The organism is Nocardioides maradonensis, from assembly GCF_054777115.1.
Genome location: NZ_BAAHAZ010000002.1, coordinates 1 through 57671, shown reverse-complemented (window position 1 = coordinate 57671; position 57671 = coordinate 1). Strand labels below are relative to the sequence as shown.

Genomic DNA, 57671 nt, shown 5'->3' with positions numbered 1-57671 from the left:
CTGGTAGGTGGTGGACCCCAGAAGCCCCATTCCATGCCGGTTTCCGGGCGCGGGACTGTGGATGGCCGGCTCCGTCCACAGCCGGACCGGGCGCGTCGACCCGGGCGTCGGATGCGCGGCGCAGGGTGGTCCTCCCACGACCGCACCGGGCGGTCGCAGCAACGCCTGAGGAGACCAGATGAGCCAGAGGAAGAAGCAGGACCAGCGGGGCATCACGACCGCGGAGTACGCCGTGGGCACGGCCGCGGGGGCAGGCCTCGCCGGTCTGCTGTTCAAGCTGCTGACCGGCGGCTTCGGCGACCAGCTGCTGAAGACGCTCTTCGCCCACGTGCTGTCGCTGCTCGGCATCGGCTGAGTCGTGCGACGCACCGAGCGGGGCGCGGCGACGGCCGAGCTGGCGATGGGGCTCCCGCTGCTGTTCGCGGTGACCCTGGGCCTGGTCTGGTTGCTCTCGGTCGGCGCGGCGCAGGTGCGGACGGTCGATGCCGCGCGGGAGGCGGCCCGTGCGGCGGCGCGGGGTGACGACCCCGCGGCTGCACTCGCTGCCGGTCAGCGCGTGGCTCCCGACGGGGTGACCGTCGCCGTGACGACCGCCGGTGGGCAGGTGATCGCGACGGCGGGTGGCACGGTCGCCGGCCCCGGTGGGCTGTTCGGCTTCCTCCCGGGTGCCGACGTGCACGCCCGGGCGGTCGCCCTCGCTGAGGGCGACGCGCCGTGAGGGCCGGCCGGGGCGGCAGGGGAGGACGGGCCGAGCGGGGCGGCGCGACCGTCATGGTTGTGGCGGTGCTGGGTGTGCTGGTCCTGATCGGCGCGGCGCTGGGGGTCGCCGCCGCGATGGTCGCCGCCCACCGTCGGGCCCAGGCCGCCGCCGACCTCGCCGCCCTGGCCGCGGCCGGGGTGCTGCAGTCCGGTGGTGACGCTTGCGCCGAGGCGGGACGGCTCGCCGCCGCCAACGCCACGGTCCTGTCCGCGTGCGCCGTCCAGGGCACCGATGTCCGGGTGCGCGTGACCGCCGCGGGGCCGCACTGGCTCGGTCAGACCGCCGACCTGGTGGCCGAGTCCCGGGCCGGCCCCGCGCCGTGACGCCTCAGGAGTCGAGCAGTGCGTCGAGGAGCAGCACCGCTCCCCGCTTGTCCAGCGGGTCGTTGCCGTTGCCGCACTTCGGCGACTGGATGCACGACGGGCACCCCGCCTCGCACTCGCAGGCGGCGATCGTCTCGCGGGTGGCGGTGAGCCAGGCGCGGGCGGTGCGGTAGCCCCGCGCCGCGAAGCCGGCACCACCCGGGTGACCGTCGTGCACGAAGACGGTCAGCTGCCCGGTGTCGGGATGCAGGGCGGTCGACACCCCGCCGATGTCCCACCGGTCGCAGGTCGCGAACAGGGGGAGCAGCCCGATCGAGCAGTGCTCGGCCGCGTGGGCCGCACCGGGGAGGTCCGCAGGATCGATCCCGGTCGCCTCCACGACCTCCGGCGGCACGGTCCACCAGACAGCCGTGGTGCGCAACGTGCGCTCGGGCAGGTCGAGCGGCGTCTCGTCGATGACCTCCCCGGTCACGGCCCGCCGCCGCAGGAAGGAGGTCACCCGGCTCGACACGTCGACGGTGCCCGTGGCGAGCCGGCACGCACCCCACGGCTCGGCCTCGGTCTCCGTCACGATCGTGATGTCGGTGACCTCGCGGGCCGTGGTGCTGTAGGCGACCGAGCTGCGTTCCATCACCGCGACGTGCTCCTCGAGGTCGAGCGACTCGACCAACCAGGTCTCGCCCCGGTGCAGGTACACCGCACCCTCGTGTGCGACCGAGTGTGCGCGGCCTCCGTCCACGGTGCCGACCACCCGGCCGCTCCCGCCCTCGATGAGCTGGATGGCCGCGCCACCCGTCGACCGGATGTCGGCGAGGTCGGCGGCGCGCCGGCTGTCGGTCCAGTACCAGCCCGTCGCGCGCCGGCGCAGCAGGCCGACCTCCACGAGCCCGCCCAGCACCTCGCGGGTCCGCGGTCCGAAGAGCGCGAGCTCGTCGGCCCGCAGCGGCAGCTCCTGGGCGGCCGCGCACAGGTGCGGTCCGAGGACGTACGGGTTGTCGGTGTCGAACACGGTGCCCTCCACGGGTGCGCCCAGCAGCGCCTCCGGGTGGTGCACGAGGTAGGTGTCGAGCGGGTCCTCGCGGGCCACCAGCATCCCCAGGGCCGCGCCCCCGCTGCGCCCGGCCCGGCCGACCTGCTGCCAGAAGGCGCCGCGCGTGCCGGGGTAGCCCGCCACGATGACGGCGTCGAGGCCGTGCACGTCGATGCCGAGCTCGAGGGCGTTGGTCGCCGCCATCCCGATCAGGCGACCGGCGCGCAGGTCGTCCTCGAGGGCACGGCGCTCCTCGGGCAGATAGCCACCGCGGTACGCCGCCACGCGGTCGCGCAGCGCCGGATCCACCTCCGCGAGCCACTCCGAGGCGCGCAGCGCGACCGTCTCCACACCGCGCCGCGACCGCACGAACGCCAGGGTGCGGATGTCGTCGATCACCAGGTCGGTGAGCAGGTCGGCCGTCTCGGAGGTCGCCGGGCGACGGACCGGAGCGCCCTGCTCGCCGGTGTGCTCGGTGAGTGGCGGCTCCCACAGCGCGATCGCCGTCTCGCCCCGCGGGGAGCAGTCCTCGGTCACGGCCGCCACGGGCAGGCCCGTCAGCCGCCGGGCCGCCACCTCGGGCTCGGCGACGGTCGCGGAGGCCAGCACGAAGACCGGCTCGGCGCCGTACGACGCACACACCCGGCGCAGCCGGCGCACGACCTGGGCGACGTGCGCCCCGAAGACGCCGCGGTAGTGGTGGCACTCGTCGATGACCACGAGCTGCAGCGAGCCGAGGAAGCGGGCCCAGCGCGCGTGCCCCGGGAGCAGCGAGCGGTGCAGCATGTCGGGGTTGGACAGCACGTACTCCGCGTGGTCGCGCGTCCACTCGCGCTGCTCCGGGGTCGAGTCGCCGTCGTGGGTCGCGACGCGGACGTCGAGCCCGAGCCCCTCGATCGCCGACCGCTGGTCCTGGGCCAGTGCCTTGGTCGGGGCGAGGTAGAGCACGCTGGCGCCGCGCTGTCCCCGCGGCCCCCGCGCCTCCCGGATCGCGGTCAGGGCCGGCAGCAGGTAGGCCAGGGACTTGCCCGAGGCGGTGCCGGTCGCGAGCACGACGTGCTCGCCCCGTCGCGCTGCGTCGGCCGCCGCGACCTGGTGCCGCCAGGGCCGGTCGACGCCCCGCCGGCGGTAGCCGGCCACCACCTCGGTATCGGCCCAGGACGGCCACGCCGCGGTCACGGCGGCGCGCGCCGGTAACAGCTCCAGGTGGGTGAGCCGGTCGGCCCGGCCGGGCGCCGCCGTCAGCCGCTCCAGGACGGCGGCGACGTCGATCCCTCCCGCGGGCTCGGGGACCGGAACTGCGCTCACCGCACGATCGTGACACGCCCCGCCGACGTACGGCACGTCCCGCCGCCGTGTGACGGCCGTGTGACAGTCTCCTCGTTGTCGTGCGCAAGTTTCCCGGCCGTGGTTTGATAGCAGCGCTGAGAAGTCGGGAAATCTCTGGAGTAGTCGTGGACTTGACGCTGTCGACGCGTGTGGTGGGGAGCCGCACGATCGTCGCCGTGGGCGGCGAGATCGATGTGTACACCGCGCCCAAGCTGCGCGACACCATCACCGATCTCGTGGCGGCGGGCACCTATGAGCTGGTCGTGGACATGACCGCGGTCGAGTTCCTCGACTCCACCGGTCTCGGTGTCCTGGTCGGCGGGCTGAAGAAGGTGCGCGCCAACGGGGGCAGCCTCGAGCTGATCTGCAACAACGACCGCCTGCTCAAGATCTTCAAGATCACGGGTCTGGCGAAGGTCTTCGTGATCCACGAGTCGCCCGAGGCGGCGCTCGCCTGAGCGAGGAGCCCGTCGAGGCGGACGAGACCCTTCGGGTCTCGACCCTCGAGCTGTTCTTCGACCTCGTCTTCGTCTTCGTCGTCACCCAGCTGTCCAACGTCCTCGAGGAGGGCCGCTGGCACGGCCCGCTGCACGCCGCCCTCGAGCTGCTCGCCGTCTACTGGATGTACGGCGGGTTCTCGTGGCTGACCAACGCCCTGGGCGGCTCCGTCTGGCGCCAGCGGGTGGCGCTCGCCGCCGGGATGTTCGCCTTCTTCGTCGTGTCGCTCGCCGTCCCCGGCGCGTTCGGGAGCGACGCCGTGGCGTTCGGCGTCTCCTACCTCGGGCTGACCGTGGTGCACACGATCGCCTTCCTCACCCTCGGTCACTCGGGGACCTTCGGCGCCATGGTCCGGATCGGCAGCACCAACCTCGCCGCGGCCGGGCTGATCCTGGCAGCGGCGTACGTCCACGGGCCGTTCCGCTGGCTGCTCTGGGTCGCCGCCGTGCTGCTCCAGTGGGTGCCGCCGCTGCTCGGCTTCGTCGCGGGCTTCCCCGTCGCCGTCGCGCACTTCGCCGAACGGCACGGGCTGATGGTGATCATCGTGCTCGGCGAGTCGCTGCTGAGCGTCGCCAGCGCGGCCCTCGGTGAGGTCGTCACGATCCACCTGGTCCTCGGCACCGTCGGCGGCCTGCTCGCCGCGTTCGCGCTGTGGTGGTGCTACTTCGACGGCGAGGACGACGCCGGTGAGGCCGCGCTGCGGGACTTCGCCCCGGAGCGCCGCGGCATCCGGGCCCTGGTCGGCTACGACCTCACCCACGTCCTGATGCTCGGTGGCGTGGTCGCCATCGCGGGCGGCACCCGGGTCGGCCTGCCCGACCTGGCTGCTCCGGCCGAGACGGAGGCCGCCGTGCTGGTGGCGGCGGGCGCCTCGGCGTACCTCCTCGGCCTGGTGGGCTTCCGTCTTGTTCTCCGCCACGCATCGGCGACGCCGCGCGCGCTCGCCGCGGTCCTGGTGCTCGCCGCGATCCCGGTCGGCACGGCCGCCGGCACGTCCGAGGAGCTCACCGTCATCGCCGCCATCATCGCGGTCATGCTCCTCGCCGAACGTGCCGTGCACCGTCGCACCGACGCCCTCTAACCTCGACCCGTGACCCTGGGACCTGAGCTCGCCGCCCGCCTGCGCCCCGCCCTCGAGGCCGCCGACTTCACCTACGACGCGGTCAGCGAGCTCCTCGGGGAGGCCGCGCACGCCGCGCTGTCACGCAACGAGACGACGCCCGCGCTGCGACGTACCGCCCGCGACTCCGGCCCCCTGGCCACGCTCATCAAGCTGTTCCTGCTGCAGCGCGAGGTCGACCGCGCCGACGCCGAGCGCGCGCTCCCCGGGCTCGTCGACGAGATGGCCGCGGCCGGCTTCCTCGCGCAGAGCGTCAGCGAGGTCGCTGCACGCATGGACTGTCGTCCGTACGCCGTCGAGAGCGCCGACCTCTGGGTGGTCAGCGACCTGACGCCCGGCCTGGACGGCACCCCCACCGTCGTCAGCGGCGACTACGTGCTCGGCATCAGCCAGGCGTCGTCGTCGCTGGCGCAGCTCACCCTGCGCCACGACGTCACGAGCGCGCTCGACCTCGGCACCGGCTGCGGCGTGCAGGCGCTGCACCTGGCCGAGCACGCCGACCGCGTGGTCGCCACCGACGTCAACCAGCGCGCGCTCGCGATGGCGCGGTTCAACGCCTTCCTCAACGAGGTCGACGACAAGGTCGACGTCCGCGCCAGCAGCTTCTTCGAGGGCCTGCAGGACGAGCGCTTCGACCTCATCGCGACCAACCCGCCGTTCGTGATCTCGCCGGCCACCGGCGAGCGGCTCGTCTACCGCGACTCCGGCCTCCCGGGTGACCGCGTGGTCGAGCACATCGTGCGGACGGCGCCGGACCACCTCACCGAGGGCGGCTGGTGCCAGGTCCTGGCGAACTGGGTGATCGACGAGGGCCGCCCGTGGGAGGAGCGGATCGGCAGCTGGCTACCGGCGGACTGCGACGCCTTCGTCGTGCAGCGCGAGGTGCTCGACCCGGCGTCGTACGTCGAGCTCTGGCTCAAGGACTCCGGCCACCACCCCGCCACCGGCGGCGACCGGAGGCAGTACGCCGAGCGCTACGACACCTGGCTGTCCTGGCTCGAGCACCAGGGCGTCGGCGGCATCGGCTTCGGCTGGATCAACCTGCACCGCAGCGGCAGCCCGCTGCCCGCCGTCGAGCTGCTCGAGTGGCCCTACGACGTGGAGCAGCCCATCGCCCCGGCCATCGGTGCCTGGGCCGACCAGGTCGCCGCTGCCGCCACCGTCGGCGCGGACTCCCGCCTCACGCTGCGCGAGGACGTCGTCCAGGAGACCCAGGGCCCGGCCGGCGCCGAGGACCCTTCGACGATCGTCCTGCGCCAGCAGCGCGGATTCCGCCGGGCCCGCCAGGCCGACACCGTGGTCGCGGCCGTCGTGGGCGCCTGCGACGGCGAGCTCGCCATCGGCCAGATCCTGGACGCCGTCGCTCAGCTGCTCGACCGCGACCCGGCCAGCCTGCGCGAGGTCTACCTGCCCGAGATCGCCGACCTGGTGCGCGAGGGCTTCCTCTCCTGACCCGGCCGTCAGGTCGAGCGGACCGGTTTCCGGTCCGCTCACCCTGACGACCCCGCTGGCACACTGGCGGGGTGACGAGCGCAGGTTGGTACCCGGACCCCGCGGGCGCCCCGAACACGTACCGCTACTGGGACGGACACGCCTGGAGCCAGACGACCAGCACCGACCCGTTCGGCCAGGCACAGCCCCAGCAGCAACAGCAGCCGATCGTCCCGCCGGCCCCGCCGATCACTCCCACACCACCACCCCCGCCGGCGCCCCCGGCACCCCAGCCCCCGGCGACGTACGGCGCCCTCCCGGATCCGCCGCAGTGGAGCCCGATGCCGGGCGCGCCCACGCCGGCCTCGCCGGGCGGCTCTGCCACCGGCCGCACGATCGCGATCGCCAGCGGTGCGGTGGCGTTCCTGGTGCTGCTCGCGATCATCGCGTTCGTGGCGGTCCGCACCCTCGGCAACGACGCCAACGGCTCCCCGAGCGCGCAGCCACCCGCCGCGACCGACACCCCGACCCCCACCCCGACCGAGCCCGGGGTCCCCGGCACCTCCCCGTCCGTCCCGCTGGTCCCGGCCTCCCCGCTCGGCACGGTCACCCCGACCGCCGTGCAGTGCTACGGCGGGCTCGCCGGAGGCACCGGCTCGATCCCGAAGGGCGCCACGCTGACCGGTGGCGGGCTGACCGTCGCGAACCCGCACGGCTACCGGGTCCTCGGCAACGCCCCCGTCCAGTTCCCGTTCGCCAGCGGCGCGCAGGCGTCCGCGAAGACCGTGGCGACCAACTGGGCGTCCACCCTCGTGATCGGTGGCCTGCCGCGCTCGAGCGGCTTCACCGGCCTGGAGCAGGCCGCGCGGGCGGTGCTCGCGTGCGCCGCCAACAACCCGGTCCTCTACACCGGGGTCACGAGCATCAAGGACCTGTCGGCCAAGAGCGTCACCGTCGACGGCCACCGCGCGTTCTCGCTGGTGCAGGACATCCGGGTCAACACCCCGACCACGACGGCGAAGGGCGACACCGCCCAGGTGGTCGTCGTGGACACCGGGAACAAGCAGTCGTACGGCGTCTTCCTCATGGTCGTGCCGATCGGGAACCAGCACTACCTGGGGCTCCAGAAGTCGACCGTGGCGGGCCTGCGGGTGAGGTGAGGCCGCCCACAGAGCGGCCCGCGGGAAGCGGAGGACTGGACAACACGCGCTACCGTGATGCGCCGTGAGACGGCTCGACTCGGGATCGAGCACTCCCCACGCACAGATCCAGCACAGCAGATAGGCGCTTCCCAGTGGCACACAAGTTGGTGATCGTCGAGTCACCGGCCAAGGCCAAGACCATCGGCGGGTACCTCGGCGACGGCTTCGTCGTGGAGTCCTCGATCGGTCACATCCGCGACCTCCCGACCAACGCGGCCGACACCCCGGCGAAGATCAAGAACGAGCCGTGGGGACGCCTCGCGATCGACGTCGACCACGACTTCACGCCGTACTACGTGGTGCCGCGCGACAAGAAGACGCACATCTCCAAGCTGAAGAGCCTGCTCAAGGACGCCGACGAGCTCTTCCTCGCCACCGATGGTGACCGCGAGGGCGAGGCGATCGCCTGGCACCTGCTGGACGAGCTGAAGCCGAAGAACATCCCCGTCCACCGGATGGTCTTCCACGAGATCACCAAGCCGGCGATCCAGGAGGCCGCGGCCCACCCGCGCGAGCTCGACATGGACCTCGTGGAGGCGCAGGAGACCCGCCGCCTGCTCGACCGGCTCTACGGCTACGAGGTCAGCCCGGTCCTGTGGCGCAAGGTCATGTCGGGCCTCTCCGCCGGCCGCGTGCAGTCGGTCGCGACCCGGCTCGTGGTCGACCGCGAGAAGGAGCGGATGGCCTTCAAGATGGCCTCCTACTGGGACCTGGAGGGCACCTTCGACGCGGGCGCCGACCGGGACCCGCGGATGTTCCCCGCGAAGCTCTACTCCGTCGACGGCGCCCGCGTCGCGACCGGCGCCAGCTTCGGCGACGACGGCCTGCTCAAGGCGTCGGCGAAGAACGTGGTCCACCTGGACCGCTCGAAGGCCGAGGCGCTGGCGGCGGCGCTCCAGGACACGACGTACGACGTCCGCTCGGTCGAGTCCAAGCCGTACCGCCGCTCGCCGTACCCGCCGTTCCGCACCACCACGCTGCAGCAGGAGGCCAGCCGCAAGCTGGGCATGAGCTCCTCGACGACGATGAGCGTCGCGCAGCGGCTGTACGAGAACGGCTTCATCACCTACATGCGTACCGACTCGACCACGCTCTCCGGCGCGGCCATCGGTGCGGCGCGGGCCCAGGTCCAGGAGCTGTACGGCGCCGAGTACGTCCCCGACGCCCCGCGGACCTACGCCAACAAGGTCAAGAACGCCCAGGAGGCGCACGAGGCCATCCGCCCCGCCGGCGACAGCTTCCGCACGCCCGCGCAGACCGGCCTCACCGGCGACCAGTTCCGGCTCTACGAGCTGATCTGGATGCGCACCGTGGCCTCGCAGATGAAGGACGCGACCGGCCAGTCGGTCTCGATCCGCATCGGCGGCACCGCCGGCACCGGCGAGGACGTGGTGTTCTCCGCGTCCGGCCGCGTGATCACCTTCCACGGCTTCCTCAAGGCGTACGTCGAGGGCACCGACGACTCCTCCGCGAGCAAGGACGACCAGGAGACCCGGCTCCCGAACCTGCTCGAGGGCGACCGGGTCACCTCGGCCAGCGTCAGCGCGAGCGGCCACGAGACCAAGCCGCCGTCGCGCTACACCGAGGCGACGCTGATCAAGGAGCTGGAGGAGCGCGAGATCGGCCGCCCGTCGACGTACGCCTCCATCATCTCGACGATCATCAACCGCGGCTACGTCTACAAGAAGGGCACCGCGCTGGTGCCCCACTGGATCGCGTTCTCGGTGGTGCGGCTGCTCAGCGAGCACTTCACCCGGCTCATCGACTACGAGTTCACCGCCGGTCTGGAGGAGGTCCTCGACGAGATCGCCCGTGGCGAGAAGGACCGCGTCACCGAGCTCTCCGAGTTCTACTTCGGCTCCGACAAGCTCGCCGGCGTGAAGGTGCTCGTCGACAACCTCGGCGAGATCGACGCCAAGGAGCTCGCGACCTTCCCGGTCCTGGACAACGGCGAGCCGACGGGCATCGACCTGCGGGTCGGCAAGTACGGCCCGTACCTCGAGGGCCCCGGCCCCGACGGGGGCGACGCCGCTCCGGTCCGTGCCAACGTGCCGGACGACCTGCCGCCCGACGAGCTCACCGCGGCCAAGGCGCGCGAGCTGCTCGCGAACCCGGCGGGCGAGGAGATCGAGCTCGGCACGCACCCGGAGACCGGGCTGCGGGTCGTCGCGAAGAACGGCCGCTTCGGCCCGTACGTCACCGAGGTGCTGCCCGAGGACGCACCCAAGGGCGCCAAGCCGCGCACCGGCTCGCTGTTCAAGTCGATGAGCCTGGACACGGTCACCCTCGAGGACGCGATGAAGCTGATGTCGCTGCCGCGCGTGGTCGGCACGGACGCCGAGGGTGTCGAGATCACCGCCCAGAACGGCCGCTACGGGCCGTACCTGAAGAAGGGCACCGACTCGCGCTCGCTCACCAGCGAGGACCAGATCTTCACCATCACGCTCGACGAGGCGCTGAAGATCTACAGCCAGCCCAAGCAGCGGGGTCGTGCCGCCGCGGCGCCGCCGCTCAAGGAGCTCGGCAACGACCCGGTGTCGGGCCAGCCGATCGTGGTGAAGGCCGGCCGGTTCGGGGAGTACGTCACCGACGGCGAGTACAACGCGACCCTGCGCAAGGACGACACCGTCGAGTCGATCACCAACGAGCGCGCCGCCGAGCTGCTGGCCGAGCGTCGGGCGAAGGGCCCGGCGAAGAAGGCCACCAAGAAGGCGGCCAAGAAGGCGCCGGCGAAGAAGGCGGCCGCCAAGAAGACCACGGCCAAGAAGGCGGCCACCGCGAAGCGGGCGGGGAGCGAAGCGACCGACGCCTGAAGAGCTGAGGGTGGTACGGCGTACGTTGGGGCCATGTCCCGCGTGCGCGTCCACAACTTCGGCATCTCCCTGGACGGCTTCGGCACCGGAGAGGGTCAGTCGCTCGAGTCGCCGTTCGGCCATGCCGGCACCCGGCTGATGGACTGGTTCTTCCCGACCGCGACCTTCCGCGCGATGAACGGGCAGGGGCCGGGCCTGCCCGGCAGCGAGCCGGACGACGCCTTCGCGTCGCAGTGGGGCGACGGCATCGGCGTGGAGATCATGGGGGCGAACAAGTTCGGGCCTCCCGGCTGGCAGGACGACCACTCGTGGCAGGGCTGGTGGGGCGAGGAGCCGCCGTTCCACACGCCCGTCATCGTGCTGACGCACCGTCCGCCGGCCGCCCCGCTGGAGATGGCGGGCGGCACGACCTTCCACTTCCGCGACTTGTCCGCGGCCGACGCCCTCGCCGAGGCGCGTGAGCTGGCGGACGGCAAGGACGTCCGGATCGGCGGCGGCGCCACGGTCGTGCGCGACTACCTGGCGGCCGGCCTCGTCGACCACCTGCACGTCGTCGTCACCCCGATCGTCCTGGGCCGCGGAGTCCGGCTCTGGGACGGCCTGGAGGGCCTCGAGGCGTCGTACGACGTCACCACCGAGCGCACCCCGAGCGGTGTCACCCACGTGACCTTCGAACGCTAGGTTGTGGCGGTGACCGCTCCCGGGATGTACGCCGACACCGGGCTCTTCGTCTGCTTCGAGGGTGGCGAGGGTGGCGGCAAGTCCACCCAGTCGCGCCTGCTGCGCGACCACCTCGAGGCGCAGGGCCACACCGTGCTGCTCACCTTCGAGCCCGGCGACACCCCGGTCGGCAAGGAGGTGCGCCGCATCGTCCTCTCGCCCGAGACCGGCGCACTGGCCAACCGCACCGAGGTCCTGCTGTACGCCGCCGACAAGGCCGAGCACGTCGACACCGTCGTGCTCCCGGCGCTCGGGCGCGGCGAGGTCGTCATCACCGATCGGTACGTCGACTCCTCGCTGGCCTACCAGGGCGCCGGCCGGGCCGAGGACCTCGCCGGCGTGGAGGCGGTCCAGCGCTGGGCGACCCGCGACCTGCGCCCGCACCTGACCGTGGTGCTCGACCTCGAGCCGTCCGCCGGGCTGGACCGGTTCGAGGGTCGCGACCGGATCGAGGGGGAGTCGCTGGAGTTCCACCAGCGGGTGCGCGCGATGTTCCTCGAGCTCGCCGCGACCGACCCCGAGCACTACCTGGTCCTGGACGCCCGGCAGGGCATCGAGGAGATCCACGCGCAGGTCCGCGCCCGCGTCGAGGAGCTCCTCCGATGACCGTCTGGGACACCCTGGTCGGCCAGAGGCCTGCGATCACCGCGCTCTCGGCGGCCGCACGCGGCGACGGCATGACCCACGCGTGGCTGTTCACCGGGCCGCCGGGCTCGGGTCGCTCCAACGCCGCGGTCGCCTTCGCGGCGGCCCTGCAGTGCCCGCGCGGCGGGTGCGGGGAGTGCCACGAGTGCCACACGGTGCTCGCCGGCAGCCATGCCGACGTGGCGGTGGTGCGCACCGAGAAGCTGTCCATCGGCGTCGCCGAGGTGCGCGACCTCGTCCGTCGTGCCGCGTTGACCCCGATGGGCGACCGCTGGCAGATCCTCGTGGTCGAAGACGCCGACCGGCTCACCGAGCAGGCCTGCAACGCGCTGCTCAAGGCCATCGAGGAGCCCAACGGCCGCACCGTCTGGATGCTCTGCGCGCCGACGGTGGAGGACGTGCTGCCCACGATCCGCTCGCGCTGCCGGCTGGTCACGCTGTCCACCCCGACGACCGCCGAGGTCGCCGCCTTCCTCGGTGGCAAGGGTGTGCCGGAGCCGCTGGCGACGTACGCCGCTCGCGCGAGCCAGGGCCACATCGGCCGGGCCCGCGCCCTCGCCTTCGACGAGGACGTGCGCAAGCGGCGCAACGACGTGGTGGCGATCCCGGTCGGGCTGACCTCGCTCGGCCGGTGCATGGCGGCCGCGTCGCTGCTCGCCGACACCGCGAAGGCCGAGGCCGACGCGATCACCACCGCGCTGGACGCGCAGGAGAAGGCGGACCTCGACGCGGCGTACGGCGTGGTCGACCGCGGCCGTCGGCCGCGGGAGTACGCACCCGCGCTCCGCGATCTCGAGAAGGACCAGAAGACGCGGGCCAAGCGCCGCCACCTCGACGTGATCGACCGCGGCCTCACCGACCTGATGTCGGTCTACCGGGACGCGATCGCCGTGGCGGCAGGGGCACCCGGCGACCTGGTGAACGAGGAGATCCGGCCCGACGTCGTCCGCCTCGCGGAGGCGTCGACGCCGGAGCTGAACCTGCGCCGGATCGGCGCGATCTTCGGTGCCCGCGAGCAGATGCTGGAGTTCAACGTGCCGCCGGCGCTCGCGCTGGAGTCGATGATGGTGGCGCTCGTGGCGCCGACACGATGAGGGGGACGGGCGTGCGGAGGACGATCGTGGCGGGGCTGGCCTCGTGCCTGCTGCTCGCCGGTTGCATGGACTCCGGCCGTACGAGTGGCCAGGCCAGCAGGCTCCCGGCGCCGTCGCACGGCTCCACCTCGACCGACGGAGGCCTGGGCGGCCTGAGGACGTACTACCGGCAGCGGCTGGACTGGTCGAGCTGCGGCGACGACCAGTGCGCCTCGCTGCGGGTGCCGGTCGACTACGCGCACCCGGGTCGCGCGAGCGTGCAGCTGCGCGTCGAGAAGGCCGCGGCCACGAGCGGCAAGCCGATCGGGTCGCTCGTCGTCAACCCCGGCGGCCCCGGTGCCCCGGGCGGCTACCTGGCCGCGGACGCCTCCAGCTACTTCGCCAAGCCGCTGCGGGCGGCGTACGACATCGTCGCCTTCGACCCGCGCGGCACCGGCAAGTCCGACCCGGTCGACTGCCTCACCGACGCCCAGGTCGACCAGTACGTCGCGGAGAACCCGGAGCCGTCGACACCCGCCGAGATCAGGGCGTACGCCGCCGAGGGCCGCACCTTCTGGAAGGGCTGCCGGCAGCACTCCGACGCGCTGGTCAGCCACGTCAGCACCGTCGACGCGGCGCGCGACATCGACATCCTGCGCGCCGCGCTGGGGCAGAAGAAGCTGGACTACCTGGGCTTCTCCTACGGCACCAAGCTGGGGGCGACGTACGCCGAGCTGTTCCCGAAGCAGGTCGGCCGGATGGTCCTCGACGGCGCCGAGGACCCCGCGCTGTCGACGCGGGAGAGCGCGCTGCACCAGGCCGCCGGCTTCGAGACCGCGCTGCGCTCGTACGTCGGCGCCTGCGTCGCCAAGGGCGGCTGCTTCCTCGGCCCCACCGTGTCCGCGGGCCTGGCGAGGATCTCCGGGCTGCTCGACTCGATCGCGAAGAAGCCGCTGCCCACGAAGTCGGGTCGCGAGCTCACCGTCGGCAACGCGTTCTACGGCGTGATCGCGCCGCTCTACCAGCGCTCGGAGTGGTACGCCCTGGACGCCGGCCTGCAGCAGGCGTTGCAGGGCAACGGCACCATCCTGATGGTGCTGTCCGACGCCTACTCCTCGCGCAACACCGACGGCACCTACGCCGACAACGGTATCGAGGCGATCGGGGTGATCAGCTGCCTGGACGACCCGTGGGCCATCGCGCCCGACAAGGTGCCCAGCCAGTACCCCGCCTTCGAGAAGGCCTCGCCCACGTTCGGGAAGGTCTTCGCCTGGGGCCTGACCTCCTGCTACGGCGACCCGTTCCGCAACACCGACCGGCCCGGGCTGAGGATCGACGGCGCCGGCGCCCCGCCGATCGTGGTCATCGGCACCACCCGCGACCCGGCCACGCCGTACGAGGAGGCCGTCGCGCTCGCCCACGAGCTGCGGTCCGGGGTCCTCGTCACCCGGGACGGGGACGGCCACACCGGCTACGACAAGGGCAACTCCTGCGTCGACGACGCGGTGCACCGCTACCTGATCGACGGCGTCATCCCGCAGGACGGTCTGCGCTGCTGATCATCGGCGCGAGCCGCGCGGTCCCGATTCGGACCGTTCCGACCCGGCTCGGTATGCTTCCCCGGTCCGTCGACTCGTCGGCGTACGCCGCCTTAGCTCAGTCGGTAGAGCGAATCACTCGTAATGATTAGGTCGTCGGTTCGATTCCGACAGGCGGCTCGGACAGCCGGGCCCCGCAGCTCCTCGGAGCGGCGGGGCCTGTTCGTTGCTCCGGGCGCTCAACCGTCGAGGCGGTCCAGCAGGGCCTCGGCGCGGGCCCGGAGGTCGTCCATCTCGACGAGGATGTCGCGCAGCGCGGCGATGTCGTCGCGGACCTCGCGACGGCGCTCGCCGCCCTCGGCGATCCGGACCATCTCGCCCGGCTCCCAGCCGAGGGCGGTCTCGATGGCGCGCTGGCTCGTCTCGCCGACGAGGTTGGCGCCGCGCTCGACCTCGGCGACGGTGCGCAGCGACAGCCCGGCGGCCATCGCCAGGTCGGCCGAGGTCCTCATGCCGAGCGCGCGGCGACGGGTCCGCACCGAGTCGGCGAGACGAACGAGATCCATCCCCGTATCGTCCCAGACCGCCTCACTCCTGGGGAGGACACAGGCAGAACGGGTGCCCGTCGGGGTCGAGCATGACCCGCCACGACCCGCCCATCGCCTCGGCCGGCTGGGTGTCGGCGACGGTCGCGCCCAGCCCGATCGCGTGCTGGGTGGCGGCCTCGAGATCGGGAACCCGGAAGTCGAGGTGGAACTGCTGGGGGTGCTCCTGCCCGGGCCACTGCGGCCGGGAGTAGTCGGCGGCGGTCTGGAAGTTGAAGGTCGCGCCCAGCACGGACGCGGAGGCGTAGCCGTACTCCGGGTAGTCGCCGGTCACCTCACCGCCGGCGAGGTCGGCGTAGAAGCGTGCGAGCGCGGCGGCGTCGGCGGAGTCGATGGTGAAGGCGATCAGCTCGGTGATGGGGGAGGTGGTCATGGCTCCACCCTGCACCCGAGCACCGACATCACGGAGCCGTGGACCGCGAACGTGTGAGCGGACCGCGCAGCGAACGAGGTCGCGTGACCGCTCGGGCGAGCCTGCGAGCCCGGGACCGGTCGTATCGAGACCTACCCGTGCAGCCGGTCCGCGACCCCGACCGGCGAGCCTGCCGGGAGCCAGCGCTCCAGCAGGGCCCGGGAGAACAGCTGGTCGCTGACCATGTACGCCGCGCCCGTCGTACCGGAGCGCTTGCCGAGGACGGCCTTGCCCAGTCGCAGGTCGCGGGTGGCGAGGGGGAGTGCACGGCGGTAGATGGCCTCGCGGATGCTGGCGAGGAACAGGTCGCCGGAGTCGGCCACGCCGCCGCCGATGAGGATCAGCGAGGGGTTGAAGAAGTTCACGACCGTCGCCAGGGTCTCCCCGATCAGGTTGCCGGCGCGCACCAGGAGCGCGTTGCTCACCGGGTCGCCGGAGTGGGCGCCGTCGGCGACGTCGACGGCGGTGACCTCACCGTTCGCGGCGAGCCGACCCGCGAGGAAGGTGCTCCGCCCGTCGCGGGCCGCCTCGCCGCCGAGACGCGCCAGCGCGGCGCCCCCGGCGAACGCCTCGAGGCACCCCCGGTTGCCGCAGCGGCACAGCACCGCTTCGTCGTGCACGGCCGCGATGTGGCCGACGTCGCCCGCGCAGCCCTGCTCGCCGCGGTGCAGCACGCCGTTGGAGATCAGGCCGGCGCCGATGCCGGTGCCGACCTTGACGAAGAGCGCCTGGTGCTGGCCGACAGCGAGACCCGCGCGCAGCTCGCCGAGCGCCATCAGGTTGACCTCGTTGTCGACCCAGACGGGAGCGTCGTACCGCTCCTGGAAGCGCTCGCGGATCGGGTAGCCGTCCCAGCCGGGCATGATCGGCGGGGAGATCGGCAGGCCGGTGGCGAACTCCACCGGACCGGGTACGCCGATCCCGATCCCCCAGACCGGCCCGTGCCCCGGGCCGTCCGCGGCGAGCACCTCGTCGAAGAGCGCCTCCGCGCGGGCGAGGCACACCTCGGGGCCCGCGTCGATGTCGAGCGCCTCCTCCCGCTCGTGGCGCAGCGTGCCGCAGGAGAGGTCGGTGATCGCCACGCTGAGGCTCGTGGCGCCGAACTCGGCGACCAGGATGCGTCCCACCTCGGCGCGGAAGCGCACCTCGCGGGCGGCGCGGCCGCCGGTGGAGCTGGCCATCTCACCGTCCTCGACCAGGCCGAGGTCGATCAGGTGGTTGACCCGTTGGGTGACCGCGGCGCGTCCCAGACCGGCCCGGTGGGCCAGGGCCGAGCGGGTGATCGCGCCGTCCGCGCGGACGTGCCCGAGCAGGGCCGTGAGCGAGTCGAGGTAGTCGGCAGTGAGCTCGGTGACCGCGACGCCCATCGGACCTCCCATCGGACCTGCCATCGATTCTCCCGATCGAGGACCCCGGTTTATCAGATCCCGATCTTTTGTGGGCAACTCATTGACTTAAGTTTGTGATCAACCTAACTTCAACGTCAAGCAACGAAAGTGATCGTAGCGCTCAGAGAGGACGCAGGGTGGCTGACCGCATCCGTGCCGGGATCATCGGCACCGGCTTCATGGGCCGGGTCCATGCCCACGCCGTCCGGGCCGCAGGAGCCGACCTCGTCGCCGTCGCCGGGTCCTCGCCCGAGCGCGCCGGGGCTGCCGCGTCCGAGCTCGGCGCCGTGCGTCCGGCCGCCGACGCGGCCGAGCTGATCGCCGCGGCCGACGTCGACGTGGTCCACGTCTGCACCCCCAACGACACCCACCACGACCTGGCCCTGGCCGCGCTCGCGGCCGGCAAGCACGTCGTGTGCGAGAAGCCGCTCGCGACCACGCTGTCCGCCGCCCAGCAGCTCGCCGAGGAGGCGGTACGCCGGAGCGTCGTCGCCGCGGTGCCGTTCGTCTACCGCTGGTACCCGATGGTGCGCGAGGCCCGGGCCCGTGTGGTCGCCGGGGAGACCGGGCCGCTGCGGTTGCTGCACGGCTCGTACCTGCAGGACTGGCTGGCCGAGCCCTCCGACGACAACTGGCGCGTGGACCCCGCGCGGGGCGGTGCCTCCCGGGCGTTCGCCGACATCGGCGTGCACTGGTGCGACCTGGTCGAGTTCGTCACCGGCCACCGGATCACCCGGCTCGTCGCCGACGCGCGCACGATGATCCCCGAGCGCGGCGGCAACCCGGTCAGCACCGAGGACGCCGCGTCGGTGCTCTTCACCACCGACCAGGGCGCCACCGGCTCGGTCGTGATCAGCCAGGTGAGCCCGGGCAAGAAGAACCAGCTCGCGTTCCGGCTCGACGGCGCGCTGGCCGCGCTGAGCTTCGACCAGGAGGTGCCCGACGCCCTGGTCGTCGGCACGCGCCGGCACACCACCGTCGTGCCTCGTGACGCGAGCGCGCTCTCGGCCGCGGCGGCGCCGTACTCCGTCCTGCCCCCGGGGCACCCGCAGGGCTACCAGGACGTGTTCAACGCGTTCGTCTCCGACGTCTACCGCGCGATCGGCGGGCAGGTGCCCGACGGTCTCGCCACCTTCGACGACGGCCGCAGGGCCGCCGTCATCACCGATGCGGTCATGAGGTCCGCAGCGTCCGGCAGCTGGGTGGAGGTCCCTCGATGAAGCTTGGATTCCTGACCGCATGTCTCCCTGACTCCTCGCTCGGCGACATCGCCGCGTGGGCAGGGGACCACGGGTTCGCGGCGCTGGAGGTCGCGGCCTGGCCGGCGCTGGGCAACCGACCGTTCACGGCCACCCACCTCGACGTGCGGGGCCTCACCCAGGCCGGCGCCGACGACGCGCGCGCCGTCACCGACGGCCACGGCCTGGAGATCTCCTCCCTCGCCTTCTACGACAACAACCTGCACCCGGACCCGCAGGAGCGGGCCGCCATCAACGCCCACGTCCTGGAGTGCATCGACGCCGCGGCGCTGCTGGGCTGCCCGACCGTGGGCACCTTCGTCGGACGCGACCCGTCGAGGTCGGTGCGCGAGAACCTCGCCGAGGCCGAGCAGGTCTTCAAGCCGCTCGTCGAGCGGGCGGGGGAGCGCGGGGTGAAGCTCGTCATCGAGAACTGCGTGATGGAGGGCTGGCACCCCGACGGGTACCCGGGCAACCTCGCCTACTCCCCGGAGCTGTGGGAGTGGATGTTCGACCAAGGGCTCTACCTCAACTACGACCCCTCGCACCTGGTGTGGATGGGGATCGACCCGATCGAGGCGGTCCGCCCCTATGTCGCGCACATCGCGCACGCCCAGGCCAAGGACATCGAGCTGTTCCCGGAGCGGCGCAACCGCTACGGCTGGCCGGGCAGGGCCGTCGTACGGGAGGACCCGTGGGACACCGGCTGGTGGCGCTACCGGGTGCCAGGCCGCGGGCAGGTCGAGTGGGGCCGGCTGGTCGACACCCTCTACGAGCAGGGGTACGACGGCGTCCTGTCCGTCGAGCACGAGGACCCGGTCTGGGGCGGGACCCCGGACAAGGTCCGCATCGGCCTCACCGTCGCGCAGCAGACGCTCGCGCCGCTGCTGGTCGCGTAGGGAGCCCGCGATGCGCTTCCTCCTGCGACGGATCGGGTTCTACGCCCTGGCGGCGTGGCTCGCGATCACGCTGAACTTCCTGATCCCGCGGCTGATGCCGGGCGACCCGGTCCAGCAGATGTTCGCGCGGACCAAGCAGCAGGCGACGCCGGAGAGCCTGGCCGCGATGCGCGCCGCCTTCGGCGTGGACACCAGCGCGTCGTGGATCTCGCAGTACGGCACGTACCTGAAGAACGTGCTGCACGGCGACTTCGGCACCTCCATCACCTACTACCCGAGCAGCGTGTGGACCGTCATCCACACCGCCCTGCCGTGGACGCTGGCCCTGGTCGGCGCGGCGACGGTGATCAGCTTCGTGCTCGGCACCCTGCTCGGTGTCGCGGCCGCCTGGCGCCGCGGCAGCTGGCTGGACCACCTGCTCCCCGCGACGGCGTTCTTCTCCGCGATGCCGTACTTCTGGTTGGGCGCCGTGGCGATCGCGATCTTCGCCGAGAAGCTCGGCTGGTTCCCGCTCAGCGGTGCCTACGACCCGAGCCTGACGCCCAGCTTCAGCGGAGCCTTCCTCGGCTCCGCGCTCTGGTACGGCGTCCTCCCCGCGGCCACCATCGTGGTCAGCTCGATCTCGGGCTGGCTGCTCGGCATGCGCAACGTGATGATGCTGACGATCCCCGAGGACTACGTCCTCCTGGCGCAGGCCAAGGGGCTCAAGGCCCGCCGGGTCGTGTTCGCGTACGCCGCCCGCAACGCCATCCTCCCGAACCTCTCGAGCTTCGCGCTGTCCCTGGGCTTCGTGGTGGGTGGCTCGATCCTCACCGAGATCGTCTTCTCCTACCCCGGCGTCGGCTACGTGCTGCTCCAGGCCGTCAGCAACCAGGACTTCCCGTTGATGCAGGGCCTGTTCCTGATCATCACGGTGATGGTGCTGCTGGCGAACCTGGCCGCGGACCTGGCCTACGTCGTCCTCGACCCGCGCACCCGGGAGGCGAGCCGATGACCAACAGCACCTGGCAGATGCGGATCGGCGTGACCGTCATCGCGGTCTTCGCCGTGGCCGCCCTGGTCGGCCCGCTGCTCGTGGGCGATCCCAACGCCACCGACGGCCCGATCAGCGCCGGACCCTCCGCCCAGCACCTGCTCGGCACGACGAACCTCGGCCAGGACGTCCTGTCCCAGCTCGTCGTCGGAGCGCGGGGGTCGCTGCTGGTCAGCATCCTCGCCGCCCTCATCGCGATCGTGGTCGCGGTCGCGGCGGGCACCAGCGGCGCGGTGTTCGGCGGCGTGTGGGACGAGGTCCTCTCCCTGCTCACCAACGTCATGCTCGTCATCCCGACCCTCCCGCTGGTGGTCGTCATCGCCGGCTACGTCCACGACGCCGGCGGTGTGGTCGTCGCCCTGGTGATCGCGGTGACCGGCTGGTCCTGGTCGGCTCGGATCATCCGCGCCCAGGCGCTCTCCCTGCGCCAGCGCGACTTCGTGCTCGCGGCCCGCGCCAGCGGCGAGAGCGCCTTCCGGGTCGTCACCTTCGAGGTGCTGCCGCACCTGCTGCCGCTGATCGCCGCGCAGTTCCTGGGGATCGTGCTCTACGCGATCATGACCCAGGCCGGCCTGGCGTTCCTCGGCATCGGGTCGGTCACCGACTGGACCTGGGGCACGATGCTCTACTGGGCCAACAACGCGCAGGCCTTCCAGCTCGGCCAGTGGTGGTGGTACGTCCCGCCCGGCCTGGCGATCGCGGTCCTCGGCACGGCCCTGGTGCTGCTCAACACCTTCGTCGACGACTACGCCGACCGACGCAGCGGCGGTGCCTCCCTGCAGCGGCGCCGGCTGTTCCGGGCCCGGGTGGTGGCCGCGCCGGTGGCCGAGCCGATCGTCGAACCCGGCGCCGAGCCGCTCACCGAGGAGGCGGCCGTATGAGCCCCATGACCGACCAGGTGCTGCTCGAGGTCAAGGGCCTCGTGGTGGACTACGCGACCGGCACCTCCCCGGTGCACGCGGTCGACAAGGTCGACCTCACGATCCGCTGCGGCGAGGCCCTCGGCCTGGCCGGCGAGAGCGGGTCGGGCAAGTCGACGCTCGCGATGGCCGTGGCTCGGCTGCTCCGCGACCCGGCGCAGGTCGTGGCCGGCGAGGTCTGGTACCACGAGCCGATCCCGGGGGGCGGCGCGAAGCCGCCGGTGAACGTGCTGACCCTGGACAGGCGGAGCCTGCAGCGGTTCCGCTGGCGCCAGGTGGCGGTCGTCCTGCAGAGCGCGATGAACGCGCTCAACCCGGTGCTCAGCATCCGCACCCAGCTGACCGACGTCCTGCGCACGCACGAGCCGCAGCTCAGCCGCGCGGACCGCAACCGGCGCGCCGCCGAGCTGCTCGAGATCGTCGGCATGAACCCGGACCGGCTCTCGGCGTACCCCCACCAGCTCTCCGGGGGCATGCGGCAGCGCACGATGATCGCGATGGCGCTCGCGCTGCGTCCGCAGCTGATGATCATGGACGAGCCCACCACCGCGCTGGACGTCGTGACCCAGCGCCAGATCATCACCGAGCTGACCCAGCTGCGCGAGCAGTTCGGCTTCGCGATGGCCTTCATCACCCACGACCTCTCGCTGCTGCTGGAGACCGCGGACACGATCGCGGTCATGTACGGCGGCCGGCTGGTGGAGTACGCCAGCGCCGCGGACGTCTACGCGCAGCCGGCCCACCCCTACACCGAGGGCCTGCTCAACTCGTTCCCGCCGCTGTCCGGCCCGCGTCGCGAGCTGGTCGGCATCCCGGGTAGCCCGCCGAGCCTGCGCGCCCTGCCGCCCGGGTGCTCGTTCCAGCCCCGCTGCCCGCGGGCGAGCGACACCTGCGGCGTCGTACGACCCGAGCTGCTGAGCGTCGGTGGGCCACGCCTGGTGGCCTGTCACCACGACCTGGTCCGCGGCGCGACGACCGAGGAGGTCCACGCATGACCACCGTCCCCGTGCTGCAGGCCTCCGGGCTGTCGAAGTCCTTCGCGGTCGCCCGCGAGCGTGGTCGTGGACGTGGTCGCGGGCGCCGCTTCGTGAGCGCGGTCCGCGATGCCGACCTGAGCCTGGCACCCGGCGAGATCGTCGCCGTGGTGGGCGAGTCCGGCTCCGGCAAGACCACGCTCGGCCGGATGATGACCCGCCTCGAGCGACCCACCGAGGGCGAGATCCTGCTCAACGGCAAGGCCGTCCCCCGCCGCGGCACGGCGGCGCTGCGTCCGTTCCGCAAGCAGGTCCAGGTCGTCTTCCAGGACCCGTACGGCTCGCTCAACACGATGCGGACCGTCGGCTACCACCTGGTCCGTCCGCTGCTCATCCACGGCATCGTCGCGACCAAGGCGGAAGCACGTGCCCGGGCGATCGAGCTGCTCGAGCGGGTCCACCTCACGCCGGGTGAGGACTACGTCGACCGGCACCCCGGCCAGCTCTCCGGCGGGCAGCGGCAGCGCGTCGCGATCGCCCGTGCCCTCGCCTGCAACCCGCAGGTCGTCGTCGCCGACGAGCCGGTCGCCAGCCTCGACGTCTCCAGCCGGCTGAGCATCCTCAACCTCTTCGCCGAGATCGCCCGCGACGGGGCCGCGCTCCTCTACATCACCCACGACATCGCCTCGGCCCGCTACTTCGCCGACCGCGTCGTGGTCATGTACGCCGGCACGATCGTCGAGGAGGGGCCGGCCGAGGAGGTCGTCGCCGACCCGAAGCACCCCTACACGCGGCTGCTCATCGACAGCGCCCCCGACCCCGACCGGCGCGACGACGACCGCCGGCTCCCCGCGCGCGGCGAGGAGGTGGCGAGCCTGATCGCGCCGCCGTCCGGCTGCCGCTTCCACCCCCGCTGCCCGTCGGCCATGGCGATCTGCTCGGAGACCGCGCCGTCCACGACCAGCCCCGCGGAGCACCGCTCCACGGCCTGCTGGCTCTACCCGCCCGAGCCCCTCTCGCCGGCCGACGCCACGCCGGCGCGGTCCAACGGTTCCAACGAAAGGCACGCCCAATGAAGCGAACGACCCGTCGCGTCCGCCACGCCGCACTCCTCGCGGGTGCCGTGAGCCTGGCGCTCGTCACCTCCGCCTGCGGGGGAGGCTCCGGGGGCTCCTCCGCGGCCGGCACCGTGACGATCGTGAGCGGCCCCGCCGGCCCGTTCGTCCCCGGCCTGAGCCCGTTCTCCACCACGGACGGCCCCGGCATCATGAACGTCACCTCGCTCGTCTACGAGCCGCTGGTGATGTTCAACGCGATCAAGCCGACCGACGCGCCCAAGCCGTGGCTGGCCTCGGCGTACAAGTGGTCCGACGGCGGGAAGACCCTCACCTTCACGATCCCGTCCGGCCGGCAGTGGAGCGACGGCACGCCGCTGACCGCGAAGGACGTCGCCTTCACCTTCGACCTGATCAAGAAGCACCCGTCGCTCAACATCAACGGCCTGCAGTTCGCGTCGGCGTCGGCGCCCAACGACACCACCGCCGTGGTGAAGTTCGCCGGTCCGGCGTACGCGCAGCTGTACACGCTCGGCAAGGTGCTGATGGTCCCCGAGCACATCTGGTCGACGATCCCCGACCCGACGAAGTTCACCAACGACAAGCCCGTCGGGTCCGGTCCCTACCTGCTCAGCGGCATCACCGCGCAGGCCATCAACTTCGCCAAGAACCCGCACTACTGGCAGGCGGGCCTGCCGAAGGTGAACGCGGTGCGCGTCACCAGCTACACCTCGCAGAACGCGGCGATCAGTGCGATCGGGGCGGGACAGATCGACTGGAACAACGTCTTCCTCAGCAACCCCGAGCAGCAGTTCACCGCCAAGGACCCGAGCCACCGCAGCCTGTGGCTGGAGCCGGCGGGCGACATGTTCCTGTGCCCGAACACCCAGTCCGGCGCACTCGGCAACAGCACGGTGCGCGAGGCTCTGGCCTACGCGATCGACCGCGACAAGGCCGTCACCCAGGTCGAGGGGCAGTACTACGCACCCAGCGACTCGGTCACGGGTCTGCGCGAGGGCCAGACCGAGTTCATCCCGTCCGACCTGGCCTCGGCGAAGCTGACCTACGACCCGGCGAAGGTGAAGTCGCTGCTCGCGCAGGCGGGCTACAACGCCGGCAACCCGCTCAAGCTCACCCTGCTGCTGCCCAGCGAGTACACCGACTGGATGAGCCTGGGCACGCTGCTCGTCAACGAGATGAAGGCCGCCGGCATCGACGCCTCGCTGCAGGGCACGTCGGTGAACTCGTGGACCTCGGCGTACACGAACGGCAACTACCAGCTGACGATCTGCGGCCTGTTCCAGAGCAGCGGTCCGTACAACAACTTCAACTCGCTGCTCGACAGCTCGCTCACCGCGCCGGTCGGCCAGGCCGCGGTCTCCAACATCGTGCGCTGGAACGACCCGAAGACCGACCAGCTGCTCCAGCAGTACCGCTCGAGCAACGACCCCGCGGTGCAGAAGGCGGCCATCGGCGGGCTCGGCCGGATCATCAGCCAGCAGTACCCGATCATCCCGCTGATGTCGGTGTCGTCCTTCGGCTCGTACACGACCGCGCACGTCACCGGGTTCCCGACCAAGGACGACCCCTACCAGACCGACTCCATCGCGACGCCGTTCACCGAGGACGTCGTCCTCCACCTGGAGCCGGCTCAGTGAGCGACCGCGTCTACGGCACGGACCTCGTCACCTTCACCCACCCGTCGTTCTGGGGTGCACAGAGCCACGACGACGCGCACCGGGTGATGGTGGCCGACCCCCGCCGGTTCTGGGACCGCGTCCTCGACGCCTCCCAGCAGGCCGGCCTGGGCACGCTCGAGCTGACCTTCCCGCCCGCCGACGCCGCCTCCGCGGTGCGGGCGTTCGGGTCGGTCGACGGGTTCCGCGACGCGCTGGCGGCCCACGCGCTCGGCATCCACTCCAGCTACTTCGGAGCGCTCGAGGAGGACCGCGACCTCACCGACGCCGGGGTCCGCGACGACGTCCTGGCGCGGGCACGCACGGAGGTCGCGCTGCTCGCCGACCTCGGCACCCGCTACCTGGTGATGGGGCCGCCGTACCCGGACGACGCGGGAGCACGGCGTACGCCGGAGTTCGTGGCGGCCGTCGGCTCCCTGGCCGACGCGGTCGGCGAGATCGCCGCCGAGAAGGGCCTCACGGCGGCGCTCCACCCGGAGTCGTACTCGCTGTTCTGGCGGCCCGACGACGTCGCCGCCCTGCTCGACGCGACCGACCCCGCGCTGGTCGGCTTCTGCCCCGACGCCGGCCACCTCGCCGTGGCCGGGGCCGATCCCGCCGAGGTGCTGCGCGCCCACGCCGACCGCTACGCGATGGCGCACTGGAAGGACGCCACCGCGGTCGGTCCGGAGACCCCGCCCGACGACCTCTTCCCGTGGCTCGGTGAGATCTTCGTGCCGCCGGGCTCGGGCCGCGTCGACTGGTCGGCGTGGATCGACGTCCTCGGCGAGGTCTCCGACATGTCGACGGTGGTGCTCGAGATCGACGCCGCCCCCGACCCGGTCGCGGCCCTGACCTCCGCCCGGACCTACATCGACGGCCTGATCGACGGCTGAGGAAGGAAGAACGTGTCCGAGAACCAGCGCGAGGCCGACGTCCTCGTCGTCGGTGGCGGCCTGATGGGGGCGGCCGTGACCCGGCTGCTCCGCGAGGCGTCTCCCGACATCGACATCGTGATGGTCGATGCGGGACCCGACATCGGATCGATCCCGGGGCAGCACCTGCACGACTCCCCGGAGCCCGAGATCTGGGCCCGCTACAACGAGATGATGGCGTCCGGGATCCAGTCCTTCTACGTGGGCGCCTTCGACGGCGAGTTCGGCGACTCCTGGGCGGACGCGCTGCCCGGCATGTACGCGATCGGCCAGCTCGGCGAGGACGCCGACGAGATGCCCGGCGCGGCCCTGGGCTGGAACGCCGGCGGCATGAGCGTCCACTGGAGCGCGGCGACGCCCTCGCCGCCCGCCGACGAGGTGCCGGACTTCATCCCGCCCGCGGAGTGGGCCGCCGACCTGGAGCGGGCCAAGAGGCTGCTGCGGGTGCACGAGGGTCCGTACGAGAAGTCCGACGTCGCCACCGCGATGCGGGCCCGGCTCAACGAGGTGCTCGCCGCCGACCTGCACCCGGAGCGTCCGGTCCGCGACATGCCGATGGCGCTGCAGCCGCGCGCCGACGGCCTGCTGGAGCGCACCGGCCCGAACGTGGTGCTCCCCGCGATCAGCAGCGGCGACGACCCGAGGTTCGAGCGGCACGCGTCGTGCCAGGCGCACCGGCTCGAGCTGGACGGCGATCGCGTCGTCGGTGCCTGGGTGCGGCGTCTCGGCGAGGAGACCGAGACGCTCGTGCGGGCCCGGGTCACGGTCGTCTGCGCCGACGCGATGCGCACCCCGCAGCTGCTGTTCGCCTCCGGCGTGCGCCCTGCCGCGCTCGGTCGTCACCTCAACGAGCACGCGACGCTCAGCGGCCAGACGCTGGTCGACCTCGAGGCGCTCGGGGTGTTCCCCGACGCCGTACCGGCACAGCAGCCGGGGGAGTACGCCGTGGCCCAGTACTGGGTGCCGCCCAACGGCGACGTGCTCCCGGGCATGGGTCAGATCTGCGACATCGTCTACCGCGACGACGACGACGCCTTCCTGGCCTACGGGTGCGGCCTGAGCTTCTACGTCCGCACCGACGTGGATCCGGAGAACCGGCTGGAGTTCCTTGAGGACGAGACGGACGGGTTGGACATGCCGCGCATCCGCGTGCACTTCCGCTACTCGTCGGACGACCTCGCCCGCATCGAGCGGGTGCGCGAGGTCCAGCACCGGATCGGCCGCGCGATGGGCACCTTCGATCCCGAGAAGGACTCCGGGATGCTGGCGCCGGGCGCGTCGCTGCACTTCACCGGCACGGTCCGGATGGGACCCGTCGACGACGGCACCAGCGTGTGCGACGTCGACGGGGCGGTGTGGGGCACCGAGGACCTGTACGTCGCCGGCAACGGCGTCATCCCCACGGCCATCACCTGCAACTCCACGCTGACCGGGATGGTCACGGCGGTGCGGACCGCCCGGGCGGTCCTGGCCCGCCTCACGTCCGGAGGCTCGCGCGGCTGAGCCCCGCGCCGAGCGCACCGCTGCGCCCTGCATCGACCTGATCGATGCAGGGCGCAGTTTTTGTCTGATGGACAGATGACTCGGATCGCCTCACTGTGGGACGCATCACGAGCTCGACCCGAGGAGAACCAGCATGGGGACGACCCACCCGACCGACGCCCGCGGCGAGGCTGTCGAGCAGCGCACCATCGAGCACATCCCGGTGACCGAGCGGCACGGGAAGGCGTCCCAGCTGTTCACGATCTGGTTCGGCTCGAACATCATGCTGCTCACGGTGGCCACCGGCGTGCTCGCCACCGTCGTCTACGGGCTGCCGATCTGGGCGGCCGTCCTGGCGATGGTCATCGGCAACGTCGTGGGTGGCGTCGTCATGGCGCTGCACGCCGCGCAGGGGCCGCAGATGGGCGTGCCGCAGATGCTCCAGACCCGGGCGCAGTTCGGTTCGTACGGCAGCCTGCTGGTCGTCACGATCGTGGTGCTGATGTACACCGCGTTCTTCGCCTCCAACATGGTGCTCGGTGGCCAGGCGCTCGCCGAGCTCACCCCGCTCGGGGAGACGCCGGCGATCGTCCTGGTCGGGATCCTCGGCGTGGTGGGCGCGATCTACGGCTACCGGGTCATCCACGCGATGGCGGGCGTCCTCAGCCTGCTCGCCGGGGTCGCGCTGCTCGTCGGGTTCTTCATGCTGCTGGTCGTCGTCGGCATGCCCGCGGGGAGCTGGAGTGCCGGCGCGTTCTCGTGGGCCGGCTTCATGGGCACCGTCTCGCTCGCGGCCCTGTGGCAGATCGCCTACGCGCCGTACGTCTCGGACTACACGCGCTACATGCCGCGCGACACCGGTGTCCGTGCCGCGTTCTGGGCGACGTACGCCGGCTGCGTGCTCGGCTCGGTCCTCCCGATGATCTTCGGCGCCATGGTCGGCGCGGCCTGGCCGGAGCTCGACACCGTCCACGAGGTGCACCACGGTGGCGGCGCGCTCGGCGGCGTGGTGCTCGCCGTCTTCGCGCTCAGCATCGCGGCCACCAACGCGATGAACCTCTACTGCGGCGCACTGTCCACGCTCACCATCGGCCAGACGGTCCGCCCGTCGTGGCAGCCGCAGGCGCGGATGCGCAGCGTCGTGTCGGGACTGATCTTCGCTGTGGCGCTGCTGATCGCGCTGTTCGGCAAGGGCAACTTCCTCGACAACTTCGAGAACTTCATGCTCCTGCTGCTCTGCGTCCTCATCCCGTGGACCGCGGTGAACCTCGTCGACTACTACCTGATCCGACACGGCGAGTACGACATCGACTCCCTCTTCCAGGCCGACGGCGGTGTCTACGGCCGGCTCAACGTCCCGGCCGTGGCCTGCTACGCGATCGGCATCCTGGTGGAGATCCCGTTCCTGTCGACCTCGCTCTACACCGGCCCGGTGGCGACCTCGCTGGGCGGCGTCGACATCTCCTGGATCGTCGGCCTGGTCGTGATCTGCCCGCTCTACTACGTGTGGGTGCGGGCGCTCCGGGGTGCGCCGACCCACGCCGCCCCGTCGGTCGTGGCGCCGGTGGAACAGGCGTGAGGTCGTACGACGTCGTCGTGGTCGGCGGCGGGACGGCGGGCTCGCTGCTCGCCACCCGCCTCGCCGAGCGCGGTCGCGACGTCGCGCTCGTCGAGTGGGGTCCCGACGACGAGCACGAGCCGCGCGCCCGGGAGCTGCGGCGCTGGGACGAGATGCTCGAGGGCGAGTACGACCTCGACTACCGCTCGGTGCCGAACGAGCGCGGCAACTCGCACATCCGGCTGGCCCGGCTGCGGATCCTGGGCGGCTGCTCGACGGCGAACACGATGATCGCGTGGAAGCCGCTGCGCGGCGACCTGGAGGAGTGGGTCGCGCTCGGCGCCGAGGGCTGGGGCCCGGACGACCTCGCTCCCCTCTACGACCGGTTGCGTACGCCGATACACCCGGTCGCCGAGGCCGACCGCAACCCGTTCGTGGCCGACGTCGTCACCAGCGCGGCGAAGGCGCTCGGGGTGCCGGAGCGCGAGCGGTGGAACGACGGGCGGCTCGACGAGGACGCGAGCGGGGCAGGCTTCTTCGAGGTCGGCTACACGCCCGAGACCAACCTGCGCTCGTCCACCTCGATCCACTACCTGCACCCGGCGCGAGCCGCGGGCACCGGACCGACGGTCCTGACCGGGCTGCGGGCGCTGCGGGTCCTCGTCGACGACGCACCGGAGGCACCGGTGGCGTGCGGCGTCGTGGTCCGTGACGCCGAGGGCATCGAGTGCGAGATCCACGCGTCCGAGGTCGTCCTCTGCTGCGGTGCGATCGACTCGCCCCGGCTGCTCCAGCTCTCCGGCATCGGCCCGGCGCCCGTGCTCGAGCAGGCTGGCGTGCCGGTCGTCCTGGACCTGCCCGGCGTCGGTGAGAACCTCCAGGACCACGTCGAGGGGCTCGTCGTCTGGGAGGCCAGGCGCACGCCGCCGCCCACCTGCGCGAGCGGCTGGGACGCCGGCGCCATGGTGCGCCTGGACGCCACGAACCGGCCCGAGGTGATGATGCACTTCCCGGTCGAGCCGTGGGCCGTGCACGCCGAGCGCCACCGCGCCGAGACCGGTGCCGCGCCGCTGCCGTCCGCGATCCTCTCGATCGCGCCCAACGTCGCGCGCCCGCGGAGCCGTGGCCGGCTGTGGATCGGGTCGGCCGACCCGGACGCCGCCCCGCTCATCGACTACCGCTCGTTCACCGATCCCGAGGGCCACGACGAGGCGATGCTGCTCGCCGGCGTCCGGCTGGCCCGCGAGATCGCGCAGCAGGAGCCGATGGCCTCCTGGCTCGGCCCCGAGGTGTTCCCGGGCGCGGAGGTCCAGGGCGACGACGAGCTCTCGGCGATCGCTCGCGCCACCCACCAGACCGTCTACCACGTCAGCGGCACGTGCCGGATCGGCGCGGCGTCCGACCCGGCCGCGGTCGTGGGGCCGGACCTGCGGGTGCACGGGATCGCCGGCCTGCGCGTCGCCGATGCCTCGGTGTTCCCGACGCTCACCTCCGTCAACCCGGTCGTCACCGTCATGGTGGTCGCCGAGCGGGCTGCCGACCTGATCACCGAGGAGTCCTGATGGTCGACACCGTCGTCGTCAACGCGGAGGTCCACGGCCATCCGCACGCCACCAGCGTCGCCGTGACCGACGAGCGGATCACCGCGATCAGCGCGGAGCCCGTCGCCGCGGGGCCGCACACGGACGTGATCGACGCGCAGGGCGCCACCCTCCTCCCCGGCTTCGTCGACGCCCACGTCCACCCGTTCCCCGGCGGGCTCCAGCTGCTCAGCTGCGACCTGTCGGGGCTGCGGCACAGCGTCGACGTCTACGCCGACGCGATCCGCCGCTACGCCTCCGAGAACCCCGGGACCGAGTGGATCTCCGGCACCGGCTGGTACGGCGACACCTTCCCCGGCGGGCTGCCCACGGCCACCCTGCTCGACACGATCGTGCCGGACCGGCCGGCCGTGCTCGTCAGCCACGACGGTCACGGGGTCTGGGCCAACTCCCGTGCCCTCGAGCGGGCCGGCATCGACGACCGGACCCCGGACCCCACGAACGGCCGGATCAACCGCGACGCCGACGGCCGGGCGACCGGCGTGCTCGTGGAGCGGGCGGGCGACCTCGTCACCGACCTGCTGCCCGCGCCCACCCGCGAGACCGCCGAGCGGGCCCTGCTCGAGGGGCAGCGCTACCTGCACAGCCTCGGCATCACGTCGTGGCAGGACGCCTGCCTAGGCCCGCTGTTCGGGCTCCCCGATCCGTTCCCCCTGTACGTCGCCCTCGCCGAGCGCGGCGAGCTGACCGCCCGGGTCGTCGGCGCCCAGTGGTGGGAGCCGACGGACGGACTGGACCAGGTCGAGCGGATGGTGGACCGCCGGACGACGGGCGCCGTCGGCCGGTTCCGCGCCACCACGGTCAAGGTGATGCAGGACGGGATCTGCGAGAATTGCACCGGCGCGATGCTCAGCCCCTACAGCGGCAACCCCAGCCACGGCACGGGGCTGTCGTTCATCGACCCCGAGGAGCTCACGGCCATCGCGCGGGCCCTCACCGCGGAGCGCTTCCAGATCCACCTGCACGCGGTCGGCGACCGCGCGGTCCGGGAGTGCCTGGACGCGCTGGAGGGGGCGCACGGGCCGACGAGCGCTGACCTGCGGCACCAGATCGCGCACCTCGACGTCGTCGACCCCGCCGACGTCCCCCGCTTCGCGGAGCTCGGGGTGATGGCCAACCTGCAGGCGCTGTGGGCCCGCCGCGACGCGGAGATCGTCGAGCGCAAGCTGCCGCTGCTCGGGCCCGAGCGCGAGCACCGGCACTTCCCGTTCGGCGACCTGCACCGGGCGGGCGCCCGGTTCGCGATGGGCAGCGACTGGCCGGTGACGTCGCCGAACCCGTTGTGGGCGATCCACACCGCGGTCACGCGCACCGCCCCGCCCGAGGACCCGCACGGGTACGCCGGTCCGGAGCGCGCCGAGCCGCTCGAGCCCGAGCAGGCGCTGGACTTCGAGACCGCCCTGCGCGCGTACACCGCCGGATCGGCGTACGCGAACGGCATGGAGACCGAGGTCGGGACGATCGAGGTGGGCAAGCTGGCCGACCTCGTCCTCCTGGACCGACCCGTCCTCGCCGGCCGGGACTACAGCGGCGCGCTGCCGGTCCTCACGATGGTCGGCGGCGCCGCCGTCCACCGGGCCGACTGACTGCATCGATTCAATTGAAGCAACATCACCGAAACATCTGTTGGACAGGACTAATGGTCGCGAAGAAGGATCGCTCCATCAGCTGCACGGAACGTGCAGGACTCGGCGTGGAGCAGTGGAGGTTGTGATGTCGGAGGTCGAGACCGAGGTCCTCGTCGTGGGTGCCGGCCAGGCCGGTGTCGCGATGAGCGAGCACCTCGGTGAGGCGGGGATCCCGCACCTGGTGGTCGAGCGGAACCGGATCGCCGAGCAGTGGCGCACCGGCCGGTGGGACTCGCTGGTCGCGAACGGACCGGCCTGGCACGACCGCTTCCCCGGGCTGGAGTTCGTGGACCTGGCGCCCGACGCCTTCGCTCCCAAGGAGCAGGTCGCCGACTACTTCGTGGCGTACGCCGAGAAGATCGCGGCCCCCATCCGGACCGGCGTCGAGGTGCAGTCGGTGACCCGCCACGAGGGTCGGCCGGGCTTCCGCGTGCAGACCTCCGACGGCGTCATCCACGCCGGCTCGGTCGTCGCCGCGACCGGGCCGTTCCAGACCCCCGTCTACCCGCCGATCGTCCCGGCCGACGCGCCGGTGCACCAGCTGCACTCCAGCAGCTACCACAACCCGGAGCAGCTCCCCGAGGGCGCGGTCCTCGTCGTCGGCGCCGGGTCGTCCGGCGTGCAGATCGCCGACGAGCTGCGGCGCTCGGGACGCGAGGTCTACCTCTCCGTCGGCCCGCACGACCGGCCTCCGCGGTCCTACCGCGGCCGCGACTTCTGCTGGTGGCTGGGCGTGCTCGGCCTGTGGGACCTCGAGACGCCGCCGGCCGGCGCCGAGCACGTCACCATCGCGGTGAGCGGAGCACGCGGCGGCCACACCGTCGACTTCCGCCGGCTCGCGGAGACGGGCATCAACCTGGTCGGCCTGACCGCGTCGTACGCCGACGGGGTGGTGACCTTCTCCCCGGACCTGGTGGAGAACGTCGCCAACGGCGACGCCAGCTACCTGGCGTTGCTGGACGCGGCCGACGCCTACGTGGAGCGCAACGGCCTCGACCTGCCCGAGGAGCTCGAGGCCCGGGTCATCGGTCCGGACCCCGCCTGCCTCACCGACCCGACCCTCGAGGTCGACCTGGCCGCGGCCGGGATCACCACGATCCTGTGGGCGACCGGCTACCGGGCCGACTACGGCTGGCTCGAGGTCGACACCTTCGACGAGCGCGGCCGTCCGATCCACCGCCGCGGCGTCTCGAACGAGCCGGGCATCTACTTCCTGGGCCTGCCCTGGCTGTCGCGCCGCGGCTCCTCGTTCATCTGGGGCGTGTGGCACGACGCCAAGCACATCGCCGGCCACATCAACACCCAGCGCAGCTACCAGGCCTACGACGAAGCTGCCCGTACCGCCGCCCGCGCCTCCGCCCGCACCCCGCAGATCTGAGGAACCATGACGAACAGCATCATCGCCGGCGGCCACACCCGGATCCGCCCGTTCAACACCAGCGTCACCTACCCCGAGCAGAACCTCGACAACGACCTCTGCCAGGCCGTCGTCGCCGGCAACACCGTCTACGTCCGCGGCCAGATCGGCCAGGACCTGGACACCAGCGAGTCCGTCGGCATCGGCGACGTCGAGGCCCAGACCGAGCAGGCGATGGCCAACATCAAGATGCTGCTGGAGGAGTCCGGCGCGCGGATGGAGCACCTGGTCAAGCTGACCATCTACATCGTCGACCCGCGCTACCGCGAGGTGGTCTACCGCACCATCGGTCGTTGGACGAAGGGCGTGCACCCGATCTCCACCGGGCTCGTCGTGTCCGCCCTCGCCCGGCCCGAGTGGCTGGTCGAGGTCGACGCGATCGCCGTGATCCCGGAGGGCGATCGGTGACCTTCTCGATCCTCGCGACCGACGGAGCCGGTGCCTTCGGGATGGCGGTCACGTCCTCCAGCCCGGCCGTCGCCGCGCGCTGCATCCACCTGCGCGCCGGTGTCGGGGGAGCCTCCTCGCAGAACATCACCGACCCCCGTCTCGGTACGGCGCTGCTCGACGCGCTCGCGTCGGGTGACGACGCGGCCACGGCGCTGGCCCGGGTGACGAGCGGGCGAGAGCTGATCGACTACCGCCAGCTCACGGTGCTGGACGCGGCCGGCAACGGCGCGGCCTTCTCCGGCGAGCACACCCTCGGCGTGCACCACCAGCACGTCGGCCAGGGCGTGGTGGCCGCCGGCAACATGCTGGCCGATCCTTCGGTGGTCGACGCGGTCGCGAAGGCCTTCGAGGCGGCCGACGGCGACCTCGAGCTGCGCCTGCTCGCCGCCCTGGAGGCCGGCCTGGCCGCCGGCGGCGAGGCGGGTCCGGTCCACTCGGCCGGCCTGTCCGTGGTGCGCGAGGTCGCCTGGCGCGAGACCGACCTGCGGGTCGACTGGAGCGAGACGCCTCTGGCCGATCTGCGGGACCTCGTGGAGCTCTGGCTCCCGCAGCGCGACGACTACGTGACCCGCGGCCTCGACCCGCGGCTGGCCCCGTCGTACGGCGTCCCCGGGGACGAGTGATGAAGGAGCAGGCAGCCGCCACGGTGCAGTCCGACAGCGAGCGGCTGATCCGGCTGTCCGAGCAGCTGCACGCCCACCCCGAGACCGCCTGGGAGGAGCACCACTCCGCCCGCTGGGTGGCCGAGTCGCTGGACGAGGCGGGGTTCACCGTGACCCCGGCGTACCTCGGGCTCGAGACTGCCTTCCACGCCACGATCGGCAGCGGGCCGTTCCGGCTCGGCCTCTGCGCGGAGTACGACGCCCTGCCGGGCCTGGGCCACGCCTGCGGGCACAACCTGATCTCCGCGATCACCGTCGGGGCCGCCCGCGCGCTCGCGCCGCTGGCCGACGCGGCCGGGCTGACCATCGAGGTCTACGGCACCCCTGCCGAGGAGGGCGGCGGAGGCAAGATCGAGCTGCTCGAGCGCGGCGCGTTCGCCGGTCTCGACCTCGCGATGATGGCCCACCCGGCGCCCGTCGACGTGGCCGAGGCGGAGCCGTTCGCCGTGTCCCACTCCCACGTCACCTACCGCGGCAAGGCGGCCCACGCCGCGGCGTACCCGGAGCAGGGGGTGAACGCCGCAGACGCCTTCACCATCGCCCAGGTCGCCATCGGGCTGCTCCGCCAGCAGCTGCCGTCGAGCGTCCGCGTCCACGGCGTGATGACCAACGGCGGCGAGGCGCCCAACGCGATCCCGGCCCGCACCGAGGGCCGCTGGTACGTCCGTGCCGAGAGCCTCGCGCAGCTCGCGGAGACCGAGGAGAAGGTCTGGCGCTGCTTCGAGGCGGGCGCGCTCGCCACCGGTGCGAGCCTCGCCGTCGAGCCCGAGAGCAAGCCGTACGCCGAGTTCCGGACCTACGCGCCCGCGCTGGCGGCGTACCGGCGCAATGCCACCGAGCTCGGCCGGGTCTTCGACCCCGGCACCCCGGCCCGCCGGATGAACCGGGCCTCGACCGACATGGGCAACGTCTCCCAGGTCGTCGACGCGATCCATCCCTACATCGGCATCGGCTCGGGGACGGCGCTCAACCACCAGCCGGAGTTCGCCGCGCACTGCGTCGGCGGCGACGCTGAGCGGGCGATCCTGGACGCGGCCACCGCGCTGGCCTGGACCGCGCTCGACGTCGTCGGGGAGCCGCGATGACCACAGCCACCCGCACCGAGCGCGACTCGCTCGGCGAGCACGTCGTACCGGCCGACGCGTACTGGGGCGTGCACACCGCACGTGCGCTCGCGAATTTCCCGATCTCCGGTACCCCCGTCGGCACGCACCGCGACCTGGTCGCCGCGCTCGGGTCGGTGAAGCTCGCAGCCGCGCGGGCCAACCACGACCTCGGCATCCTCGACGACCGGCGGTTCGGCGCGATCGCCGCGGCCGCCCAGGAGCTGCGCGACGGTCGGCTCGACGACCAGCTCGTCGTCGACGTCGTCCAGGGCGGCGCCGGCACCTCGACGAACATGAACGCCAACGAGGTCATCGCGAACCGGGCGCTGGAGCTGCTCGGTCACCCCCGGGGCACCTACACCGAGGTCGACCCGCTCGACCACGTCAACCGCTGCCAGTCCACCAATGACGTCTACCCGACGGCGGTGCGGCTCGCGCTGGTCGCTGCGCTGCACCGGGTCACCGACGCCGTCGAGCAGCTGGCCGAGGCGTTCGCGGTCAAGGCCACCGAGTTCCGGACCGTCCCCAAGATCGGCCGCACCCAGCTGCAGGACGCGGTCCCGATGACGGTCGGCCAGGAGCTGGGCGCGTTCGCGGTCACCCTGCGCGAGGAGCTCGCCCGGCTCGAGGACGCACGCGGCCTGCTGCGCGAGGTCAACCTCGGCGCCACGGCCATCGGCACCGGGATCACGGCCCACCCCGGCTACCGGGCACGGGCGCTCGCGCACCTGGCCGAGATCACCGGCGTACCGGTCACGAGCGCGGGCGACCTGATCGAGGCGACCAGCGACACCGGCGTCTTCGTGCAGGTCTCCAGCGTGCTCAAGCGGATCGCGGTGAAGGTCTCCAAGATCTGCAACGACCTGCGGTTGCTGTCGTCGGGACCGCAGGCGGGGCTGGGCGAGCTGCGGCTCCCGCCGCGCCAGGCCGGGTCGAGCATCATGCCCGGCAAGGTCAACCCGGTCATCCCGGAGATGGTCAACCAGGTCGCGTTCTGGGTCGTCGGCACCGACGTCACCGTGACGATGGCGGCCGAGGGCGGGCAGCTGCAGCTCAACGCCTTCGAGCCGATCATCTGCCACGGTCTGCTGCAGGGCTGCAGCTGGCTGGTCGCCGCGTTCGGCTCGCTGGCCGAGCACTGCGTGACCGGCATCCGCGTCGACGAGGAGCGGCTGTCCGAGACGGTCGCGCGCAACGTCGGGCTCGTGACCGCGCTGACCCCGCACCTCGGCTACGTCCGCTCGGCGGAGATCGCCAAGGCGGTGCTCGGCGGGGCCGGCGACGTACGCACCCTCGCCCTGGCGACCGGTGCCCTCGACGACGCCCTGCTCGACCTCCTGCTCAGCCCCGAAGCGCTGGCGAACCTGCAACCACCCACCTGAGAGGCCTGACCATGACCACCACCGAACCGCGCGAACGCAGCGCGTCCTCGCCCGCGGGCGAGGGGGACGTCAAGCTCACCCGCAGCCTCGGCCGCCTCGACATCATCTTCTTCACCGTCGGTGCGACCTTCGCGCTCGACAGCATCGCCCAGATCGCGGCGGCCGGCGGCGGCGAGTCCTTCACGTGGGGAGCGATCGTGGCGGTCACCTTCCTGGTGCCCTACGCGTTCATCACCGCGGAGCTGGGCAGCTCGTTCCCGCAGGAGGGCGGCCCGTACGTCTGGGTGAAGCTCGCCTTCGGCCGGCTCGCCGCGGCCGTCTCCACGATGCTGTGGTGGATCACCAACCCGGTGTGGCTGGGCGGCTCGCTGGTGTTCCTCGCGACGGCGACCTGGGACTCCTACATCGGCCACCTGGAGTCCGGCTCGTTCGGCGACTACGCGTTCAAGCTGACCTTCATCTGGCTCGGCATCCTCGCCGCCGTCGTGAGCATCCGGCTCGGCAAGCACTTCCTCAACTTCGGCACCGTCGTCAAGCTCGGCCTGGTCGCGTTCTTCCTGCTCAGCGTCGTCATCTACGGCGTCCAGCACGGCCTGCACGGCTATGGCGTCGGCGACTTCTCGCCGACGCTGACCGGCTTCCTCGCCGTCACGCCCGTGCTGCTGTTCGCGGTGTCCGGCTACGAGGCCGAGAACGGTGCGGCCGAGGAGATGCGCGACCCGCAGAAGGACGTCCCGGTCTCGGTCGCGGTCTCGGGCACCATCGCCACGCTGTCCTACCTGGTGCCGATCCTGGCGCTGATCATGGTCGTGCCGGTCAAGCAGATCACCGGTGTGGGCGGCTTCATGGACGCGATCTCCACCGTCTTCAGCGTGTACGGCGGAGCGCACGACACCATGCTCAAGATCGTCGCGTTCCTCTTCATCTTCACCCTGCTGCACCAGGGCGCCGCCTGGATGATCGGCTCGGACCGGGTGCAGGCGATCGCCGGCGTCGACGGCTCGTTCCCCAAGTTCTTCGGCGTCTTCCACCCCCAGCTCGAGACCCCGGTGCGGGTGAACCTGCTGTCCGGCGTGGTCGCCACGACCTTCTGCATCCTCGCCACCACGCTCGTCTCCGGCAGCGTCGCCGCGATCTTCGGCGTCGTGCTCACCATCGCGATCACCACGCTGCTGCTCAGCTACCTGATCATCCTGCCGTCGGTGTGGGCGCTGCGGCGCACCCAGCCCGACGTCGTGCGCCCGTTCCGGGTGCCGGGCGGCCGGCTGGGGCTCAACGTCAGCCTGGCCCTCGTGATGTGCTGGATCGCCTTCGGCTCGTTCGTCGCGGTGTTCCCGGGCGTGCTGGAGAAGTTGTTCGGCGTCGAGTACGACTTCTTCGACACCTGGGGCGTCTCCCGCACCACCTTCGAGGTCTTCACCCTCGCCACCCTGGGCGTCGTGATCGGCATCGCGGTGCTGGGCTACGGGTGGCGGCGCGTCACGGCGGCGCGCGCCTAGCGTCTGCAGCCTCTCTAGACTCGCCCCCGTGGCCCAGTTCACCCTCCGCCAGCTGGAGTACTTCATCGCGGTCGCGGAGGCCGGCAGCGTGACGGCGGCGGCGCAGGAGATCCACCTGTCGCAGTCGGCGCTCTCGACCGCGCTGGTGGAGCTGGAGCGGGCCCTGGACGTCCAGCTGTTCCTGCGTCACCACGCGCGCGGCGTGACGCTGACGCCCGCGGGCGAGCAGATGTACGCCGCCAGCCGGCAGCTGCTCAACCACGCGGCCGAGCTGGCCGACGAGGCGCGGGGTCTCGGCACGGAGGTGACCGGGACCCTGCACCTCGCGTGCTTCGGCGTGCTGGCGCCGTACGTCATCCCGGAGCTGCTCGCCCAGGCCGCGACCAGGCTGCCCGAGCTCGAGGTCAGCACCAGCGAGGTCGACCTCGAGGCGCTGGTCGAGGGTGTGGTGAGCGGCCGGTTCGAGCTCGGCATCGGCTACGACCTCACCGGTGACCCGCGGCTGGAGACGACGACGCTCTACAGCCTGCGCCCCTACATCCTGCTGCCGCGCGAGCACCGGCTCGCGCGGCGCAAGCGGGTCCGGCTCGAGGAGCTGGCCGACGAGCCGTTGGCGCTGCTCGACCTGCCCTACAGCCGCGACTACTTCGCCGGCATCTTCGCCTCCGCGGGGCTCACCCCGACCGTGCGCTTCCGCTCGACGAGCGCCGAGACCTGCCGCGCGATCGTGGCCCGCGGTCTCGCCTACACCGTCCTGAACACGCGTCCCCGCGACGACGGCCGGCCTGACCTCAAGGCCACCGTCGGGGTCGAGATCGCGCACGACGTGGCGCCGCTCGACATCATGCTCATCAAGGCGGCGGGCATCCGGCCCACCCGCCGGATGTCGGCCGTCGAGGAGCTGGTCATCGGCCTCGCGAAGCGTGGATCGATTGAGTCGATGTTTGGCGCCAATTAGTTCGTCTGTACAGGTAACTGGCGGCGTCCTTACTGTTTCCGCATGACCGAGCAGCAGGGCGCGAGCCCGTACGACATCCTGTTCGAGCCGGTGCAGATCGGCCCCGTGACGACGAAGAACCGCTTCTACCAGGTCCCCCATTGCAACGGCATGGGCTACCGCGACCCGAGCGCCCAGGCGCAGATGCGCAAGATCAAGGCCGAGGGCGGCTGGGGCGTCGTCTGCACCGAGCAGGTCGAGATCCACGCGACCTCGGACATCGCGCCGTTCATCGAGCTGCGGATCTGGGACGACCAGGACCTCCCCGCGCTCCAGCGGATCTGCGACGCCATCCACGAGGGCGGCGGCCTCGCGGGCATCGAGCTCGCGCACAACGGCATGAACGCCCCGAACCAGCTCAGCCGCGAGGTGCCCCTCGGCCCGTCGCACCTGCCGGTCGCGCCCGACACGATCGCGCCGGTCCAGGCCCGGGCCATGAGCAAGCAGGACATCGAGGACCTGCGGCGCTGGCACCGCAACGCCGTACGCCGCTCGCTCGAGATCGGCTACGACGTCATCTACGTCTACGGCGCGCACGGGTACGGCGCTCCGCACCACTTCCTGTCGCGCCGCTACAACACCCGCACCGACGAGTACGGCGGTTCGCTGGAGAACCGCATGCGGCTGCTCAAGGAGCTGCTCGAGGACACCATCGAGGAGGTCGCCGGCCGCGCCGCCGTGGCGTGCCGGATCACCGTCGAGGAGGAGGTCGAGGGCGGCATCACCCGCGAGGACATCGAGGGTGTCCTCCGTGAGCTCGGCGAGCTCCCGGACCTCTGGGACTTCGCGATGGGCAGCTGGGAGGGCGACTCGATGACGTCGCGCTTCGCACCCGAGGGACGCCAGGAGGAGTTCGTCGTCGGGCTCAAGAAGCTGACCTCGAAGCCCGTCGTCGGCGTTGGCCGGTTCACCTCGCCGGACGCGATGGTGCGCCAGGTGAAGGCCGGCATCCTCGACCTGATCGGCGCCGCACGGCCGTCCATCGCCGACCCGTTCCTCCCGAACAAGATCCGTGAGGGCCGGCTCGAGGTCATCCGCGAGTGCATCGGCTGCAACATCTGCGTGACCGGTGACCAGACCATGTCCCCGATCCGCTGCACCCAGAACCCGAGCATGGGTGAGGAGTGGCGCCGTGGCTGGCACCCCGAGATCATCCGGCCGAAGGAGTCCGACAAGCGCGTCCTCGTCGTCGGTGCGGGGCCGGCCGGCCTCGAGGCGGCCCGCGCCCTCGGCGTACGGGGGTACGACGTGGCGCTCGTGGAGGCCACCCGCGAGCTCGGCGGGCGGGTCGCTGCCGAGTCGCAGCTGCCGGCGCTCGGCGCGTGGGGGCGGGTGCGCGACTACCGCGAGGCGGCCCTGAAGGAGCTGCCGAACGTCGAGATCTTCCGGGAGAGCCCGATGACGGCCGACGACGTCGTCGAGTTCGAGTTCGAGCACGTGCTGGTCGCGACCGGTGCCGACTGGCGCCGCGACGGCGTGGGCCGCTGGCACACGCACGGCCTGCCGATCGCCGAGGGCGCCCAGGTGCTCAGCCCGAGCGACCTTTTCGAGGGCCGGCTGCCCGAGGGCAAGCACGTCGTGGTCTTCGACGACGACCACTACTACATGGGTGGCGCGGTCGCCGAGCTGCTGCGCGAGAAGGGCTACGAGGTGTCGATCGTGACCCCGGCCGCGCAGGTCTCGCAGTGGACCGTCAACACCTTCGAGGTCATCAAGATCCAGCGACGCCTCATGGAGAAGGGCATCCACCGGATCACCGACCACTTCGTCGCCTCCGTCGGCCGCGGCGGCGTCACCGTCGCCGACGTCTACACCCGCACCCCGCGCGAGCTCGAGTGCGACGCCGTGGTCATGGTGACCGCACGCCTGCCGCGCGAGGAGCTCTACCTCGAGCTCGAGGAGCGTCGCCGCACCGGCGCGCTCGCGTCGGTGCGCGGGATCGGCGACTCGTGGGCGCCCGGCACGATCGCCGCCGCGGTCTGGTCCGGTCGTCGCGCCGCCGAGGAGTTCGACGCGGTGCTCCCGCCGAACGACGAGGTCCCCTTCCGCCGCGAGGTCACCGCCCTCGCGCCCCTGCCGCTGATCCCGCTGACCGAGGTGTCCCGATGACCCGTACCGCCGAGGAGTGGCGCTCGCTCGCCGCCGACGTCAAGCCGCGCGACGAGCTCTGGATCGACGGTGCGTTCGTCCCCGCCGCCTCCGGCGCCCGCACCCCCACCGTCAACCCGGCGACGGGTGCGGTCCTGGCGGAGGTCGCGGAAGGTGGCGTCGAGGACGTCGACCGCGCGGTGGCCGCGGCCCGACGGGCGTTCGAGGCCGGGAGCTGGCGGCTGATGCCGCCGGCCGGCCGCAAGGCCGTCCTGCTCCGCCTCGCCGAGCTGATCCGCGAGAACACCGACGAGCTCGCACTGCTCGACTCCCTCGACGGCGGCAAGCTGATCGCCACCACGTCGACCGTCGACGCGCCCGGCACCGCCTGGATCCTGCAGTGGTACGCCGAGGCCATCGACAAGCTGTACGGCGAGATCGCGCCGACCGCGCCCGGGCAGCTGGCCTTGGTCACCCGCGAGCCGCTCGGTGTCATCGCCGCCGTCGTGCCGTGGAACTACCCGCTCGAGACCGCGATGTGGAAGCTCGCCCCCGCACTGGCGGCCGGCAACTCGGTGGTGCTCAAGCCGTCGGAGGAGTCGCCGCTGTCGGTGCTCCGGCTGGCCGAGCTCGCCGCGGAGGCGGGTCTGCCCGCCGGCGTACTCAACGTCGTGCCCGGTCTGGGGCACGTCGCCGGTCGCGCCCTCGGCCTGCACCCGGACGTCGACGCCGTCGCGTTCACCGGGTCGACCGAGGTCGGCAAGCAGTTCCTGCAGTACAGCGGGCAGTCCAACCTCAAGCCGGTCTGGCTCGAGTGCGGCGGCAAGAGCGCGAACGTGGTGCTCGTCGGCGCTCGGGACCTCGACGCCGTCGCCGACGGTGTCATCGCGGGCATCTTCACCAACCAGGGCCAGGTCTGCTCGGCCAACTCCCGGCTCGTCGTGGAGCGGTCGGTCAAGGACGCCCTGCTGGAGAAGGTCGTCGCGCGGGTCGCGGGGCTCGTGCCGGGCGACCCGCTGGACCCGGCCACCACGATGGGACCGCTCGTCAGCGACGGGCACGCCGCACGGGTGCGCCGGTACATCGAGATCGGCGCTGCCGAGGGTCGGCTTGTCGCTGGCGGCGGTGTCGTCGAGGACGCGCCCACGGACGCGTTCGTGCTGCCGACGGTCGTCGACGGCATCGCGCCGACGAGCACCCTGGCCCGCGAGGAGGTCTTCGGTCCGGTCCTCGCCGTCATCGAGGCCGGCTCCGAGGACGAGGCGATCGCGATCGCGAACGACTCGATCTACGGCCTCGCCGCCTCGGTCTGGACCGACGACCTGCGCCAGGCCCACCGGGCCGCCGCCGCGCTGCGGGCCGGCACGGTCTCGGTGAACACGGTCGACGCCCTCGACGTCGGCACGCCCTTCGGCGGGTTCCGCCAGTCCGGGTTCGGGCGGGACCTGTCGCTGCACGCGCTGCTCAGCTACACCGGGCTGAAGACCACCTGGTTCAACAACGCCTGATCATCTGCCCACGTCACGGGTCCGAGCGACGGCTCGCGCGACGGGAAGGCCCAGCGTCATCACGACGACGGCGAGGGAGACCGGCAACGCGAGCAGGTGGTGGTGCGGGTCGACGAACCAGTGTGCGGCGGCGTACACGAACGGCAGGCCCAGCCCGGTCCGTACGACGACCCACGGCCACGGCCGGCGCCGCCACGAGTGCGAGCGGTCGACCGGAGGCTTGGGCGGACGACGCTTGCTGCGTCGCAGCAGGGAGAAGCCGTGGGAGCGCTCGTACGCATCGGCCTCGTCCCAGATCCGGAGCTGGGAGGCGTCGTGTGCGCCCGCAGTGGTCAGCAAGGCGCGCACGGTGCCCTGGGCACAGGCCTGTTCCTGCAGGTGCACAGCCCGCGGCGTGATCCAGGCGACCCAACCGAAGAGCGCGGCGAACGCCAGGAAGCCGAGCAGCCGGGCGTCGTGTGCGGCGATGGCGAGTGCCACCGGACCAAGGGTCGCGAAGGCCGCCAGGCCGTACGTCAACGGCACCGACTCGCGGTCACCGCGCGCGTAGCCGGCGAGGCCACGCCGGTCCTCGGTCAGCCAGTAGAAGCCGTTGAAGACGCCGCTGTAGTTCGAGCTGCTGTCGTCGTACACACCTCGGACCACCCAGGGGTTGCGTCGGGTGCCCCAGTCGGTGTGGCCCTCGGGCGGTCGTACGGCGAACCGCCAGTCGCGCATCCCCGGGACGTCCAGGCGTGCGGCCTGCTCGGTGGATCCGGCCGAGTACGCCGTCATGACCGCCGCCAGGGCATCCGCGGTGACGGCGGGCGGGAGCGGAAGCAGGGGCAGCACGGCCGCACCGCGCGGGTGACGCGCCAGCCAGGCGTCCGAGCGCGGCCGCCGGCGCCGGGCGCCTCCCGTCAACCCGACGAGCAGCATCGCGCCGCCGAGAGCTCCCAGCACCGCCGCTGCGCACCACCAGGTCCGGGACGAGACATAGGCGTACTGCCACCGGCTCGGGTCGTGAGGGTCGTACCGGATCGGCCGACGCTGGCCGAGCGAGTAGTCCTCGGCGCAGTCGTGCGCGTGGTGGCCGTTGGAGCACTCGTCGGTGCCGATGTGGGCATGCCCCTGTGCGTCGCGGTACCGCATCTCCATGTGCGAGCCGTCGAGGCGGGTGACGACGGCGGTCGTTCGCGCGGTCATCACCGACCCCGACTGATGGGCGGCGAAGCCCAGGACGATCGCGAGCAGGAGGAGGGGTGGCCCGAGGTAGACGAAGGTGGTCAGGGGGTCCCGAGAGGTGCGGCGCACTCCTGCATTCTCGCCGGGAGGCCGGTGGTCGGGGTGGTCGGGGTGGGGGCCCGGGGGTCATCCTGCGGCTTCGAAGCGGGAATCGTGGCGGCCGCCGCCGACCAGCCCCACCAACCCCAGTGGAGAGTCAGAGAAGGATGCGGCGCACGTCCTGGAGAGTGCCTCCGAGCTGCGCGGTGAAGCGAGCGGCCAGCGCACCGTCGATGACCCGGTGGTCGTAGGACAGGCACAGCGGCAGCATCAGCCGCGGCACGAACTCCTCGCCGTTCCAGACCGGCGCCATCTTCGAGCGGACGACGCCCAGGATCGCGACCTCGGGGGCGTTGACGATCGGGGTGAAGTGGGTGCCGCCGATGCCACCGAGGCTGCTGATCGTGAACGTGGCGCCCTGCATGTCGGTGGCGGTCAGCTTCCCGTCCCGGGCCTTCGCGGAGAGCTCACCGAGCTCGCGGCTGATCTCCGCGATGCCCTTCCGGTCGACGTCGCGTACGACGGGCACGACCAGGCCGTCCGGGGTGTCGACCGCGACGCCGATGTGCACGTAGTCCTTGAGCACCAGGTTGTCGCCGGCCAGCGAGCTGTTGACCTCGGGGAACTTCCGCAGGCTCGCGGCCGCGGCCTTGAGCAGGAAGCTGAGCAGGGTGACCCGGTAGCCCTCGGCCTTCGCGGCCTCGTCGAGCTCGCGCCGGTACACGTCGAGGTCGGTGATGTCGGCCTCGTCCGCGTGGGTCACGTGCGGGACGTTCAGCCACGAGCGGTGCAGGTGCGGGCCGGACACCTTCTTGATCCGCGACAGCGGGACGGTGCGGGTCGGGCCGAACTTCGAGAAGTCGACCTCGGGCACAGCCGGGATGCCCGCGCCGGACGCGGCACCCGCGGGCGCGACGGCCTTCTCGTAGTGGGTCAGCAGGTCCTGCTTGGTGACCCGGCCCTTGCCGCCGGTGCCGGCGACCTTGGCCAGGTCGACCTCGAGGTCGCGCGCCAGGCGACGGACCAGGGGAGTGGCCCGCAGGGCGCCGCTGAGGGAGGCCTCGGCGATGGGGGCGGGCTCGGGGGTCTCGACCGCCGTCGTGGTCTCGACAGGCTCGACCGCCGTCGGGGTCTCGACAGGCTCGACCACGTCAGTCTTCTCGATCACCTCAGCCGTCTCGACCGACTCCGCGACCGCGACGACGGTGCCCTGGCTGACGGTGTCGCCGACCGACAGGGCGACCGAGACGATGGTGCCGCCGGCGGGGGCCGGAACATCCATGGTCGCCTTGTCGGTCTCGATGGTGATGAGCGGGTCCTCGGCGCGGATGGTGTCGCCGGGGGCGACGTGGACCTCGATGACGGGTACGTCGGCGTAGTCGCCGATGTCGGGAACGCGAATCTCCATGGGGGTTGTCCTCACGCGTGGGCCGGGTCAGCCCGGTCGGGGTCGATGCCGTACTTCTCGATGGCCTGGGCGACGACGTCGGCACTGACGGCGGTGACGGAAGGGTCTTCGGCCAGGCGGCGCAGCGCGGTCACGGCGATGAAGTACCGGTCGACCTCGAAGTGGCTGCGCAGGTTGCGCCGGTAGTCCGAGCGGCCGAAGCCGTCGGTGCCGAGCGCCGTGTAGGAGCCGGGCACGAAGGCGCGGATCTGGTCGGCGTACGACTTCATGTAGTCGGTCGCCGCGATCACGGGGCCGCGCCGGCCGGCCAGGCACTGCTCGACGTACGACGTGCGCGGCTCCTCGGTCGGGTGCAGGGTGTTCCACCGCTCGACCGCGAGACCGTCGCGACGCAGCTCGGTGAAGCTGGGCGCGGACCACACGTCGGCGGTGATCTTCCAGTCGTCGCGCAGCAGGTCGGCCGCGGCGAGCACCTCACGCAGGATGGTGCCCGAGCCGAGCAGCTGCACCTTCGCCTTGGCCCGCCCGCCCGCGGGCCGCAGCAGGTACAGCCCCTTGAGGATCCCCTCGGCCGCACCCTCCGGCAGGGCCGGGTGGTCGTAGTTCTCGTTCATGAGGGTCAGGTAGAAGAAGACGTCCTCCTGCTCGACGTACATCCGGCGCATACCGTCGGCGACGATCACCGCGACCTCGTAGGCGTACGTCGGGTCGTAGGCGACGCAGTTGGGGATCATCGCCGCCTGCAGGTGGCTGTGCCCGTCCTCGTGCTGCAGCCCCTCGCCGTTGAGCGTGGTGCGGCCGGCCGTCCCACCGAGCAGGAAGCCGCGCGCCCGCATGTCGCCGGCGGCCCAGGCGAGGTCGCCGATCCGCTGGAACCCGAACATCGAGTAGTAGATGTAGAACGGGATCATCGGGGTGTCGCTGGAGGAGTACGACGTGGCCGCGGCGATCCACGACGACATCGCGCCGGCCTCGTTGATGCCCTCCTGCAGGATCTGCCCGGAGGCGTCCTCCTTGTAGAACATCAGCTGCTCGGCGTCCTCGGGCGTGTAGAGCTGCCCGGACTGGGAGTAGATGCCGACCTGGCGGAACAGGCCCTCCATGCCGAAGGTGCGCGCCTCGTCGGGGACGATCGGGACGATCCGCTTGCCGATCTGCTTGTCGCGCAGCAGCTTGGTGAGGATCTGGACGAATGCCATCGTCGTGGAGACCTCGCGGCCGTTCGTGCCGGCGAGCTGCGGTCCGGCGAAGTCCTCGACGGCCGGGATCTCCAGGGCGGTCGAGGTGCGGCGGCGGGCCGGCAGGTAGCCGCCGAGCTCCTGGCGACGCGCGTGCAGGTAGGCGTGCTCCGGCGTACCCTCCGCGAACGAGACGTAGGGGTGGTCCATCAGGTTCTCGTCGGCGACCGGGATCGAGAACCGGTCGCGGAAGGCGCGCAGCGCGGGCTCGGCGACCTTCTTCGACTGGTGGGCGATGTTCTGCGCCTCGCCGGCGGCACCGAGGCCGTAGCCCTTGACGGTCTTGGCGAGCACCACGGTCGGGGAGCCCGTGTGGGCGTTCGCGGCCGCATAGGCGGCGTACACCTTCTGCGGGTCGTGCCCGCCGCGGGTCAGCCGCCAGATCTCGTCGTCGGACCAGTCGGCGACCATCGCGCGCAGCTCCGGCGAGACGCCGAAGAAATGCTCGCGGACGTAGCCGCCGTCCTTGGACTTGAACGTCTGGTACTCGCCGTCGACGCACTCCATCATCCGGCGCTTCAGCGCACCGGTGGAGTCCTGCTTGAGCAGCTGGTCCCAGCCCGAGCCCCAGATCAGCTTGATGACGTTCCAGCCGGCGCCGCGGAAGACTCCCTCGAGCTCCTGGATGATCTTGCCGTTGCCACGGACCGGGCCGTCGAGGCGCTGCAGGTTGCAGTTGATGACGAAGACGAGGTTGTCGAGCTTCTCGCGCGCGGCCATCGAGATCGCGCCCAGCGACTCCGGCTCGTCGGTCTCGCCGTCGCCCAGGAACGCCCACACCTTGCGCCCGGCAGTGTCGGCGAGGCCGCGCGCGTGCAGGTACTTGAGGAACCGGGCCTGGTAGATCGCCATCAGCGGGCCGAGGCCCATGGAGACGGTCGGGAACTGCCAGAAGTCCGGCATCAGCCAGGGGTGGGGGTACGACGAGAGCCCGTTCCCTCCGGTCTCCTGGCGGAAGCTGTCCAGCTGCGCCTCGGTCAGCCGGCCCTCGAGGAACGCGCGTGCGTAGATGCCGGGGGAGAGGTGGCCCTGGACGTACACCAGGTCGCCGCCGTGGGACTCCGACGGCGCGTGCCAGAAGTGCTGGAAGCCCACGTCGTAGAGGGTGGCTGCGGACTGGAAGCTGGAGAGGTGGCCGCCGAGCTCGGTCGAGTCCTTGTTGGCGCGCAGCACCATGGCCAGCGCGTTCCAGCGGATCGCGGAGCGGATCCGGTGCTCGATCTCGCGATCGCCCGGGTGCGTGGGCTCCTCGTCGACGGGAACCGTGTTCACGTACGGCGTGGTGGCGCGGAAGGGCACCCGCGCACCCAGCCGCTGCGCCTCGTCGATGAGCTGGTCGAGCAGGTACTTGGTGCGCGGCTCGCCGTCGAACTCGAGGACGGCGGCGAGCGCGTCGCGCCACTCCTGCGTCTCGGCAGGATCGATGTCGGTCATCAGGCTGGAGCCCTCCAGGTGGGGAAGTGACGTGCGCCACCCATCGTGCGCGACGATCTTCCATGCGTCCAATGCCTGTTGCTGCACCTATCGATGCACAGTGTGCATGAGTCAGAGGAGCGCCTTGCGAGCGTTGCGCAGCGCGTGGGCGCGGAAGTCCGCGCTCGCCGGTGGCAGCCTCCGGTCCTTGATCCACGCCAGCCCGATCTCGCGCTCGGCCTTGACCCCGGTCACCCGCAGGTGCGGCGCGGCCGGCGCCCCGACGCTGTGCGGGTCGGGCAGCAGCGCGACCCCGAGGCCGGCGTACACGAGACCGCGGAGCGTCTCGACCTCCTCGCCCTCGAACCCGAAGCGCGGCTCGAAGCCCGCCTCGTGGCACAGGTCCTGGGTCACCGTGCGCAGGCTGAAGCCCGGCTTGAGGACGATGAACGTCTCCTCGGCGACGTCGCGGAGCCGGACCGATCGGCGCCGCGCGAGACGGTGGTTCGGGGGGACGACCAGGCGCAGCGGCTCGTCGAGCAGCACGCTGCTCTCGATCTGCGGGTGCAGCGGCCGGTCACCGGTGATGGCCAGGTCGATGGCGCCGGAGAGCAGGTCCTCGACGAGGCCGGCGTCGCCGTGCTGGCGCAGGTCGAAGCGCACGTGCGGGCGCTCGACGCGGAACGTCCGCACCAGCTCGGGCACGAGCCAGGTGCCGAGCGTGTGCAGGAACGCCAGCGGCACGAACCCGCCGTCGGCCGACGCCAGGTCGCGCACGGAGCTCAGGCCGAGGTCGTAGGCGTCGAGCGTCCGGCGGGCGTGGATCGCCATCTCGTGCCCGGCGGGGGTGAGGACCAGGCCGCGTCCGATCCGCTGGAACAGCGCGGTCCCGGCCTCGCGCTCGAAGCGGGCGAGGGCGCGGGACATCGCCGGCTGGGTGCGGTGCGCGCGGTCGGCCGCCTCGGTCACGGTGAGGCCGTCGGCGACGGCCAGGAATGAGCGGATCGTCTCGATCTCCACCCACCCATGTTCTCAGCGCATGGAAGCCTTCGTTGGTCGAGTAGCCGACGAGCGCTAGACGCTCGGCGAAGAGCCTGAGCAGGCGAGCGCTGGGCACCTGCTCTCCGGACTCGATTCGCGAGACGTGCGCCGCGGTGACTTCGTCGCCGGCAAGCTGCGCCTGCGTGAGCCCGAGGCCGATGCGCAGTTGCCGGATCTTCGATCCCACGCGCCGCTTGTCGCGGTCCGCGGCCCCCAGCACCAACACCGTGGCTAGCTGCGAATCGTCGACCGCCATGCAGGTCATCAGACCACACCCATCGGAGGAGCAAGGCCGGAATCAGCCGACGCGGGCTAGCAGCGGAACGGCCCCCGCGCGAGGGCTCTTCCCAAGCCGCGCACCGCAGGGGAGACTCCCGAGACATGGACGATGAGGCCGCGATGATCGCCAAGCGGGTGGCTGACGCGGTCGATGCTTGGATGAGCGCGCCTGATGACACCGAGGCCTACCGCCGGCTCGTCGTTGCTCGCGGAGAGTGGCGGGTCTACCGCGCTCCGATGATCGACCTGGAAGCAGGCGACGAGCTGCTCGACCAACTCGCCGAGCAGTCGCGACCGATGTCGTTGGCCGAGGGCCTGGCAGACCTCGAGACGGCCCTACGCCGCCAGGCGCGACGCGCCCTTTGAGCTGATCTTCCACTGATGGTGTGACCCGCCATGGATTGAGCCGGTCCTACCGGGCTGGCCGGCCATAGTCATTCCGAGCCACTGGCGCCGCGGCCGCGACAACCGATCGTACTGATTTGACGATTTCGCTTGACTGGTGCAACTAGTCGCGGATACCTTCCGCGTCGTCTTGGAGTCAGATGCTGATGCTGGCTGCCATCTCGGGCGGCATGATTCCACGGGGGAACCGCTTCGTTGTCAGCGAGCGGACTTGTGTAGATGGAGTCTCGGGCGTGCGTCGTCCTGTTGCCGCGTCGGCGGTCTTTGCTGTCCTTGTTTCTTCGCTGACTGTGCTGGCCGTCGAGCCGGCGCCCGCTACGGCCGCAGCCTCGCGGCACGTGGTCGCGCCTGACTCGCGACCCGACGGGCTCTCGGCCCAGGTGGCGGCGCGTGCCTCGGGGGCCCGGGTCGAGGACATGTCGCTGCGCACGCCGACGTCGCAGACGTTCGCGAACCCGGATGGGACGTGGACGACCGAGACCACCACGGACCCGCGATTCGTCCAAGACACGCATGGGTCCTGGCGTGACATCGACACCACTCTGGTGGAGCGCGCCGGGCGCCTGGTCCCGGCATCGTCGGCTGCGGATGTGTCGTTCTCTGATGGCGGCGACGCTGTCCTGGCCGTGCTGAAGACCGGCGGCAAGGCCGGCAAGGAGCTGGACTGGCACTGGACAGGCAAGCTGCCTACGCCGACGGTGTCGGGTTCGACCGCGACGTACAAGAACGCCGTCACGGGCGGGGGTGACCTGGTCGTCACCGCTACACCGACTGGGTTCACCGACGATGTGGTGTTCCACAGCGTGCCTGCGGCGGCGGCCAAGGACCCGCAGGGCAAGTTCACGATGACGACCCCGATCGTGACCCACGGGGCGAAGCTCGCCACGACACCGACGGGTGGTGTGAGCATCAGCGACGGGGACGCGACGTGGGTCTCCGCGGGGACGCCGCTCGTGTTTGACGCGAAGAACGCCCCCGCCAAGGAGGGCGCGCGACCGCGACCCGTGAACGCAAGCCTCGGCAGCAGTGCTGGCGGGAACGCGACCGTCGATGTCGCGGTCGACAACAGCTACCTGACCGACCCGTCGACGGTCTACCCGGTCACGATCGATCCGACGTACACGGTCAACCCGACCTCGGACACCTACGTGTCGCAGTCGAACCCGACCTCGTCCTACGCGTCGTCGACCTCGCTGATCGTGGGCGACAACGCCGGGAACGACGTGCTGCGTGCGTTCCTGCACTTCAGCTTCCCCGGCGCCGAGGCCCTCGCGGGCAAGGACATCACCTCGGCCACGTTGAAGCTGCAGAACGTGGACGCGCACTCGTGCACGGGTTCGCAGATCAACGTCAACCGGATCACGTCCTCGTGGGGCGCTGACAGCCTGAACTGGAACAACCAACCGACCGCGAGCTCGACCGGCACCGCGTCGTTCAACCCCGCCTACGGCTACTCGACCAGTTGCCCGGCCGGACAGGCGGTCTGGAATGTGACCTCGATCGTGCAGTACTGGGCCGACAACACCGGCTCCAACTACGGTCTGCGGGTCAAGGCCGCCACCGAGACCGATGCGAACTCGTGGCGCAACTACCGATCCCTGGAAGAGACCGCAGGCTCGAGCGTCCTGCCGAAGCTGGTCTACACCTCGAACGCCTACCCGGCGACCCCGACCACGCCGACTGTCTCCCCGGTCACCTCCTACACGCCCCCAGGCGGCAGCGCAGGCAACTACACCTCCGACTCCACACCCGCCGTGTCGTCCACGGTCTCGGACCCGGACGGCGGCACGGTCCGCGGGAAGTTCGACTTCTACACCTCCAAGACCGGCTCCGTAGTCGCCTCCTGCACCAGCGCCTACGTCGCCTCCGGCACCAAGGCGTCCTGCTCCCCAGCCACGGCGTTGTCGGACACCACCTACTACGTCAAGGCCACCGCCTACGACGGCACCGACTACTCCAAGGCATCCTCGGGCTGGCAGACCATCACCATCGCCTCCGCCACCCCAGCGGCCCCGTCGATTTCCTGCCCCAGTTACGCCAACGGCACCTGGACCTCCACTGCCCCGTCCTCGGCCCTGACGTGCACCATCACCGCCACCGGCTCTGGGACTTCGGCGCCGGGCAAGATCTCCTACAGCGTCGACGGCGCCGTCGCCAAGACCGTCGTCGTCACCCAGTCCACCGACCCGGCGGTCGCGAAGACCACCGTCACGGTCTCGAACGCCGCCGGCTCCCACATCGTGACCGCGACCGCCCTCTCGCCGTCCGGGACGCCGTCGACGGCCGGGGGTGACCGGTTCGGGTACGGCACCTTGGCGCTGTCCCAGCCCGCTGCGTCGCCGTTGATTCGGACCTCGACCACCGTCCCGGTCGTCGCTGCGGGCCCGCCCGCCGCCGCGGGTCAGAACCCGACTGCCACCGTTCAGTGGCGCCTCGCATCATCCGGGCAGAATGCCACCACCGGCTGGACCACCGGCCCCACGCTGCCGGTGACTTCAGACAGCACCGGCGTGTATGTGAACTCCACGTTCGACACCACCACCGCCACCCACGACCAAGCGACGAACACCGACCTCGATCCGCGGGTGCCGAACCTGCTCGACATCCAGGTCTGCGTCACCTATGACACGAGCACGGTCCAGTGCTCCTGGTCGAACGCCCCCACCCAGGTGCTGCGGGTCCCGCATGCCTTCGGCAACGGATTCCCCTCGACCGACGTGACTGGCGGTCAGGTCGCCTTGTGGACCGGAGAGTTCGCTACCAGCGCCACCGACGCCCAGCTCGCGGCCGGCAGCACGAGCCTGTCCATCAGCCGCACCGCCGGCACGTTCGACGGTCCCGCCGCCGATCCCGCCTCGGCCGTCTTCGGTCCCGGCTGGACGACCTCGCTGACGGGTGCTGACGCCGGCTACGCCGACGCCCAAGTCATCGACGCCACCCGCGACCAGGGCGTTCTCGTGGTCGCCGAACCCGGCACCGACCCCATGGTCTTCGCCCCACCCGGCGGCCCCGCCCGCCGAACCGGCGCGAACCTCACGACCGGCACGTGGACCGCGGTCGACGGCCTCACCCAGGAATCCGGCATCACCGCCACCATCACCGGCACCGGTGCATCCACGGTCCTCACCCTGACCGACCTCGACGGCACCCAGACCACCTTCACGGTCACCGCCGCGCCCACCTCCTCGACCGACGCCGTGTTCCAGCCCACCGGTGTCCAGGAACCCGGCAATGCTGCGTCGACGACGTACTCCTACGACGCCTCGAACCGCGTCACCCGCATCCTCGCGCCGTCGGCCACTGGGGTGACCTGTCCCGCCAGCGGCAACCTCCCGACCGGATGCCGCGCACTGGCGATCAGCTACGCCTCGACCACCACCGCCACGTCGGGCACGCCCGGTGACTACGCCGGCCAGGTCAAGACGATCTCCACCATCGTCGGCAAGGACGCGGGCCAAAGCGCGACCATTGTCGCCTCGTATGCCTACGACACCACCGGCCGCCTCGTGACGGTGACCGACCCCCGCACCAGCTTGACCACCACCTATGGCTACGACGGGACGAGCCACCGGATCGCGTCGGTCACCCCGCCCGGCCAGGCCGAGATCGACTACACCTACAACAACTCCCAGCAGCTGACCCAGGTCACCAGGGTGCGGCCCTCCGGCGACTCGCCAGCCGGCACCTCGGACCAGGCCACCATCGTCTACAACATCCCCACCTCCGGAACCGGTGCCACCAACGCAGGACTCCCGAACCTCTCGGCCAGCGCGGTCGCGGCGTGGACCCAGCCGACCGCACCCACCTACGGCGCGGCGGTCTTCGGACCCGACCACCCCCTCCCGGCGACGACCACCGCCGGCGATCTCACGAGCTCGGATGGCCCGTTCGCGCAGGCCTGGTACACCGACAACGACGGCTACACCCTCAACGCTGGCGTCTACGGTGCGGGGCGGTGGCTGCTCACCGACACGGAGTACGACGCCCACGGATCCCCGGTCCGGGAACTCTCCAGCAGCGAGATCGCCGCGGTCCAGGACGGCACCCTCGTCCCGGGCGATGCCGGCACCCTCACCACCTACAACGCCGATCAGACCAGCGGTGGCACCGTGGTGCTGCCCGCCGACAGCGTCGTGACCGACCAGTACACGACCGCCCGCTGGGTGACCCTGCCCGACGGCACCTCGGCCTGGTTGCGACCCCACACCCACACCGACTACGACCAAGGCGCCCCCAACAGCGGCATCGACCCCGCCACCGGAATCGCCTACGGCCTGCCCACCACCTCGACGACCGCCGCTGCTGATCCCAGCACCCTGGCCGATGTCACGACTCTGGGGATCACCAAGACCGGCTACGACAACGCCGTCCCCGGCGCCGCAGCTGATCTCGGCTGGCACCTCGGGCTGGCGTCGACCTTCAGCATCGTCATGGACAACACCGTGGCCGGCGGCACCACCGGCGCCAGCCCGATCACCACCACGACCCTGTACAACACTGTCGGGCAGGTCGTGAAGAACGAGCAGCCCAAGTCGAGTTCGTCGGGCGGCAACGACGCCGGCACGCGCATCAGCACCTACTACACCGGCGGCACCGGATCCGGCGTCACCGCCTGCGACAACCACCCCGCCTGGCAGGACCTGCTGTGCCAGACCGCCTATTCGGCCAACCCCGCCTCGGGGCCGGCCATGATCACGACCGGCTACACCTACAACGACCTCCAAGAACCCACCGTCGTCACCGAAACCTCGGGGGCCACGACCCGGACCACGACCACCAGCTACGACAACGCCGGCCGCAAGACCCAGACCAGCGTCAACGTCACCGGTCTCGCATCCTCGACATCGGTCCCGGACATCACCTACGGCTACGACCCCGTCACGGGTCTGCCGACCACGTCCAGCCCCGCTGGTGGCGCGAACGGCGGCACCATCACCACCGGCTACGACACCTGGGCTCGCGTCAAGAGCTACACCACCGGCGCCGGCACGACCACCACGAGCTACACCAGCGCCGATCAGGTGGCCTCGACCACCGGTGCCGATGGCACCGTCACCAGCTACAGCTACGACGGAACCGACGCGAACGGAAACACTGAACGCCGCGGCCTGGTCACGAGCCTGACCGCGACCAATGGCAACAACGCCTCGACCACCATCACCGCGGCATTCGACCCGATCGGGAACCTGGTCCAGGAGAACTACGGCGGAGGAGTGCGACTCGCCAACACCTACGACACCGCCGGCCAGCTCACCGGGCGCGTCTACACCGGCGACGTCACCGACCCCAACACACAACAGGTCACCGCCAACCAGCCCTGGATCGGCTGGTCCCAAACCTTCGACGGAGCCTCACGCGTCACCGAGGACTGGACCCCCGACGGCGCCGCACTCTCCGGGAACACCACCGGACAAGCCGCCACTGGCTACGCGCGGTCCTACACCTATGACCCGGCCGACCGGCTCACCCAGGTCATCGACCAGACCGCCACCCCCGGCGCGGGCACCGTCGACGCCAACGGGAACTTGACCGATGGCACCCCAGCGTCGTGCAACATCCGCCAGTACGCCTTCGACGCCAACGGCAACCGCACTTCGAAGACCAGCATCCCGTCCGCAGCCGACGGCACCTGCCAAACCGGCTCCTCACCCACCGGAGCTGTCACCAAGACCTGGGCCTACGACACCGCCGACCGGACCACCAACAGCGGCTACGTCTACGACAACCTCGGCCGCATCACCACTATCCCGCAGGCCGACACGCCAGCTGCACAGGCAGGCGGGACCCCGGGTGATCTGGCCCTGTCCTACTACGACACCGACCAGGTCCACACCCAGACCCAGAACGGCACCACCCTCACCAGCACCCTCGATGCCGCTGGGCGCCCCCGCACGCAAGCAACATCGACGGGAAGCAGCTCTTCGACGCTGACCTACGGCTACACCGACGGCAGCGACAGTCCCGGCTTCGAGACCACCACCAGTGGATCCACAACCACCAGCGAGGACTACCTCACCGGCTCCGACGGACTCCTCGCAGCAACCCTCACCTCGACCGGCAACAGCCAGCTCGCCGTCAACAACCCCCACGGCGACACCATCTCCCAAATCACCCTTCCTGCAACTGGTGACGCAGCAGGGCTCGACGACTGGACCAACACCGACGAATATGGCAACCCCACCAACGGCACCACCGTCGGGGCCACCGCCACCAACCCAACAGGCGACGCCACAGGCGGCCTCGGCTACGGCTGGACAGGTGCCAACCAACGCGCAACCGCCAGCGACGGCCTCCTCCAGATGGGCGCCCGCCTCTACAACCCCGCCACTGGATCGTTCACCTCAACCGACCCCATTTACGGCGGCAACACAACTGCCTATGCCTACCCACAAGACCCGATCAACGCGTTCGACCTCAGCGGCGACATGTTCGGCGAGCCGGGCGGCGGTGCCGGTGGCGGGGGTGGTGGCGAGGATGCCGCTGGCGACGTGTGGATCTTGCGAGAACTCGCCGGAGCGGAAGAAACTGCAGCTGGCGCAGAGTATGAGATCGCAGCAGAAGAGTTCGTCGATCAGGTTCACCAGGCCCAGTCGGATGAAAGGGCGTGGATCTCTGAGAAGGAGTATGCGCGCGAACTCATCAAGGAAGTTCACCAGCGTTACCGTGGCGACAGCGGATACGAAAGTGGCCGCCATGGACAGGTATATCTACGGGGCGCTAGCGAACTGCGACGTATCGCTCGCACGCGTGGGCTTCTGCCCGGAATCCGGAGGTTACTTGTGGAGAAGGCGGTAAGGTGGGAGGCAAAGGCGCGCTCCATCAACCATCCGGGCGGTCGGAGATGAACGATTCTCCGTGGCAGGTATTCGATGCGGCAGTCGTGGGGGACGGCGATGACGTCGTTACTGAACTTATCCGCTCCAGGAGCATGCTTCAAACGACGGTTCTGGGCACGATCGCCGACCGGGTTGAACTGGAGGCGTGCATCTCAGCGGTCCTTGCTGGCCGCGGGGCGGCGGATCTAAGCGACGCTTTCGAGTGGTGCGCGGAGGCTTCTGCGGTTGGTCGCAATGCTTGGCCCCGGTTCTACCTATGCGAAGCTCTCATGGCTGGGCGACACTTCCTTGCGGCGCTTGACGAACTCGACAATGTAGATTGGCAGTATTTTGCAGCTGAAGGACTGCGCTGGCGCATTTTCTATGGAATGACATGGCGTGCGATTGCTCTATTGCGCACAGGGAAATTCGAACTCGTGAGACCAGTACTGAAGTCCATTAACGATGAAATGACGCGCGAGGATGACGATGAGATTCTACCTTCGCCTGTCGAATTGTTACGTGTTCTGCGAGAGGAATGCGGTGAACATGCATCGTCGATGGTGAGAATTCTCTTCCAAGGAATCGATCCACAGGAATGGCTTGCTGGAGATGCTCTCGAATATGTTACGAAAGTTATTCGGCGGCCACCCCCTTGAGCCCTGATCCACCGGTGATGTGTGGCGTGGCGTGCGTGGCGTGAAACGAGAATGCCCTTGTCCTGCCCCCCGATTCTCGGTCCACATCTCGTGGGAGTGCTCGAAACTTTGAGAGTCCTTGTGGAGGTGTGTGATGGCTGCGGCGAAAAGGTTCA

The 57671-nt window shown here is 71.3% G+C and carries 45 protein-coding genes, 1 tRNA gene and 1 pseudogene (1 of these 47 running past the window's edge); 38 read left to right on the top strand and 9 right to left on the bottom strand.

Annotated elements, in window-relative coordinates:
* From ACYVAQ_RS01960 to ACYVAQ_RS01945, 4 genes are all read left to right on the top strand, one after another.
* Nucleotides 1-7 carry the end of a type II secretion system F family protein gene (locus ACYVAQ_RS01960; protein WP_460786759.1) on the top strand. The gene continues 707 nt to the left of window position 1, outside the view, so 7 of the gene's 714 nt are visible here — the last part of the coding sequence; its start codon lies beyond the left edge, outside the window; its stop codon occupies nucleotides 5-7.
* Between the two features lie 171 nt (nucleotides 8-178).
* On the top strand, nucleotides 179-355 hold the full coding sequence (locus ACYVAQ_RS01955) for a DUF4244 domain-containing protein (RefSeq protein WP_460786758.1): 177 nt from the start codon (nucleotides 179-181) through the stop codon (nucleotides 353-355).
* A 3-nt stretch (nucleotides 356-358) separates the two neighbouring features.
* A complete protein-coding gene (locus ACYVAQ_RS01950; RefSeq protein WP_460786757.1) occupies nucleotides 359-718 on the top strand; it encodes a TadE family type IV pilus minor pilin in 360 nt (119 codons plus the stop codon).
* Complete coding sequence (locus ACYVAQ_RS01945) at nucleotides 715-1083, top strand: Rv3654c family TadE-like protein (RefSeq protein WP_460786756.1); 369 nt, start codon at nucleotides 715-717, stop codon at nucleotides 1081-1083. Before ACYVAQ_RS01950 ends, ACYVAQ_RS01945 begins: the two co-directional genes overlap by 4 nt.
* A 4-nt stretch (nucleotides 1084-1087) precedes the next feature.
* Here ACYVAQ_RS01945 and ACYVAQ_RS01940 read toward each other — a convergent pair whose 3' ends face one another.
* A complete protein-coding gene (locus ACYVAQ_RS01940) occupies nucleotides 1088-3421 on the bottom strand; it encodes a DEAD/DEAH box helicase (protein WP_460786755.1) in 2334 nt (777 codons plus the stop codon).
* Nucleotides 3422-3567: 146 nt separating this feature from the next.
* Between ACYVAQ_RS01940 and ACYVAQ_RS01935 the strand changes: the two genes are divergently transcribed.
* The 10 genes from ACYVAQ_RS01935 to ACYVAQ_RS01890 all read left to right on the top strand — a co-directional run bounded on the left by ACYVAQ_RS01935 (nucleotide 3568) and on the right by ACYVAQ_RS01890 (nucleotide 14662).
* Nucleotides 3568-3900, top strand: coding sequence for an STAS domain-containing protein (locus ACYVAQ_RS01935; RefSeq protein WP_460786754.1), 333 nt, complete (start codon nucleotides 3568-3570; stop codon nucleotides 3898-3900).
* On the top strand, nucleotides 3807-5021 hold the full coding sequence (locus ACYVAQ_RS01930; RefSeq protein ID WP_460787064.1) for a low temperature requirement protein A: 1215 nt from the start codon (nucleotides 3807-3809) through the stop codon (nucleotides 5019-5021). Before ACYVAQ_RS01935 ends, ACYVAQ_RS01930 begins: the two co-directional genes overlap by 94 nt.
* Nucleotides 5022-5030: 9 nt before the next feature.
* Nucleotides 5031-6512 (top strand): DUF7059 domain-containing protein, encoded by a 1482-nt coding sequence (locus tag ACYVAQ_RS01925; RefSeq protein WP_460786753.1) that lies wholly within the window; start codon nucleotides 5031-5033, stop codon nucleotides 6510-6512.
* A 71-nt stretch (nucleotides 6513-6583) separates the two neighbouring features.
* Nucleotides 6584-7651, top strand: coding sequence for a DUF2510 domain-containing protein (locus ACYVAQ_RS01920; RefSeq protein ID WP_460786752.1), 1068 nt, complete (start codon nucleotides 6584-6586; stop codon nucleotides 7649-7651).
* 134 nt (nucleotides 7652-7785) lie between these two features.
* Nucleotides 7786-10506, top strand: a complete 2721-nt coding sequence (topA, locus tag ACYVAQ_RS01915; RefSeq protein ID WP_460786751.1) for a type I DNA topoisomerase — start codon at nucleotides 7786-7788, stop codon at nucleotides 10504-10506.
* A 33-nt stretch (nucleotides 10507-10539) separates the two neighbouring features.
* The gene (locus ACYVAQ_RS01910) at nucleotides 10540-11187 is read left to right on the top strand and encodes a dihydrofolate reductase family protein (RefSeq protein WP_460786750.1); all 648 of its coding nucleotides are present in this window, start codon (nucleotides 10540-10542) and stop codon (nucleotides 11185-11187) included.
* 9 nt (nucleotides 11188-11196) lie between these two features.
* Nucleotides 11197-11832 (top strand): dTMP kinase, encoded by a 636-nt coding sequence (tmk, locus tag ACYVAQ_RS01905; protein WP_460786749.1) that lies wholly within the window; start codon nucleotides 11197-11199, stop codon nucleotides 11830-11832.
* Nucleotides 11829-12965 carry a DNA polymerase III subunit delta' gene (locus tag ACYVAQ_RS01900; protein WP_460786748.1) on the top strand — a complete coding sequence of 379 codons (1137 nt, stop codon included), beginning with the start codon at nucleotides 11829-11831 and terminating at the stop codon, nucleotides 12963-12965. The genes tmk and ACYVAQ_RS01900 overlap by 4 nt, the downstream gene beginning before the upstream one ends.
* A gap of 11 nt (nucleotides 12966-12976) precedes the next feature.
* Nucleotides 12977-14503: an alpha/beta hydrolase gene (locus ACYVAQ_RS01895; RefSeq protein ID WP_460786747.1), complete on the top strand. Its 1527-nt coding sequence runs from the start codon at nucleotides 12977-12979 to the stop codon at nucleotides 14501-14503.
* An 86-nt stretch (nucleotides 14504-14589) separates the two neighbouring features.
* A tRNA-Thr gene (locus tag ACYVAQ_RS01890) sits at nucleotides 14590-14662 on the top strand.
* A gap of 59 nt (nucleotides 14663-14721) precedes the next feature.
* Here ACYVAQ_RS01890 and ACYVAQ_RS01885 read toward each other — a convergent pair.
* The 3 genes from ACYVAQ_RS01885 to ACYVAQ_RS01875 form a co-directional block, all read right to left on the bottom strand.
* Nucleotides 14722-15048: a helix-turn-helix domain-containing protein gene (locus ACYVAQ_RS01885; protein ID WP_460786746.1), complete on the bottom strand. Its 327-nt coding sequence runs from the start codon at nucleotides 15046-15048 to the stop codon at nucleotides 14722-14724.
* Nucleotides 15049-15070: 22 nt separating this feature from the next.
* Nucleotides 15071-15460, bottom strand: a complete 390-nt coding sequence (locus ACYVAQ_RS01880; protein WP_460786745.1) for a VOC family protein — start codon at nucleotides 15458-15460, stop codon at nucleotides 15071-15073.
* A 131-nt stretch (nucleotides 15461-15591) separates the two neighbouring features.
* The gene (locus tag ACYVAQ_RS01875) at nucleotides 15592-16890 is read right to left on the bottom strand and encodes an ROK family transcriptional regulator (protein WP_460786744.1); all 1299 of its coding nucleotides are present in this window, start codon (nucleotides 16888-16890) and stop codon (nucleotides 15592-15594) included.
* 71 nt (nucleotides 16891-16961) lie between these two features.
* On the opposite strand from ACYVAQ_RS01875, the gene ACYVAQ_RS01870 reads away from it, so the two are divergent.
* From ACYVAQ_RS01870 to ACYVAQ_RS01770, 21 genes are all read left to right on the top strand, one after another.
* The gene (locus ACYVAQ_RS01870; protein WP_460786743.1) at nucleotides 16962-18107 is read left to right on the top strand and encodes a Gfo/Idh/MocA family protein; all 1146 of its coding nucleotides are present in this window, start codon (nucleotides 16962-16964) and stop codon (nucleotides 18105-18107) included.
* Entirely contained in the window at nucleotides 18104-19024 is a 921-nt protein-coding gene (locus ACYVAQ_RS01865; RefSeq protein ID WP_460786742.1) for a sugar phosphate isomerase/epimerase family protein, read from the top strand. The genes ACYVAQ_RS01870 and ACYVAQ_RS01865 overlap by 4 nt, the downstream gene beginning before the upstream one ends.
* 10 nt (nucleotides 19025-19034) lie before the next feature.
* On the top strand, nucleotides 19035-20018 hold the full coding sequence (locus ACYVAQ_RS01860; protein WP_460786741.1) for an ABC transporter permease: 984 nt from the start codon (nucleotides 19035-19037) through the stop codon (nucleotides 20016-20018).
* On the top strand, nucleotides 20015-20938 hold the full coding sequence (locus ACYVAQ_RS01855) for an ABC transporter permease (RefSeq protein WP_460786740.1): 924 nt from the start codon (nucleotides 20015-20017) through the stop codon (nucleotides 20936-20938). The genes ACYVAQ_RS01860 and ACYVAQ_RS01855 overlap by 4 nt, the downstream gene beginning before the upstream one ends.
* A complete protein-coding gene (locus ACYVAQ_RS01850) occupies nucleotides 20935-21972 on the top strand; it encodes an ABC transporter ATP-binding protein (protein WP_460786739.1) in 1038 nt (345 codons plus the stop codon). Before ACYVAQ_RS01855 ends, ACYVAQ_RS01850 begins: the two co-directional genes overlap by 4 nt.
* The gene (locus ACYVAQ_RS01845) at nucleotides 21969-23027 is read left to right on the top strand and encodes an ABC transporter ATP-binding protein (protein ID WP_460786738.1); all 1059 of its coding nucleotides are present in this window, start codon (nucleotides 21969-21971) and stop codon (nucleotides 23025-23027) included. Before ACYVAQ_RS01850 ends, ACYVAQ_RS01845 begins: the two co-directional genes overlap by 4 nt.
* Entirely contained in the window at nucleotides 23024-24664 is a 1641-nt protein-coding gene (locus ACYVAQ_RS01840; protein WP_460786737.1) for an ABC transporter substrate-binding protein, read from the top strand. Before ACYVAQ_RS01845 ends, ACYVAQ_RS01840 begins: the two co-directional genes overlap by 4 nt.
* Nucleotides 24661-25578 (top strand): sugar phosphate isomerase/epimerase family protein, encoded by a 918-nt coding sequence (locus ACYVAQ_RS01835; protein WP_460786736.1) that lies wholly within the window; start codon nucleotides 24661-24663, stop codon nucleotides 25576-25578. Before ACYVAQ_RS01840 ends, ACYVAQ_RS01835 begins: the two co-directional genes overlap by 4 nt.
* A 12-nt stretch (nucleotides 25579-25590) precedes the next feature.
* Nucleotides 25591-27120 (top strand): GMC oxidoreductase, encoded by a 1530-nt coding sequence (locus ACYVAQ_RS01830; RefSeq protein ID WP_460786735.1) that lies wholly within the window; start codon nucleotides 25591-25593, stop codon nucleotides 27118-27120.
* Nucleotides 27121-27253: 133 nt separating this feature from the next.
* Nucleotides 27254-28678, top strand: coding sequence for a purine-cytosine permease family protein (locus tag ACYVAQ_RS01825; RefSeq protein ID WP_460786734.1), 1425 nt, complete (start codon nucleotides 27254-27256; stop codon nucleotides 28676-28678).
* Nucleotides 28675-30219: a GMC family oxidoreductase gene (locus ACYVAQ_RS01820; RefSeq protein WP_460786733.1), complete on the top strand. Its 1545-nt coding sequence runs from the start codon at nucleotides 28675-28677 to the stop codon at nucleotides 30217-30219. Before ACYVAQ_RS01825 ends, ACYVAQ_RS01820 begins: the two co-directional genes overlap by 4 nt.
* Nucleotides 30219-31844: an amidohydrolase gene (locus ACYVAQ_RS01815; protein ID WP_460786732.1), complete on the top strand. Its 1626-nt coding sequence runs from the start codon at nucleotides 30219-30221 to the stop codon at nucleotides 31842-31844. The genes ACYVAQ_RS01820 and ACYVAQ_RS01815 overlap by 1 nt, the downstream gene beginning before the upstream one ends.
* Before the next feature lie 127 nt (nucleotides 31845-31971).
* A complete protein-coding gene (locus tag ACYVAQ_RS01810) occupies nucleotides 31972-33264 on the top strand; it encodes a flavin-containing monooxygenase (RefSeq protein WP_460786731.1) in 1293 nt (430 codons plus the stop codon).
* Between the two features lie 6 nt (nucleotides 33265-33270).
* The gene (locus tag ACYVAQ_RS01805) at nucleotides 33271-33711 is read left to right on the top strand and encodes a RidA family protein (RefSeq protein WP_460786729.1); all 441 of its coding nucleotides are present in this window, start codon (nucleotides 33271-33273) and stop codon (nucleotides 33709-33711) included.
* Nucleotides 33708-34376, top strand: a complete 669-nt coding sequence (locus ACYVAQ_RS01800) for a DUF1028 domain-containing protein (RefSeq protein WP_460786728.1) — start codon at nucleotides 33708-33710, stop codon at nucleotides 34374-34376. Before ACYVAQ_RS01805 ends, ACYVAQ_RS01800 begins: the two co-directional genes overlap by 4 nt.
* Nucleotides 34376-35500 carry a M20 family metallopeptidase gene (locus tag ACYVAQ_RS01795; protein WP_460786727.1) on the top strand — a complete coding sequence of 375 codons (1125 nt, stop codon included), beginning with the start codon at nucleotides 34376-34378 and terminating at the stop codon, nucleotides 35498-35500. Before ACYVAQ_RS01800 ends, ACYVAQ_RS01795 begins: the two co-directional genes overlap by 1 nt.
* A complete protein-coding gene (locus ACYVAQ_RS01790; protein WP_460786726.1) occupies nucleotides 35497-36903 on the top strand; it encodes an aspartate ammonia-lyase in 1407 nt (468 codons plus the stop codon). Before ACYVAQ_RS01795 ends, ACYVAQ_RS01790 begins: the two co-directional genes overlap by 4 nt.
* An 11-nt stretch (nucleotides 36904-36914) precedes the next feature.
* Nucleotides 36915-38402, top strand: a complete 1488-nt coding sequence (locus ACYVAQ_RS01785) for an APC family permease (RefSeq protein WP_460786724.1) — start codon at nucleotides 36915-36917, stop codon at nucleotides 38400-38402.
* Between the two features lie 28 nt (nucleotides 38403-38430).
* Nucleotides 38431-39360 (top strand): LysR family transcriptional regulator, encoded by a 930-nt coding sequence (locus ACYVAQ_RS01780; RefSeq protein ID WP_460786723.1) that lies wholly within the window; start codon nucleotides 38431-38433, stop codon nucleotides 39358-39360.
* A 42-nt stretch (nucleotides 39361-39402) separates the two neighbouring features.
* Nucleotides 39403-41508 carry an oxidoreductase gene (locus ACYVAQ_RS01775; RefSeq protein WP_460786722.1) on the top strand — a complete coding sequence of 702 codons (2106 nt, stop codon included), beginning with the start codon at nucleotides 39403-39405 and terminating at the stop codon, nucleotides 41506-41508.
* Nucleotides 41505-42995, top strand: a complete 1491-nt coding sequence (locus ACYVAQ_RS01770) for an aldehyde dehydrogenase (protein WP_460786721.1) — start codon at nucleotides 41505-41507, stop codon at nucleotides 42993-42995. Before ACYVAQ_RS01775 ends, ACYVAQ_RS01770 begins: the two co-directional genes overlap by 4 nt.
* On the opposite strand, the gene ACYVAQ_RS01765 is transcribed toward ACYVAQ_RS01770, so the two are convergent.
* From ACYVAQ_RS01765 to ACYVAQ_RS01745, 5 genes and pseudogenes are all read right to left on the bottom strand, one after another.
* Nucleotides 42996-44288 (bottom strand): hypothetical protein, encoded by a 1293-nt coding sequence (locus ACYVAQ_RS01765; protein ID WP_460786720.1) that lies wholly within the window; start codon nucleotides 44286-44288, stop codon nucleotides 42996-42998. It abuts the gene before it with no gap.
* Nucleotides 44289-44415: 127 nt separating this feature from the next.
* A complete protein-coding gene (locus ACYVAQ_RS01760) occupies nucleotides 44416-45666 on the bottom strand; it encodes a 2-oxo acid dehydrogenase subunit E2 (RefSeq protein ID WP_460786719.1) in 1251 nt (416 codons plus the stop codon).
* 11 nt (nucleotides 45667-45677) lie between these two features.
* Nucleotides 45678-48338 carry a pyruvate dehydrogenase (acetyl-transferring), homodimeric type gene (gene aceE, locus ACYVAQ_RS01755; RefSeq protein ID WP_460786718.1) on the bottom strand — a complete coding sequence of 887 codons (2661 nt, stop codon included), beginning with the start codon at nucleotides 48336-48338 and terminating at the stop codon, nucleotides 45678-45680.
* A gap of 111 nt (nucleotides 48339-48449) precedes the next feature.
* Entirely contained in the window at nucleotides 48450-49337 is an 888-nt protein-coding gene (locus tag ACYVAQ_RS01750) for a LysR family transcriptional regulator (protein WP_460786716.1), read from the bottom strand.
* A gap of 67 nt (nucleotides 49338-49404) precedes the next feature.
* Nucleotides 49405-49614 (bottom strand): annotated as a pseudogene (locus tag ACYVAQ_RS01745) (helix-turn-helix domain-containing protein); the annotation flags it as partial.
* A gap of 125 nt (nucleotides 49615-49739) precedes the next feature.
* Between ACYVAQ_RS01745 and ACYVAQ_RS01740 the strand changes: the two are divergent.
* The 3 genes from ACYVAQ_RS01740 to ACYVAQ_RS01730 all read left to right on the top strand — a co-directional run bounded on the left by ACYVAQ_RS01740 (nucleotide 49740) and on the right by ACYVAQ_RS01730 (nucleotide 57516).
* Complete coding sequence (locus tag ACYVAQ_RS01740) at nucleotides 49740-50003, top strand: hypothetical protein (protein WP_460786715.1); 264 nt, start codon at nucleotides 49740-49742, stop codon at nucleotides 50001-50003.
* Nucleotides 50004-50380: 377 nt separating this feature from the next.
* Nucleotides 50381-56887, top strand: a complete 6507-nt coding sequence (locus ACYVAQ_RS01735) for a DNRLRE domain-containing protein (RefSeq protein ID WP_460786714.1) — start codon at nucleotides 50381-50383, stop codon at nucleotides 56885-56887.
* Nucleotides 56884-57516, top strand: coding sequence for a hypothetical protein (locus ACYVAQ_RS01730; protein WP_460786713.1), 633 nt, complete (start codon nucleotides 56884-56886; stop codon nucleotides 57514-57516). The genes ACYVAQ_RS01735 and ACYVAQ_RS01730 overlap by 4 nt, the downstream gene beginning before the upstream one ends.
* Nucleotides 57517-57671: the final 155 nt, after the last annotated feature.

Excerpts from the sequence above, each read along its gene's own strand:
- ACYVAQ_RS01845 (WP_460786738.1), top strand. The coding sequence starts at position 21,969 with ATGACCACCGTCCCCGTGCTGCAGGCCTCCGGGCTGTCGAAGTCCTTC.
- ACYVAQ_RS01795 (WP_460786727.1), top strand. The coding sequence starts at position 34,376 with ATGAAGGAGCAGGCAGCCGCCACGGTGCAGTCCGACAGCGAGCGGCTG.
- ACYVAQ_RS01775 (WP_460786722.1), top strand. The coding sequence starts at position 39,403 with ATGACCGAGCAGCAGGGCGCGAGCCCGTACGACATCCTGTTCGAGCCG.
- ACYVAQ_RS01815 (WP_460786732.1), top strand. The coding sequence starts at position 30,219 with ATGGTCGACACCGTCGTCGTCAACGCGGAGGTCCACGGCCATCCGCAC.
- ACYVAQ_RS01855 (WP_460786740.1), top strand. The coding sequence starts at position 20,015 with ATGACCAACAGCACCTGGCAGATGCGGATCGGCGTGACCGTCATCGCG.
- ACYVAQ_RS01740 (WP_460786715.1), top strand. The coding sequence starts at position 49,740 with ATGGACGATGAGGCCGCGATGATCGCCAAGCGGGTGGCTGACGCGGTC.
- ACYVAQ_RS01790 (WP_460786726.1), top strand. The coding sequence starts at position 35,497 with ATGACCACAGCCACCCGCACCGAGCGCGACTCGCTCGGCGAGCACGTC.
- ACYVAQ_RS01760 (WP_460786719.1), bottom strand. The coding sequence starts at position 45,666 with ATGGAGATTCGCGTTCCCGACATCGGCGACTACGCCGACGTACCCGTC.
- ACYVAQ_RS01825 (WP_460786734.1), top strand. The coding sequence starts at position 27,254 with ATGGGGACGACCCACCCGACCGACGCCCGCGGCGAGGCTGTCGAGCAG.
- ACYVAQ_RS01840 (WP_460786737.1), top strand. The coding sequence starts at position 23,024 with ATGAAGCGAACGACCCGTCGCGTCCGCCACGCCGCACTCCTCGCGGGT.
- ACYVAQ_RS01910 (WP_460786750.1), top strand. The coding sequence starts at position 10,540 with ATGTCCCGCGTGCGCGTCCACAACTTCGGCATCTCCCTGGACGGCTTC.
- ACYVAQ_RS01875 (WP_460786744.1), bottom strand. The coding sequence starts at position 16,890 with ATGGCAGGTCCGATGGGAGGTCCGATGGGCGTCGCGGTCACCGAGCTC.
- ACYVAQ_RS01900 (WP_460786748.1), top strand. The coding sequence starts at position 11,829 with ATGACCGTCTGGGACACCCTGGTCGGCCAGAGGCCTGCGATCACCGCG.
- ACYVAQ_RS01770 (WP_460786721.1), top strand. The coding sequence starts at position 41,505 with ATGACCCGTACCGCCGAGGAGTGGCGCTCGCTCGCCGCCGACGTCAAG.
- ACYVAQ_RS01860 (WP_460786741.1), top strand. The coding sequence starts at position 19,035 with ATGCGCTTCCTCCTGCGACGGATCGGGTTCTACGCCCTGGCGGCGTGG.
- ACYVAQ_RS01865 (WP_460786742.1), top strand. The coding sequence starts at position 18,104 with ATGAAGCTTGGATTCCTGACCGCATGTCTCCCTGACTCCTCGCTCGGC.
- ACYVAQ_RS01955 (WP_460786758.1), top strand. The coding sequence starts at position 179 with ATGAGCCAGAGGAAGAAGCAGGACCAGCGGGGCATCACGACCGCGGAG.
- ACYVAQ_RS01810 (WP_460786731.1), top strand. The coding sequence starts at position 31,972 with ATGTCGGAGGTCGAGACCGAGGTCCTCGTCGTGGGTGCCGGCCAGGCC.
- ACYVAQ_RS01785 (WP_460786724.1), top strand. The coding sequence starts at position 36,915 with ATGACCACCACCGAACCGCGCGAACGCAGCGCGTCCTCGCCCGCGGGC.
- aceE (WP_460786718.1), bottom strand. The coding sequence starts at position 48,338 with ATGACCGACATCGATCCTGCCGAGACGCAGGAGTGGCGCGACGCGCTC.
- ACYVAQ_RS01805 (WP_460786729.1), top strand. The coding sequence starts at position 33,271 with ATGACGAACAGCATCATCGCCGGCGGCCACACCCGGATCCGCCCGTTC.
- ACYVAQ_RS01730 (WP_460786713.1), top strand. The coding sequence starts at position 56,884 with ATGAACGATTCTCCGTGGCAGGTATTCGATGCGGCAGTCGTGGGGGAC.
- ACYVAQ_RS01885 (WP_460786746.1), bottom strand. The coding sequence starts at position 15,048 with ATGGATCTCGTTCGTCTCGCCGACTCGGTGCGGACCCGTCGCCGCGCG.
- ACYVAQ_RS01880 (WP_460786745.1), bottom strand. The coding sequence starts at position 15,460 with ATGACCACCTCCCCCATCACCGAGCTGATCGCCTTCACCATCGACTCC.
- ACYVAQ_RS01850 (WP_460786739.1), top strand. The coding sequence starts at position 20,935 with ATGAGCCCCATGACCGACCAGGTGCTGCTCGAGGTCAAGGGCCTCGTG.